Raw genomic sequence first — 50,040 nt, forward strand, 5'->3', positions numbered from 1 at the left:
CCCCCCCCACCCCGCGTGTTGGGGTGGGGGGGGGGTGGGGGGGGGGGGCGGCCCCCCCCCCCCCCCCCCCCCCCCGCTCACGACGTCAGGCGGCGGGCTCCTCGCGAAGCTCGGCGTCGCACCGGCGCGTCACGACGAGCACCGGGCAGGCGGAGTGGTGCAGCACGGCCTGGCTGGTAGAACCGAGCAGCAACCCCCGGAATCCACCACGCCCGCGCGAGCCGACCACGATCAGGTCCGCGCCCGTGGAGAACTCGGTGAGGAGCTCGGCACCCGAGCCGTCGAGCACGTGCCGCTTGATCGTCATGCCGGGGTTCTCCGCCTCGAAGCGGTCCACCATGACGTCCAGGCCCTCCTTGACGTCCGCGAGCACCTGCTCGTGGTCGATCTGGGACGGGAGCCAGGCGAGCACGCCGGCGCCGCCGGCCAGCGGCACGCCCGCGACGGCGATCAGCTCCGCGTCCCACACGCGCGCCTGCGCGATGGCGTGCCGTAGCGCGACCTCCGCCGACGGCGAGCCGTCGACACCCACGACGATGCGGCGCACCTCGTGCACGACGTCGCCGTCACGGCGCTGATCGGCCGTCGGGTCCTCAGGGCTGGGCCCGCGATAGGGCACGACCACCGTCGGGCAGTGCGCGTGAGCCGGAAGGGCCGACGAGACGGTACCGAGCAGCCGCTCGGTGAACCCACCCTTGCCGCGGGTACCGACGACGGCGAGCGCGTGCTCGCGCGAGAGCTCCACCAGCACTCCGGCGGCGTCACCCGTCGCGACCGTCGTCGTCGCGGTGATCCCGCTCGCGTCGACGCGGGCCTGAGCCTCGGCCAGCACCGCCTTCGCGCCCTCCTGGATCGCGGTGTCGTCGAGCGCCGCGTAGCCGCCGTCCAGCGACGCGGCGGTGAACGACGGCAGGGAGTAGCTACAGACCATGTGGAGACCCCAGCCCGTCCGCCGCGCGTAGGCAGCGGCCCAGTCCAGGGCGTGCAGGCTCGCTGCCGAGCCGTCGACACCCACCAGGACGACCTCAGGACGAGTCATCTCGCGCCTCCTGTCGGAACGGGTCCGCTGGCCATCACCCCGTCGAGACGGCCGGACACGTCAAGCCTAACGAAAGATACGCGCAAGTCATAGCAAAGCCCGGGGGAAGCACGAACCCCCGGGTCCGCAGGGAGCGGAACCGGGGGTCCGTGGTGATGCAGGTGCGTGTCAGAGCACGCGGATGTAGGTGGGGTTGGTCTGCCACATGTCGCGGTAGCCAACCTCCCAGCCGAGGGCACGCGAGGCCTCGACGACCTTGCCGTCGCCGGCGTAGATCGCGATGTGGCCCGGGGTCCAGACGAGGTCGCCAGGACGCGCCTCGGCGGACGACACGATGGTGCCCGCGTAGTGCTGGTCGGACGAGGTGCGCGGCAGGTCGACACCCAGCTGCGCGTAGACGTAGGACGTCAGGCCCGAGCAGTCCATGCCGGACGGGCTGGAGCCGCCCACGACATACGGGGTACCGACGTAGCGCATGGCGATCGAGACGGCCTGCGCGCCGAGCGACGAGTCCGAGCTGACCGCGGTCCGCTCGGTGCTGCGCGAGGCGGCCTCGGTGGTGGTGCTCTCGACGACGGGCTCCGGCTCGGGCTCCGGCTCCGGCTCGGGTGCCGGGGTGATCTCGGCCTTGGCCGCGATCTTCTTGGTGACCATCTCGACGTCCATCGTGGCGTCCGCATCAACGGCGACGACGGGCGCTGCCTGCAGTGCGCTCTTGGCCTGCTCGGTCAGAGCGCTCAGGTCGACGGTGCTCAGCTTGTTGGCTGCGTCGTGGTCGACGGGCGCGGCCTGTGCCGCGGTGGCCCCGAAGGTCGAGACGAGCAGTCCGCCGGCAGTGGCGACGACCGCGGCGCGACGGCCGGCGTTCGATCCGCCGACGGTCTTGGCGATCTCGCTGAGCGGCGTCAGCGGACGGCGCGCGGCGCGGTGCCGAGCGCTCGTGGTGGTTGCGTTCACGTGTTCCCTCTCCGGTCGCCTACGAAGTGAGCTGTCGGGTTCGGGTGGGAGAAAGCACCCGGCCTTCAGGACCGTCATGCAGACCGGCCCGTTCGGCTTCACCCCTAGGACATCGTCTCGATGCCCGAAAGTGGGTCCCCCGCCCCTGCCTGAGGATCGTGGTTCCCGACCGGCGGCAGGGCTCGGCGTTCCGATCGGGACTCGACGGAAGGCCGTCGAGTGGTTGAAACCGTAGCGGACTCACGAGGCGATGTCACGTTTCGATCACGAGTGCTGTGGACGACAGTGTCGAACGTCACAGAATGCGCGCGCCACCTGCGAGAAGGCGGAGACGACGACGCCCCGCCACGCAGTGCGTGGCGGGGCGTCGGAAACGCGGCGGTCCGGTGGCCGATCGGGTCAGGCGACGCGGATGAACGTCGGGTTCGACTGCCAGATCGAGCGGTACTTCACGACGTCGCCCGGCTTCGGGGCGTCGATCTGCATGCCGTCGCCCGCATAGATCGCGACGTGGCCCGGCGTCCAGATGAGGTCGCCCGGCTGAGCGTTGGCGGCGGACACCTTGGTGCCGACGGAGCCCTGCGCGGAGGAGGAGCGCGGCAGGCTGATGCCGACCTGCGCGTAGACGTACTGGGTCAGGCCGGAGCAGTCGAAGCCGGACGGGCTGGTGCCGCCGGAGACGTACGGGACGCCCAGGTAGCGCATCGCGATGGAGACGACCTCGGAGCCGTTGGCGGAGGCCGGGGCCTCGACGGCGGTGCGCTCGGTGGAGCGCGACGTCGCCTCGGCAGTCCGCGAGGTGCCCTCCTCGCTGGTCGAGGTCTCCTCGGCGACGGTCTCGACGACGGGCTCGGGCGCCGGGGTGATCTCGGCGTTGGCCGCGATCTTCGCGGTGACCTTCTCGACGTCGAGCTTGGCGTCGGCGTCGACGGAGACGACCGGGGCCGCCTCCAGCGCCTGGCGCGCCTGGTCCGTGAGGGCACCGAGGTCGACGGAGTTGAGCTTGTTGGCGGCGTCCGTGTCGATCGGCGCGGCCTGGGCGGCGCCGGCGGTGGCGAACGTGGAGACCAGCAGACCACCGGCGGTGGCGACGACGGCTGCGCGACGGCCGGCGTTGCCGGTCGTGGCCAGGGCGAGCGGACGGCGTGCGGCGCGGTGCCGGCCACCAGTCGTACGTGCGGTCATGTCTACCTCTCCTGTCGCCTACGAGGTCAGCTGTCGGGTTCGGGTGGGAGAAAACACCCGGCCACCCGGGCCGGCGCGAACCGGCCCGTGCGACTTCACCCCGAGGACGCCGTCTCCGGCGCCCGGAAGTGGGTCCCCCGCCCCTGCCATGCGGTGATCTGTGGAGCCCGGTCGGTGGCAGGGTTTGGCGCCCGAACGAGCGCTCGCAGGATGTCCACCCGCGAGCGTCCCCGACCGTACCGGATGCACGCCGCTGATGTCACGCTCCGGTCACAACCCGGGATGTCGGACATGCCGCGGGCCCGGGACGACGGGGTCCCGGGCCCGGCGAGCGGCGTCAGCGGTCGGCGACGAAGAGGTGCCGGGCCAGGTCGGCGGGCAGGTCGACGACCGTCCCGGTGCCGTCGATCTCGACGGCGAAGTCGTCCCCCGCAGTCCGCGCGGTGATCTGCGCGCCGGGCACGAGCCCCGCCTCCGCGAGCCGGGCGAGCAGGTCGATGTCGACCTGGAGGGGCTCGGCGATGCGCTGGAGCACGAGGGGCGTACCGTCGTCGTCCGTGGCCGAGCCGGCGAGCACGGCGGGCAACGCCTGCACGCCCTCGAGGAACGGGACGTCGCGGTACTGCTCCCCGAGCTCGGCCAGCCCCGGGATGGGGTTGCCGTAGGGATCGTGGTGCGGGTGGTCCAGGAGCGTGACGAGGCGCCTCTCCACGAGGTCGCTCATCACGTGCTCCCAGCGGCACGCCTCGGTGTGCACCTGCTCCCAGTCGAGCTTGATGACGTCCGTGAGCAGCCGCTCGGCGAGGCGGTGCTTGCGCATGACCCGCGTGGCCTTGGTCTGCCCGGCGTCGGTGAGCTCGAGGTGGCGGTCGCCCGTGACGACGACGAGGCCGTCGCGCTCCATGCGGGCGACCGTCTGCGACACCGTCGGCCCGGAGTGCCCGAGCCGCTCGGCGATGCGCGCGCGGAGGGCGGGGATCCCCTCCTCGCCGAGCTCGTAGATGGTCTTGAGGTACATCTCGGTGGTGTCGATCAGGTCGGTCACGTCAACTCCCGTCGTTCGGCGCCGGGCCTAGTCTATTCGCAGGTCCGTCCGCATCACGTCCAGAACCAGTGGAGACGCCATGCCCCTCGCCATCCCTTCGTCGCTGCTGCCTGCCGACGGGCGGTTCGGCTCCGGCCCGTCCAAGGTCCGGGCAGCCCAGGTGGCAGCGCTCGCCGCGGCCGGCGACCCGTCCGCGCCGCTGCTCGGCACCTCGCACCGCCAGCCTCCGGTGAAGGACCTGGTGCGCCGGGTGCGCCGCGGGGTCGCCGAGCTGTTCGACCTCCCGGACGGTTACGAGGTGGCGCTCGGCAACGGTGGCTCGACGGCGTTCTGGGACGTCGCGACGGCATGCCTGGTGCGGCGTCGCGCGCAGCACGCCGTCTTCGGCGAGTTCGGCGGCAAGTTCGCGGCCGCCACGGGCCAGGCCCCGTTCCTCGAGCCGTCGCAGGTAGTCGAGGCGGCCCCCGGCACGGTCGCACGGCTGGCCCGGGCCGAGGGCGTCGACGTCTACGCCACCCCGCACAACGAGACGTCGACGGGCGCCGTCGCCCCCGTCGCCCAGGTGCAGGACGCCCGCGCCGACGGGGCGCTGCTCCTCGTGGACGCGACGTCGGGCGCGGGTGCTCTGCCCGTCGACGTCGGTGACACCGACGTGTACTACTTCGGCCCGCAGAAGGTGTTCGCCGCCGACGGCGGCCTGTGGCTCGCCGTCTGCTCCCCCGCAGCCGTCGCGCGTGCCGAGGAGGTGGAGGCGACCGCAGGGCGAGAGAGCGGACGCTGGGTGCCCGAGTTCCTCTCGCTGACCACCGCCCTGACCAACTCCCGGGCCGACCAGACCCTCAACACCCCCGCCGTGTCGACCCTCGTGCTGCTGGCCGAGCAGGTCGAGTGGATCCTCGCCCAGGGCGGCCTCGCCTGGTCGGCGGCGCGGTGCGCCGAGTCCGCCGGGGTCCTGTACGACTGGGCGGGCGCGCGCGACTGGGCGACGCCGTTCGTCGCGGACCCGGCCGAGCGCTCGACGGTCGTGGTGACGGTCGACCTCGACGACGCGATCGACGCGTCCGCCGTCGTGGCCACCCTGCGCGCGAACGGCGTCCTCGACGTGTTCCCCTACCGCAAGCTCGGGCGCAACCAGCTGCGCATCGGGGTGTTTCCGGCCGTCGAGCCCGACGACGTCCGCGCGCTCGTCGCGTGCGTGGACCACGTCGTGGAGCACCTCGCGTGACGCCGGGACGGCCCTCATAACTCTCCGACCGGCCGGTATCCTCCCAGGTCAGGATGTTTATTTCACCCGCTCCGTCACAAACTGATAACGTCCCGTCCGACCAGTTCGGGCGAGGAGGCCGTTGTGACGGAGTTGTCAGAGATGCACCACTTCACCTTCGGGTTGATCACCCCGGTCCTCGCGTACGTCGCCTCATGTATCGGTGCCGCGACCGGTCTGTCCGCGACCTCGCGGGCCCGGGCGGCGACGGACGCGACGACCCGCAGCATCTGGCTCGCGGTCGCCGCGGTCTCCATCGGCGGCACGGGCGTGTGGGTCATGCACTTCGTGGGGATGCTCGGCTTCACCGTCACGGGCATGCCCATCCACTACGACGTGCCGATGACGATCCTGAGCGCGCTCGTCGCCGTGGCCGTCGTCGCGATCGGGCTGTTCATCGTGGGATTCGGCGGGGACCGGCTCCCCCTGCTCCTCACCGGCGGACTGGTCGCCGGCCTCGGTGTCGCGGTCATGCACTACATGGGCATGGCCGCCATGCGGATGAGCGGGCACCTGGAGTACTCGGTCCCGATCGTCGCCGTCTCCGTGGTCATCGCGATCGTCGCCGCGACGGCGGCCCTCTGGCTCAGCGTCAACGTGCGTGGCCCGCTCGCCATGGCGGGCGCGGCCATGGTCATGGGGTTGGCCGTGAGCGGCATGCACTACACCGGCATGGCGGCCCTGACGATCGCCGGGCCAGGCGGTGAGGCGCCGGGCGGCACCGCCGCGGTGGACCTCCTCGGGCCCCTCATCTTCGGCATCGTGGCCCTGACCGTGGCGCTGGCCTTCGTCGTCCTGATCTGGCCGAACGAGGACGAGATGCGCACCCGGGCGGAGTTCGAGGCGAGCCTGCGCCGCCGGACCCGCCGTGAGCGGGCGGCCGCGCCGCGCCTCCCCGCCGCGCAGCCCGCCCCGGGGCACGAGGCCGTGCGCCACGTCGACCCGGTCTGACCCGGACCTCTCGGTTCCCTCCGGGCCTGCGGCGCGAACAGGACTCAGGCGGCCAGCGCCGCGGCCGGCCTGTCGAGGTACTCGACCTCCAGGTGCGGCCGCGGCAGCAGGTGGTAGCGCACGCGGAGCCGCCAGCGCCGGACCGCCCAGACCGTCGCCGCCAGGGCGACGGCGAACGTCGCGATCGAGCCGACGAGGATCGACCAGCGCGGACCCCAGGCCTCCCCGATCCAGCCCACGAGGGGCGCGCCGACCGGCGTCGCGCCCTGGAACACCATGATGTACAGCGCCATGACGCGGCCGCGCATCACCGGGTCGGACGAGACCTGCAACGTCGTGTTGGCGGCGGTCATCATCGTCAGCGAGGCCAGGCCCACCGGGATGCAGGCGACCACGAACGACGGGTACGTGGGCGCCAGCGCCAGCGCCGCGGTCGTCACGGCGAAGGCGAACGCCGACCCGATGACGAGCCGCACCCGCGGGCGGTCCCGCCGCGCCGCGAGCAGGGCACCGGTGAGCGACCCGATGGCGAGGACCGAGCCGAGGATGCCGTACTCGCCGGCGCCCCGCTCGAACTCCACGCGGGCCATGAGCGCCGACGTGAGCTGGAAGTTCAGGCCGAACGTGGAGACCACGAACATCACGACCATGATGACGACCATGTCCGTACGGCCGCGCACGTAGCGGATGCCCTCGCGGATCTGCCCTCGCGCGCGCGGGGCTGCGGGCACCGTGCGCAGCTCGCGCACGTTCATGGCCGCCAGAGCCACGATGGTCGCCGCGAACGTGACGCCGTTGATGAGGAACACCCAGCCGGAGCCGACGGCGGCGATGAGCAGCCCGGCGACGCCCGGTCCCACCAGGCGGGCCGCGTTGAACGACGCACTGTTCAGCCCGATGGCGTTGGGCAGCTTCTCGGTCGGCACCATGTCGGCGACGAACGTCTGGCGGGCCGGTCCGTCGAGGGCGGAGACGACGCCGAGCAGGAGCGCGAAACCGTAGACGTGCCACAGCTCGGCGCGGCCGGAGAGCACGAGCGCACCGAGCGCGAGGGCCAGCACGCCCATCCCGCCCTGCGTCGCCATCAGCAGGCCGCGGCGCGGGAGCCGGTCGGCGAGCACCCCGGCCCACGGGGACAGCAGCAGGAACGGCAGGAACTGCAGGGCGGTGGTGATGCCGACCGCGACGCCCGACTCGTCGCTGAGGTCGGTGAGGACGATCCAGTCCTGCGCGACGCGCTGCATCCAGGTGCCGACGTTGGCGACCAGGGCTGCGCCGAACCACAGGCGGTAGTTGGGGTATCTCAGGGAGGAGAAGGTCGTGCTCATCATCGGTCGTGGGGACCCCGGCGGGTCTCGACGCAGGCCGGGGTCTCGTGTCTCCTCTCCTCGGGTTGCCGGCCGGGCAGAGGTGCGCACGGTCGACGGCGCTGTGGGTGTCCGGCCTGGACAACCACCGATCGAATCGTTCTATTCCCGGGGGAGGCTAGCGGCGGCCGAGCGCCCGGTACTCCCAGCCGGCGTCGGTCCAGTCGGTGCGGCTGAGCGCGTTGCGGCCGTCGAGCACCGTGCGCTGGGCGACCAGGGCGCCGACCCGCTCGGGGTCGAGGTCCTTGTACTGCTTCCACTCGGTGAGCACGAGGACGGCGTCCGCGCCGGCCAGCGCGGCCTCCAGGTCGCGCTCATAGTGCAGGCTCGGCTGCTTGGCGCGCGCGTTGTCGATCGCCTGCGGGTCGTGCACGGTGACGACGGCACCCAGCTCGGCGAGGCGGGCCGCGACGTCGAGCGCGGGCGAGTCGCGCACGTCGTCGCTGTCCGGCTTGAACGCCGCCCCCAGCACCGTGACCTCGGCACCCTCGACCCAGCCCCCGAGCACCTCGGTGGCGAGCTCGACCATCCGGGTGCGCCGACGGGTGTTGATGGCGTCGACCTCGCCGAGGAACGACACGGCCTCGCCGGCCCCCAGCTCGTCGGCCCGGGCCTTGAACGCCCGGATGTCCTTGGGCAGGCAGCCGCCCCCGAACCCGAGACCGGCGTTGAGGAACCGGCGGCCGATGCGGGCGTCGTGCCCGATGGCGTCGGCGAGCCGGGTGACGTCCCCGCCGGCGACCTCGCACAGCTCGGCCATGGCGTTGATGAAGGAGATCTTGGTGGCGAGGAACGAGTTCGCGGCGACCTTGACCAGCTCCGCCGTCGGGTAGTCCGTGACGATCCGGGGCACACCCTCGGCCAGGGGGACCGCGTAGACCGCGTCGAGGACGGCTGCGGCCTGCTCCCCGGGCTCGCCGTCGGGCACGCCGTAGACGATGCGGTCCGGGCTCAGGGTGTCCTGCACGGCGAACCCCTCGCGCAGGAACTCCGGGTTCCAGGCGAGCACCGCGCCGGGCTCGGCGTCGCCGACGACGCCCGCGAGCCGGGCCGCCGTCCCGACCGGGACCGTCGACTTGCCCACCACGACCTCACCCGGGTGAAGGTGCGGCGCGAGGCCCTCGATGGCCGCGTCGACGTACGTCAGGTCTGCCGCGTTGCTGTCCGCACGCTGCGGGGTGCCGACGCAGACGAAGTGCACCTGGGCGCCGTCGACGGCCGCCGGGTCGGTCGAGACCGTCAGCCGGCCCGTCGCGGCCACCTCGGTGAGCAGGTCGTCCAGACCGGGCTCGAAGAAGGGCGCCTTGCCCGCTGCCAGGGCGTCTACCCGGGCAGGGTCCACGTCGACACCCACGACGTCGTGCCCGAGCTTGGCCATGCTGGCGGCGTGCACGGCACCGAGGTAGCCCAAACCGATCACCGAGATCTTCACAGGTCAGCTTCCCTTCGTCGAAGCGTCCCTGCTGACGCTAGCGCGGCCGGACCCCCTGCAGAGGGCCGCACAGCGGGCGAAATGTTGCCGCGGCAGCACGACGGCGGCCCCGGACCCCCCAAGAGGTCCGAGGCCGCCGTCGGGCACCGCCGGTCAGAGACCGAGCGCCGCCTGGATCGGCTCGAGCGTGAAGTACACGACGAACATGGCCGCCGCGACCCACATCAGCGCGTGGATCTGGCGCGCCTTGCCGAGCGCGAGCTTGATGATCACGAACGCGATGAACCCCGCGCCGATGCCGTCGGCGATGGAGTAGGTGAACGGCATGATGACGATCGTGAGGAACGCGGGGATCGCGATCTCCACGTTCTTCCAGGAGATGCCCGCGACCTGCGCCATCATCAGGTACCCCACGAAGACCAGCGCAGGCGCGGCGGCCTCGTACGGCACGAGCGCCACGACCGGCGACAGGAACGTCGCGAGCAGGAACGCCACACCGGTCACGACCGACGCGAACCCCGTGCGTGCGCCGGCGCCGACACCCGTCGTCGACTCCACGTACGCCGTGTTGGACGAGACCGAGCCCAGGCCGCCCGCGGCCGCCGCGACGGAGTCCACGACGAGGATGGCGCGCGTGCGGGGCGGGTTGCCCTCGGCGTCGAGCAGCTTCCCCTCGGCGCCGACAGCGACCATCGTGCCCATCGTGTCGAAGAAGTCGGCGATGAGCAGCGAGAAGACGATCAGCACCACAGACACCGCGGCGATGTTCTGGAACGAGCCCAGCAGCGAGAACTGACCGATGAGACCGAGGTCGGGCACGGTCACCACGCCGTCGAACACCGGGGCGTTCAGGTTGAAGCCGTTCGGGTTGCCTCCGGCCTTGGTGCCGATGTGCAGCGTGTTCTCGAGCACGACGGCGAGCACGGTCGCGGTGATGATCGCGACGAGCATCGCGCCGCGCACCTTGCGCACGAACAGGACGATCGTCAGGACGAGCCCGACCACGAAGACGAGGATCGGCCACGTGCCGAGGTTGCCCAGCGCGACGACGGTGCCCGCGCCCGGGACGACGAACCCGGCGTTGACGAAGCCGACGAGAGTGATGAACAGGCCGATGCCCACGCTGATCGCGGTCTTCAGCTCCACCGGGACGGCCTTGAACACCGCCTCGCGGAAGCCGGTGAGCACCAGGACGAGGATGATGATGCCCTCGATGACGACCAGGCCCATCGCGTCGGCCCAGGTGACGTTCGGCAGACCCGCGATCGAGTACGCCACGACGGCGTTCAGCCCGAGCCCCGCCGCCAGTGCCAGGGGGTAGTTCGCGAAGACGCCCATCGCGATGGTCACGATGCCCGCGATCAGCGCCGTCGCCGCCGCGACCATGCCCAACGTCTCGGGCGTGGCCTCCGCGCCGCCGCCCAGCACCTGGCCCGTGCCGTCCTGGACCGTGCCGATGATCAGCGGGTTCAGCACGACGATGTAGCTCATCGCAAAGAACGTGACCAGACCGCCGCGGACCTCCGCGCCGATGGTCGAGCCACGTTCGGTGATCTTGAAGAAGCGGTCGATGGCGCTCTGCCCGGGAGCGGGCGGCGCGGTGGTCTGGTTCGCCATGTGGAGAATCATGGCAGACCGGGTGAAGGCGACCCGGTGTCGCCGCCGCATCGTGATGGCGAGCTCATCGGCGGCGGCACGTCCTCGCTGGTCGCGGACCGCCTCGGTCGCTGCCCGGGGACGCACCTCACTCGGCGAGGAAGATCTGGACACACACCATTCGCGGCGTTCCAGCCTCATCGCCGTCCTGCTCGCATGCGACTGCGCCCCTCACGAACTCCGAGTTCCGGATGTTCGCCGCGTGACCCGCCGAGGCGAGCCAGGCTTCCACCACCTCCTGGGGTGGCCGGGTCGCCCGCGACAGGTTCTCCGCGGCCAGGGTGACGCCGCACGCCTCGAGCACGTCGTCCAGCGGCCGGTGGGTGAGCTCGTCCACCCCCACCAGCTGCTCGGCCCGTCCCGTCGCCGCGCGCGCCGCGCAGTCATCATGCGTCAGCGGGCGGAGGGATCCATCTCGGCGCGCATTGTTGACCCCCTGCTCGAGCCGTGCGGCGTACTCCTCCCGGACAACCGTGAGCGATGTGGACGCCCGTGGTCCGGCGGATGCGCTCGTCCTGTCCCGGGCCCCACCCTCGAGCCCGCAGCCCCCGAGCACCCCCGCCGCGACACCAAGCGTCAGCGCGAGCAGCGTCCCGGCTCCACGGGTCAGCAGGATGCGCACGAATCCACCCCCGCCCTGTCTGGACCCGTAGTGACGGCCGACGTCAGCCTGGGCTGAGCTTGGGCCCGCGCGTCAGGCAATTCTCGCGCCCACACCATATGAGCATGGTCGGCGCCTCGCACTCGCACGCGGTCGAACTCCGGCCCGCGCGACATCACCAATCCCACGTTAGGCTCGCTGCGGCGGATCGCCCGGGCAATCGGCGCGAATCGTTTCCCTCCTCGGTTGACTGTCGACCCGAACGAACCAATCACAGGCGAATTGTGCGGAGGTTGGCGTGACGCAATCGGAACGAGTGGCGCAGAACCTGGCGCGGCGACCACTGACGACTCCGCGAGCTCGAGGAACCTTGGGCCGACTCCGGAGCATCGCCGCCGACGCGCGGTTCCTTGCGCGATCGAACGTCCGGATGCTCAGGGGGGTCACGCCTCGCGAATGCCCCTTCTGCGGATACCACGGAAGGTTCTCGCCCTCTGGTGATCCGCCGCGCCTCGACGCAAAGTGCCAGGTCTGTAGGTCGTTCGAGCGCCACCGCCTCCTCGCGATCGCCGTACAGCGCCAAGACCTCGTCAGGCCGGGTGACAGAGTTCTGCACTTCGCACCTGAGGTGCAGGTCGCACGACTTCTCGAGAGCATCTCGCCCGGTAACGTCGTCTCTGCGGATATCGACGAGAGCATCGCGGACATCCGCATAGACATCGAGGCGATCGATCTCGACGACGACAGGTTCGACGTGATCGTGTGCTCGCACGTCATGGAGCACGTCGACGACCGCCTGGCGCTCAAGGAGATGCACCGCGTCGTAGCGCCCGGCGGCCGGTTGATCGTGATGGTCCCCATCGTGGAGGGCTGGGACCATTCCCACGAGATCCCGGGCGTGACCGACCCCCGTGAGCGCCGAATCGAGTTCGGTCAGGCAGACCATGTCCGGTACTTCGGTCGAGACCTGCGCGAGCGGATCGAGAGCGCGGGATTCGAGCTTTCGGAGTTCGTCGCGAACCCGGACGACTGCCGCCGGTACGGCCTGGTCCGCGGCGAGCGCGTCTTCGTCGGGACGGCGTCATGACGAGCGGAGCCCTGCTGCGGGAGTCGACGTCGGCGTCGTCTCGCGTCACCAAGATGCTCATCCGCGAACCGCGTCGCCTGTGGATCGCGATCCGCGGCGCGGCACGCCTCGGGACCCAGCTCGTCCGAGATCCTCACCAGTTCGCCTATCTCCGACGATGGGTCCCGACGGTCGAACGCAGCACCCTGGACCTCGAGCTGCCTTGGCTTCCCTTCCAGGTCATCGACCGGCTGGACGAGGTCCTCACGCCCGCGTCTCGGGTGTTCGAGTACGGGGGCGGCGGCTCGACGCTATGGATGGCGCAGCGGGCCGGCGAGGTGGTGACGGCAGAGCACGACCCGGAGTGGGCGGAGCTGCTGAGCGAACGAACAGCCCCCCTGTCGAACGTCACCCTGCTGATCAGGAGCGCCGCCAACCAGTACGCCGACTACGTGCCCGCGATCGACGACTACCCGGACGAGTACTTCGACGTCGTCATCGTCGACGGACGCGAGCGCGTCCGGTGCTTCGAACACGCACTACACAAAGTCCGGCCCGGGGGCATGCTGCTTCTGGACGACACCGAGAGGGCGCGATACGCCCCTGCCTTCGACCTCGCGCGGGAGCACCGGCACGTCACGATCCGGGGCATCGCGCCCTGCAAGTCGCAGGCCGCTCACACGACGGTCTGGCTTCCCCGGGACACGTCGGAAGGTCGATGACGGCCGTGGCCCTAAGAGGTCGGCTCGTAGGAATGTGCGCCGTGCAGGACCCGTGACCCCGGGCGCCCGTCATCCGCCACGGGAACGCTGTCCGGCTCGTAATACTGGTACCGGTACTCCGACGCGTCGGACTGTGCCACGCCGTTCAGCACGACACCGTGCAGCCCGACACCGACCGTGGACAGCGCCCGAATAGCTTGTTGAACCTGCGCGTTGTGGACTTCGCCGGCTCTGATCACGAGGATCGTGCCGCCCGTGAGCCTCGCGAGGACCGCGCTGTCGGTGACGGGCAGGAGCGGCGCGCTGTCGATCACGACGACGTCGTACATCTCGTCGAGCTTGGCGACCAGCCGTTCCATCTGTGCCGACCCCAGGAGCTCGCTCGGGTTCGGCGGCACCTCACCGCTAGGGAGCACGAACAGGTTGGTGTCACCCCAGGGCTGGACGGCGGCCTCGAGGGGAACACGGCCTATCAGCGCTGTCGTCAGACCGACCGAACCTTCGAGACCCAGGTACCTCGATACGCTCGGGCGCCGGAGATCACCGTCCACCAGCACGACCCGAGTTCCTGCGTCAGCCAGCGTGATCGCGAGGTTGATCGCCGTCGTGGACTTCCCCTCTCCCGGAAGGGAGGACGTCACCAGCACGTGGCGTCGGTTGTCGTCGACCTCGACGAACTGGAGGTTCGTCCGGAGCCTGCGGAACGACTCGGCGCGTCGGCTCTGCGGGCTCCCCTGCAGGATGAGCGGCTGGCCCGCCGCCTCGTCGTCGAGGGCGATCGTCCCGAGCAGCGCCGCATCGGTGAGCCCGGGAACGTCCTCCTCCGACCGGACGCGAGTGTCCAGCGTCGACCTGAGCACGGCGATCCCTACACCGACGAGCAGCCCGAGGACGAGGCCCAGCACCACGTTCAGCGCCGTACGGGGAGTGACCGGGCTCGCGGGGACCTGCGCCTCGCGAACCGTGCTGATCCGGACCGGCGACCCCTCGTCCCCGGAAGGTCCCTCCAGGTCGGAGACGACGGTCGCGAGACTCGAGGCGATCGTGTCCGCCGTTCTCGCGGCGAGCTGCGGGTCCGGGTCCGACACAGCGATGGTGATGAGAACGGTCTCCTCGGGAGACTCGGCGGTGACGCGCTCTGCGAGGGAGTCGGCCGAGTCGCCCAGACCGAGCTCATCGATCACTGGCTGGAGGACCCGTGGGCTCGAGACCAGCGCCGTGTACGACGAGACCTGATTCACCGTGAAGGAGTTCCCGGCCACCAGGTCGTTCAGCGAGTCTCCGGAACGGGTGGAGACGAAGACCTGAGACTCGGCGCGATACAGCGGCGTGGTCGCCGCCGACAGGACGGACGCAAGGGCGACACCTGCGATCGTCGAGAGCGCGATCACCGTCCAGTGCTTCCGGAGGACGCTCAGATATTCAGCCAGCCTCATGGCACCCCCGTAGTCGCCCCCGTGCAAATCATCCACGTTGTTCCACGTCGATCGGATTGTCGAAGTTGAAACCACCAGCGAGCCTAACCGTCGAGGGTGCTGGCCGCGCGCTCACACTGCACTCCCCCGAAGGCGTAGATAGTGTGACATCGTCCCGCTCGGCCGACCGGCTCGTCGACGGCGTCGGAGGAGGTCAATTCCCTTGGATCGTCTCAAGATTGTCGTGGTGACCTATGGCCGGTCCGACCTCGTCACGCGATGTCTTTCCTCTGTTCTTCTCTCGATCCCGGAGAAGACGACCATCCATGTCGTTGACAATAGCTCTCCCGACGACACCGCCGACGTCGTCGCCACCAGGTTTCCGGAGGTCGCGCTGCACCGCCGCACATCGAACGACGGCTTCGCTGCGGCGAACAATGCAGTGCTCGCCGAGATCACTGCCCCCTACGTACTCCTGCTCAACCCGGACACCGAGATCGGACCAGGACTCCTCGACCATCTCCTCGACGCCATGGACGAGCACATGGACGTCGGCATGGTGGGGTGTCGCCTCGTCACCGCCGACGGCAGTCTCGATCACGCGGCGAAGCGGCACATTCCGAGCCCGTGGACCGCCGTCCGCTACTTTGCCCTCAAGGTCGTCGGGCGCACGGGCTCCCACTACACGGCACCGGACGTCGGCGAGTACGACGTCGCCGAGGTCGAGGCCGTGAACGGTGCCTTCATGCTCGTCCGGGCCGAGGCGATCCGCGAGGTCGGGCTTCTCGACGAACGATTCTGGATGTATGCCGAGGACCTGGACTGGTGCGTGCGGATGCGGGCCGCGGGCTGGAGCATCGTCTACGACGGCCGAGTGACCGCGACCCACCTCAAGGGAGGTTCGTCCGGCACTGCGCGCCCGCTCCGCCTCAACTACCACTTTCACCGCAGCATGGTGCTCTTCTACCTCAAACATCAGAGGCGGAGCCCGCTGGTCGACGCGTGCGTCGTGACGGGGATCTGGCTGCGCTTCGCACTGTCCAGCACGGCAAGCGCACTCACGCGCGCCTTCGCCAGGTCGGGTGGTGCTCGCCCCCGTGCAGTAGAGCCAGCCCATGAGTGAGGCGTCCCAGGCCACGACCGGCCGGATCAGCGTCGTCCTGCCGACCTACGACCGGGCAGAGACCCTGCCCGCAGCCATCGCCAGCGTGCTCGAGCAGACGGTTCCGGTCCACGAGGTGATCGTCGTCGACGACGGATCGACAGACGCGTCTGCCGACATCGTGGCCCGGGCAGCCGAACGAGACTCCCGCGTGCGTCTGGTGCAACAACGGCACCTCGGTGCAACGGCGGCACGAAACCGTGGGATCTCCGAGGCGCAGGGCGAGCTCGTCGCGTTCCAGGACAGCGACGACCTGTGGTTGCCCACCTTTGTCGAACACCTTGGGCCGTCAGCCGGCCCGGGCGTCGTCGTGTTCGGGACGTGCCGGGCGTGGGCCGGTTCGAGCTCGAGCCTCGAGCCGCTCCGTCCGATCGCCAACCCTCGACGCTCCCTCCGGCGAACGAACCTGTTCTCCACCCAGTCCGCGATCCTCGACGGAGCGCTTCTCCGTGACGTCAGGTTCGACGGGAACCTCCGCCGGTTCCAGGACTGGGACCTGTGGCTGTCACTCATCGAGAAGACCGACGCCCGGCTCCTCCACGTGCCGGTCGTCGTGGTGGACAAGTTCCTGTCCGAGGACAGCATCACCCGTGGCGACCCCCGCGTCCGGGACGCCAGCATCCGCCGAATCTTGAGGCGTCACTGGCGGCTGTTCGCGCGCGACCCCCTCGCACTCGCGCGCACGACGGTGCGCGGCGTGGTCCGACCTGTCGTGCAGCCTGCCCGCCGGACGGCCGATCGAGCGCGTGCACGGCGCGCGGAAGAACTCGCATGACATCCGTCGCAGCACCGACGCAGACCGCCGGGCACCCGATGACCGATCGCTCGGCGCGGCTCATCACGACGTCGACGGTCGTCGCGGTGGTAGGGATGCTCTTCGCGACCAAGATCGCCGACCGGCTCGCCGTCTCCAACATCGCCCAGGTAGTCGCGATCATCCTGCTGCTCGCGGCCCACCCGCGGCTCATTCGAACCCGCGACACGGTGCTGATCCTGGTGGGAGTCGCCTCCGTGGCGCTCGGCGCGCTGAGCGTGTCGCTGCAGTACGGCACCCGCATCCTAGTGACCCACTCGATCTACTTCTTGATCGCGACGTTCTACCTCGTCGCGATCTACCGGGCGTGCCGCGACCACGGGGCCACGGACGCCGTATCGGAAGGTGTGCGCCGTGCCATCCCGGTGGCAGCGGTCGTGCTCGTGGCCATGCTCGGCTGGGAACTCGTGACGGGCGTCGAGATCCCCAACCTCGGGTTCGACGACAACTCGCATGCGGCGATGGCCGCATGCTTTCTTGCTTTCGCATCGCTGCGCTTCCTCCGTACACCGCTCCGGTTGCTCGTCGCTCTGGGGTTCTTCGCGATCGCGCTCATCACCTACTCGCGGATGCCCTTCTTCTTCGCACCGTTCCTCGTGCTCGCCTTCTGGATCGAGTACCGGCGGGTCCGTGCCCGTGCTACCAAGGCGTGGCAGGTGTTCGGCGCGCATCTCATCCTGCTCGCCGCCGTCACCATCCCTGCGGTCCTCGCCGTGCGGGCGGCCGACCGATTCACCGTGTTCGAGAGAGTGCTGGCTCCAGGCGAAGCAACATCGGCCTCGACGGCGGCCCACCTCGAGCTGCTTTCCCTCGGCGCACAGCTCAAGGTGGAGAGCGTCTGGAACGTCGTCCTCGGTGTGACGCCAGGCGGTTTCTCCAGCGCGGTAGCCGCGAGCGAGGTCGACCTCGGGGGCATCGCTGCCAAGGACCCTGTGGCCTACCAGCTGATCCTGGACGGGTCGGCTCCGCTCCACTCGACGCTGGGCTCGATCGTCCTGGAGTTCCCCCTGTGGGTGGTCGTCCTGTATCTGGTCGTCCTGGCGCACACCACCCTCGCGCTCGTGCGCAGGCGAGAGTGGGTGATGGCCATGTTTCTGATCGCCTTGGTCGGCGCCACGTCGCTGTACTCGAGCCACAACGAGCTGTACTTCATCGTGAGCCTCGCCGTCCCCCTCGCCCTCGCCTATCGCAGCCCGCCCGCGGCCCCGCTCACCACCTCGCCGGCATGACGGGCGAGCCGACCGGCGACACGCAACGTCTCGGCAGGACCGCTGCGCGAGGCAGCGTCTCCACGCTTGCCGGACAGCTCGCGCGCGCGACCGTGCAGGCGATCTCACTGGTCGTCCTGGCCCGGCTTCTCCTGCCCGAGGACTTCGGTCTCGTCGCAATGGTCGCCGCCGTGGTACGCATCGGCGACGTCGTGCGGGAGAGCGGCTTGGCGAATGCTGCGATCCAGGCGACCACGCTGTCGGACGAGCAGCGCGACAACCTCTTCTGGCTCAACACGGTGCTCGGATGCGCTACCGGCGCAGCGCTGTTCTTCCTCGCACCGCTGGTAGCCGGCTTCTACGGTGAACCTGCGCTGGTGGAGATCACCCGATGGCTCGCTCTGACGTTTGTCCTCAGTGGCATCGCCACGCAGTACGGCGCGAGCCTCGTGCGGGACATGAGGTTCGCGGCCGCGGCGACGATCGAGGTCGTCGCCCAGGTCGCCGGCCTCGTGGCCGCGATCGTCATCGCGTTGATCGGTGGCGCCTACTGGGCCCTGGTCGGCCAGAACCTCGCGATCGCCCTGGTCATCTGCGTCGGCTCCGCGGCCGCCGCCGGATGGCTCCCCGGACTGCCACACCGAGACGTGAGCATCCGCCCGCTCGTGGGCTACGGCCTCCACCTCCTCGCCAGCCAGCTCATCGAGCAGACGTGCCGAGCCGCCGACACCATCGTCGTCGGGTTCCGGTTCGGCGCGGTCTCGGCCGGGCTCTACAACCGGGCGTTCCAGCTGATGGCGCTTCCCATGCGGCAGCTCACCTATCCCGCGCAGCGCGTCGCCCTGACCGTGCTGGCGCGACTGCAAGACGACAAGGACACGTTCTGGCCGTTCGTCCTGCGAGGTCAGACCATCCTGCTCCACGCCCTCACACCCGTCTGCTCGCTCGCCGCCGCTCTGGCGCCCGCCGTCGTCGACATCGTGCTCGGTCCGTCCTGGGCGGCGGCCGCGCCGGTCTTGTCCCTGCTGATGGTGGCAGCGATCTTCGAGACGGCGAGCCAGCCCACGACGTGGGTCCTGCTGTCGACGGGCCGCACACGGGCCTTGTTCGTCTTCACCCTCGTGACCCGGCCGGTGCTCCTCGTCGCGATCGTCGGAGGGTCGTTCCTGGGGCTGGCGGGAGTGGCGGGCGGAGTGGCCGCGTCCGCCGTCGTCATCTGGCTCGCGGGTCTCGTCTGGATCCGTCGCACAAACGCCGCCCCCGCCGGCAGGCTGTTCGGTGCCGCCCTCCGGGCGGTCGCCGCCCATGGGATCGCAGCGGCGTCGGGAGGACTAGCCGCTGCGCGGCTCGACCTCCCGGGGCCGTGGGCGGAGGTAGGTGTCGGTCTCGGCGTCGCCGTCGCAACCCTCGGCGTCCTAGCTTTGGCCTGGCCACAGCTTCGCCGTGACCTCTCGGCGGTCCTCCGGAGCGCACGGCTGCTCAGGCATCCACAGGCGTCCGACCAGCGTCGGGAGGCACATCAGTAGGCACCGTCACGGCCCACCACCGCACGTACGGTCCGCAGGAGGATGACGACGTCGCCCATCAGCGTCCAGTTCTCCACGTAGTACAGGTCCAGCCGGACGCTCTGGTCCAGCGGCAGGTCGTTGCGCCCGCTCACCTGCCACAGTCCGGTGAGCCCTGGCTTGACGAGCAGCCGACGGCGCAGCGCGTCGTCGTACTGCGCCACCTCGAACGCGACCTGCGGGCGGGGCCCGACGAGGCTCATGTCGCCGCGCAGCACGTTGACGAGCTGCGGGAACTCGTCGATCGAGTACCGCCGCAGGAACCGCCCGAGGCGGGTCACGCGCGGGTCGGACTTGGGCTTGTAGAACACTCCGGCGTCGCCGTCGAGCGCCGCGGCGAGCTCCTGCTCGGCGCCGACCCGCATGGTGCGCAGCTTGTAGAGCGTGAACGGCTCGCCGTTCAGGCCGATGCGCTCCTGGCGGAACAGCGCCGGCCCTGGGCTGGTGAGCCGCACGAGCCCGGCGACCACGAGCAGCGGGACGGCGAGCACCGCCAGGCCGAGCGCCGTCACGACAACGTCGAAGGCACGCTTGAGCGCGTGCTGGGTACCCGTGTACCCGGGTGGGGTCACCTGGACCACGGGCACGCCGTCCACGGGGGTCACGAGCAGGCGGGGGCTCGCGACGTCGGCGAGCCCAGGCACCACGAGCAGGTCGGCGCCGGTGGGCTCGAGGTCCCAGGCGAACTGCTTGATCATCTGGGTGGTGGCGGTGTCCGACGCGGTGACCGCGACTGCGTCGATCCCCGACTCGCGCGCGACGGCGGCCGCGTCCCGCACGTCGCCGAGCACCGGTACCTGCGGCAGCGGCGACGGCGTCGCCCTCCCGCCGGGCACGCACACGCCGACGACGTCGAACCCGGCGCCGCGAGCACGGCGCATCCGGATCCCGAGGTCCTGGACGGTCTCGAACGCCCCGACCAGGAGGGTGCGGCGCCGGAAGCCACCTTTCTCGCGTTCGGCGTGCAGCCGCTGCGCGAGCAGGAGCCGTCCGCCGAGCAGCAGTGCCAGCCCCACCGGGAGCGCGACCGCGACGTACGAGCGCGCCAGGTCGAACTTGACCAGGTAGCAGACCACGGCCAGCAGGCCGAAGAGGCCGAGCGACGCCCGCACGGCGCGCACGATCTCCTCGCGTCCCGAGCCGAGGACCCGGTGGCTGCGGGCGCCACCGATGCCGAGCGCCACGACCCACGCCTCCACGAGCACCACGGAGATCAGCAGGTACTGGCCGCCGCGTGGCTCGAGGAGCCCGACGTCGACGTCGAGGTCGAAGCGGACCAGGTATGCGGCAGCCACGGCCAGCACCACGGCTGCCACGTCGACGTACAGGGCTCGGGAGACGAGTGCCGACTGCCATCCGCTCGCCTCCCGGCGGACCCCCAGGGCGGGGGCCCGCCAGGAGTGGCGGGGCCCGGCGAACGACGGGCCTGGTTCAGCCGGGAGCCACCGGTGCTCGACCCCTCCCGCCAGCGGTGCGCCGTCCTTCTCGACCGTCATCGCGACGCTTCCCCCGGCTCACCTCACACCGAACTGTCGCCGCCGTGCGAGGGCTCGGCCGCCCTCGCCGCCCGTCCACGCCCTCGCGCGACGAGGAGTGCACCGAGGCCGACGACGAGCAGCAGGCCCGCCGCGAGCAGGTACGGGGTGCTCGTGGCACCGGTCACGGCGAGGCCACCCGCCGTCGTGGTCGTGCCGTCGGCGCCTGCGACGCCGTCGGCATCACCCGCGTCGTCACCCACGGCGGCGTCGTCGACGACGGCACCGACGGTGGAGGTCGCGACGACCTGCCCCTCGGCGTCGGTCGCGGTCAGCGTGTAGGTGCCCTCGGAGGGCAGCGTCACGACGAACGCCGCGGACCCGTCGGTCGTCGCCGCGGTCTGTGCGCCGGCGACGTCGATCGCGGAGTCGTCGACGCCGGGGATCTCGAGCGTGAAGGAAGGGTTGCCCACGGGGCCGGAGAGGTTGACCACGAACGGCTCTCCCACGACCGGAGTGGTGATGCTGATGGAGAGTGCGTACTCGTCCGGCGAGTACTCGAAGTCGTCGGTGTCTGCGCTGGCCGCCGTGGCCGAGAACGCTGTCGTGGCGATCAGCGCGGTGACGAGCGCGGTGAGACGTCGAAGCATGATCTTGCCCCCTGATGTGACCGATTCTGGCGTGTAGGTGCGCGACGGCACCGTGACTGGCGGCCGCGTTCTGGACCGCTCCTCATCAGTTGTGTTTCCGGAGAAGTCGCCTCAACGCTGAGCGCGGGCGCCCGGAGTCGCCCGGAGGGCGACATCGCCGGATTGGTGCTTCCCGGTGATCATCACATAGGTCACCGAGTTTGTCTCCCCTGGAGACAAAGAAAGGGTTCGGGCACCGACAACAAGGTGATGATGCATCTGTGGGAAAAGCCCGACATTCCCCGCCGCGTCGTATGCGGACACCACTTTCCCGCCTGCCGGCGCGTAGACCAGCGCGTTCATCCGCAATTCACCGGCCTGTCCCTCGTCCATTCCCGTGACATATGCGGGCAGACCTCGCACCTCGTGCGGCGTGGCCGTGTTCGTGAAGGAGACGGTGACCGCCAGCTCGTGCGAGCCGTCCGGTCGGTCGGCCACGACGTCCACGTCGACGTCGGACTCCAGGTACCAGCCCATCTTCGCCGCGCGGGTCATCTGCGTGTACACGCCGACCACGGGGGTGTCCTCCCCGCGCACCCCGCGCAGCGCGCCGTCGAGGACGGTGCCGTCCAGCAGCGCCTGCTCCTCCGGCGTGGCGGACCAGAGCATCACCCTGCCCTCGCGAGCGCTGCCCGCGAGGGCGTCCATCAGGGCGGAGGTGCCCGCGGCGCCCCGCATGACCCGTTCGAACGCGGACTGCGCCACGGCGGCGAAGACGGCGTCCTGCTCGCTCGGGTCGGGGTGCTGCAGGTAGACGTCGTGCAGCAGGAACTCGGAGAGATCGTCGCCCTGCAGCTCCCGGCCGCCCGGCACCGTCAGCGGGTCGCTCCCGGCCAGGACGGCGGCGAGCGCCACCGGGTCCATGGAGAGCACGCCGTCGACGGTCACGCCGGTGCGCAGCCGCCACATCTCGCGGGCCAGCTCGGCGGCCCGCGGGAAGTCGGGCGTCATCGTCACGTTCTGCCCGAAGCGCGCCAGCTTGTCCCCGAACAGGGCCGACTCGGCGTCGTCCAGGGGCAGGACTGGCTCGTCGAACCGGCCCAGCGACGACGCAGCCCGCTGGTCCTCGATCGTGACCTCGCCGTCGTCCGCCCGGAGCTGGATGTAGGAGCCGGGGATCCCGCCCAGGGTGCGCGGCTCGGCGTTCGTCTGCACGAGCACGAGGTAGCGCCGTTCGCCGTCCGCCCCGAGCATGGCCGGGACGAGCTGCGCCGCACGGGCGGCGGTAGCGGTCGTCGAGCGCAGCTCTCCGAGCTTGGCGGCTACCGACGCGACCGCGCCGTCGACCTGGGGCAGCAGCGTGTCGTCGATGCCCGCCACCGTCTGCTGGGCGATCTCGAGGTCGCGGTCCGCGTCGACGACGGCGGGGGCGGCCGCCCGCAGCGGAGCGAGGTCCACCCGGCCGTCCCGGGGAGTCAGCGTCGCCGGGTTGACCGCCCCGGTCACGCTGACCAGGTCCTCCAGCGGGCCGCGCGCGAGCGAGTCGCTCACCTCGGCGAGGGTGGTCACCGCCTCCGCCGTCGACCCGAGGAACGGCATGCGCTCGGCCAGCCACCAGTGCGGCCCGGACGTCGCGCCGACCGCGGCGGCGGTGTCGTCCTGGAGCGCGGCGAGGATCGTGTCGACCCGGTCCGTCTGGCCGGCGACCGCCGCCGGGGTCAGGGCGGAGATCCGGTCCGCCGCCTGAGCGAGCGAGTCCCGGGCGCGCAGCGCGTCGGTCGCGACCCGTGCCATCGTCAGGACGAGCACCAGGGCGAGCGCCGCGATCACCCACGTCCCGACGCGGACGCGGCGTTTGCGGACCGCGCGCCCCCGCACCGAGAGCCGGGGCCTCGGCGGAGGCGGCGCGTCCGGCGGGCGCGTCACCGTCCCCGCCACGGGCACCGGGGCCTCAGCCCACTTCTCGCCCCATCCGGGATGCGTCACAGGATCCCCCGTCGTGTGATGGCGCCACGCGAATGTCGCTGTCACGCTACCCAGAGCGGTGCCGTCCGGCATCGTGAGCCGTCAGGAGGGGGCCGGATGACCTACGGGATCCTGGTCGTGTGCACGGGGAACATCTGCAGGTCGGCCGCCGCGGAGCACCTGCTCGCCCGGGGTCTGGACGACTCGGTGGCGCCCGCCAGCGCGGGCACGCAGGGCCTGCCGGGATGGCCCGTCGACCCGCCGGTCGCAGCCCGCCTGGCCGCCGACGGCATCGACGCCTCCGCGTTTCGCTCCCGCCCCCTGACGGCGGGCATGATGGCCGAGGCCGACCTGGTGCTCACGCTGACGGGTGCGCATCGTGCCGCCGCGCTCGAGCTGTACCCCGCCCGCGTGCGGCAGACGCTGACCCTCGGCGAGCTCTCCCGCCTGGCGTCGACGCTCCCCGCGGGCGCCGTCAGCGGCAGCACCGACGCGGAACGGCTCGCCGCCCTCGTCGAGGCCGCTCTGGCGCGGCGGCCGCTGTTCGTCGGAGCGGGGGCCGACGACGACGTCCCCGACCCGTACCGGCGCCCGGACGACGAGTACGAGCGCGCCTACGCCCAGCTGTCCCGGCACGTCGACCGTCTGCTGACGGCGCTGCACGGATGACGCGAGCCCTCAGTACGCCCCGCGGGCGGAGAGGACGGCCTTCGCGGTGCGGACCAGGATGAGGAAGTCGCCGAACAGCGTCCAGTTCTCGGCGTAGTAGACGTCGAGGCGCACCGTCTCCTCCCACGACAGGGAGGACCGCCCGCCCACCTGCCACAGGCCGGTGATGCCCGGCTTCACCCGCAGCCGACGACGCATCCGTGCCTCGTACCTCGAGACCTCCTGCGGCAGCGGCGGGCGCGGCCCGACCAGCGACATCTGGCCGGCGAGCACGTTGAACAGCTGGGGCAGCTCGTCCAGGGAGTAGCGCCGGATGACCTTGCCGACGCGGGTCACGCGCGGGTCCTCGCGGAGCTTGAACAGGACGCCCGCCCCGTCGCTCTCGCCGCCCAGCAGGCGGGCGTCACGGTCCGCGCCGACCCGCATCGAGCGGAACTTCAGCATCTTGAACGTGCGCCCGTCGCGTCCCACGCGGTCCTGGCGGAACAGGACGCCGCCGCGGCTCGTGAGGGCGACGGCGAGAGCCACGGGGATCATGACGGGCAGCGTCAGCACGGTGATCAGGGCGGCACCGATCCAGTCCGCCACGGACTTCAGCACGTACCGCGGGCCGGTGAACCGGGGCGCGTCCACGTGCAGCAGGGAGACCGACTGCTCCGGGGTGACGGTGATGCGGGGGCCGGCGACGTCCGCCAGCTCGGCGGTGAGCATGAGGTCGACGCCCGCGGGCTCGAGCTCCCAGCCGAGCCGGCGCACGACGTCGGCCGTGATGCAGTCCGAACCGCTCACCGCGACGCAGTCGGCACCGACGGCGGCCGCCATCGCGCCGGCGGTCGTCAGGTCGCCGAGCACCGGCACCCCCAGGACCTCCTCGCCCGGACGCGCCCCGCCGGACGCCGGCACGCACACGCCCACGACGCGATAGCCCGACGGGCGGCTGTTGAGCTCGCTGATGAGCCGTTCGACCTGGTCGCGCAGCCCGACGGCGAGCACCTGCGTCACCGCGTGGCCGCGCAGCCGTTGTCGGTGCAGCCAGGTGCGGTTCGCCCACCGGCCCGCGAGCAGCGCGACCACGCCGAGCGGCACAGCGACCAGGAGGAACGTCCGCAGGCCCGGCCACGCCGAGACGATCAGCGCGAACAGGGCCAGCGGGGTGACGAGCCGCCACGACGCGTCGAACACCCGCTGGTACTCGGAGGGGCCGGAGGCGAAGACGCGCACGTCGTAGGAGCGGGCGAGGCCCAGACCGCAGAGCCAGGCCACGGACAGCGCGAGCGCGAGCAGGATCTGGTCGCCGAGCACCGAGGACGTCAGGCTGTCCGCCGTGACCCGGCCGCGGAACAGCGCCGCGACCACCGCGGTGCCGACCACGACGCCGGCGTCCGTGAGCAGCAGCCGGCGCCGGTACACCGACTGCCAGGAGACGGCGCGAAAGGTGTCGCGCACCTCGCGGAGCCGCGCCGCCCGGATGGCGGCGAGCCGCGATCGCGGCTGCAACCGGTTGTCCGGGACGGTGATCACGGCTGGTCCTTCCTCGGGCGTGTCGGGTGGCGGAATCGGCCTCACCACAGTAGGAGCGGAACAGGGCCGGAATGGGCCATCCGATGGTCGTTTCACCCGAGTCTCACCCGCGTTTCACCCCCACGGACGCAGCGCTCTGACCGGCGGTTTCACCCGCTCTTCATCCTTGACCTCTCCCGCCCGGGGTGGGTGGGCAGGCCGTGCCTAGACTTGCCCCGTGCCCTCGATCGTGAGGCTGCTGCTGCAGCCGGACATGCGCCGTCCCGCGCCGCCTCCGGCGCGCGTCGACCTGCGCCGCGTCCTGCTCGGCGGGATCGCGGCCTGGGCCCTCGCGCTCGCGGTGTCGGCGGTGCTCCTGGCGACGTCGCACGCCACGGTCACCACGATCGTCACGTGCGTGGCGGGGATCCTGCTCGGCGGGGCCGGGCTGCTGTGGGAGCGGCGCAACCGCCGGTCCTACCGCGGCGACGACTGACCGTCTACCCCCAGGCCGTGGTGGCCCACAGCGTGGTCGCTCGCTCCGGCGCGGCGAGCACGGTGGCCAGGAGCGCGGCCCTGTCCGGCCGGCCGAGCAGGTCGGCGAGCGCGTCGGCCAGCCCGGCGAGGTCCGTGGCGTGGGCCCGCCCCTCGGCGTCGACCCACCACGGCACCGGGCTGCCCGCGACGGACAGCCGGTCGTGCTCGAACCACGTCGCGGGCAGGCGCGGGTCGAGCTCGACGACCCGGACGTCGAGCTCCCGCTCCCGGCCCAGCCCGTCGGGCGACGGCAGTCCGTCCTCCCCCACGACGGGCAGGTCGAGCAGGTCGGCGACCGCGGCCGCCTCCGGCTGGGGCACGGGCAGCACGGGTCCCAGCACCGCCCAGCGGGCCGTGCCCGCCACCTCGACGTCCTCGGCCCGGTGCACGACGACGTCGCTCGCGTCCAGCGCGGGCAGCCGCTCCGGCAGCGGGTCGAGCGCCCGGGCACGCTGGGCCGGGCTGAGCCGCATCGCCAGGCTCGCGATGCCCCGCCACACCCCGAGGGCGACGGGCAGCGCGACCGGCGTGCCCACCTCGGGCAGCCGGTCCAGCGCGGCCGGCCAGTCGGCGGGGGCGAGCGCCCCGAGCCCGTCGACGGCACCGATGGCGCGCAGCACCTCGTCGTCGAGCCCTGCGAGCGCCGGCGGCACGACGGGCAGCAGAGGGACGTCCTCGCGCGCCGCGAACGGCGCTCCCAGCCGGCGCCGCAACCACCACGCGGTGTACGACGGCGCCCCGGCGACGGGGGTGAGCAGCGCCCGGCGGGCGTCCGGGTCGGCGGCGACGCGCGTCAGCACGTCCGCCCAGCGCTCGGCGTCGACCCCGCGGCCGGGGTCGGTACCGGCGCTCGGGGTCTCGCCCGGGGTGCGGTCCCGCGCGTCGCGACCAGGGTCGTCGTCATCAAGGTCGGCGGGGTCGTCCCGGTCGTCGCCCGGGTCGCGGTCCGCGCCGGTGTCCGTCACCGCGTCCAGGTCGGCGACGGCGAGCACGTCCCCGACGTCGACACCCGGCCCGACCCGGCCGGCGAGGAAGCGCAGGTAGTCGGCCCACCCGGCGAGCCAGCCCGCCGGGTCGTCGGGCCCGTGGTCGGCCTCGGGCTCCGGGTCGTCGACGTCCGGGGTGAGCACGTCCGACACCCGGTAGACGACGACGTCGGCGTGCGAGCCGACGGCGCGCAGCAGCTCCTGGCCGTGCCGTGCGAGGGCCACCCGGGTGACGGGCGCCAGGCCTTCCAGGGCCGCGGCCGCCCAGGACCCGGGCACGGTGGTCTCGCGGGCGGGCGCGAGCTCGCCGTCGGTCGTGGGCAGGGGCAGCTCGCCGAGCCAGAACGGAAAGCCCTCGGCCCCCTCGGGCAGCGCGAGCCGCGCCAGCGAGAACGCCGTCTCCACCACCTCGCGCGGGCCGGCGTCCACGGGCCCCACGAACGTCGTCGGGCCGGGCCCGTCGTCGACCGGCGGCAGCTCGGAGGCGCCGTCGAGCAGCGCCTCGGCCGCCGCGAGCGCGAGGGCACGCACGCCGTCGTCGTCGAGCAGCGCCCGGGCGCTCGTGGGGGTGGCGCCCGCGCGCACCAGCAGCGGGTGGGCGGCGTCGGGGTGCACGACCCGGACGCCGAGCGTGCGGGCGATCGCCACGAGCGCGGGGTCGTCGTCGTCCTCGGGGAGCACGACGGTGCCGCGCACCCCGGAGGTGCGGCCGTCCACGAGCGGGATGCGCGCCCCGGCGAGCGCCTCGAGCACGCCCGCGTCCGAGGCGTACGGCTCCAGCGCCTGGCACAGTGCGTACCAGCGCTCCGGCCGGGACCCTGCGGGCAGGTCGGCGACGATGTCCGCCAGCGGCGCCGTCGTCGCGCCGAGCAGTCGCGCGACCGCCTGGTGCCGCGGCTCGACGGCGACCAGCCCGGGCACCACGGGGGCGAGCGCGGCGACCAGGGTCGCGTCCCCGCCCGGCAGGCCGGCGAGCGCCAACGAGTCCTGCGGCGCCTGCCCCCTCAGGAGGCGGGTGCCCCGCAGCGCCTCGAGCGCGACGTCGCGGATCGCCGCGTCCAGCTCGCCGGCGGGCAGGTCGACCGGGACGGCGTCGAGGACGTGCGCGCCGCGACCGGCCCCTGGGCCGGTGCCGGGTGCGTCGGCGCCGGGTGCGCCGGCGTCGGCCCGCTCGGCCAGGACGCCGAGCAGCTCGGCGAACACGGCGCCCGCCTCGGCCACGAGGCGGTCCGTCGCGGCGCCGGGCAGCACGCTGCGGCGGCCCGGGTCCACCGGGAACGACGCGACCAGCAGCCCGGGCAGCGTGAGCGGCACGTCCGTGGGCGTCGGCGCGTGCAGCACGCCCGCGGCCGCCGCACCCGCCCGCGGCAGCGCCCAGGTGACCGACCACGTGGTGCGCCGCTGTTCCCTCGGCAGCTCCGCGACGTCGTCCGGCGCGAGCTCGCCCGACCGGCGCACGACGTCCCACCGCTCCCCCACGTCGCGGACCACGCGGGCCGCGTCGTGCCCCCCGGGCTCGACGACGACCGTGTCGAGCGCGGGCAGGGCCAGCAGCAGCGCGTCGTCGACGGCGTCGAGCTGGGCGCGGACCGCGTCCACGGCGTCGTCGCGCAGCTCCAGCTCGACCACGGTCGCGACGCCGTCGGCGCCCGGCGCGTCAGCACCCAGCGCGGGGGCGGGGAACGGCAGGCGGAGCACCGGCACGTCGTCGCCGCGCTGGGCCACCGCCGCGCGCAGCCGCCCGGCGTCCTCGTCCCCGCGGTCCGTGGCGTCGTCGAGCGCGGCGCGCGTCAGGGGCAGCGAGAAGCGCACGCCACCCGACGTCGAGCGCACCGCGACGTCGTCCGACACGGACCGTACGGCGGCGAAGCCGACGCCGAACCGGCCCACCTCGACGTCGCCGGCAGGCCCGCCGGACTTGGCCGAGGCGCGCAGGGAGGCGAGCGAGGCGACGCCGGCGGCGTCGAGCGGGGACCCGGTGTTCGCGGCGACGAGGCGCCAGCGTCCGCCGGGCGCGCCCGGCGTCGCCGGGGGGACGAGGCGCAGCGTCAGGCGGCCGGGCACGCCGGCACGAGCCGCGGCGTCCGCCGCGTTCTGCGCGAGCTCGACGACGACCCGGTCGCGGTAGTAGCCGCGGGCGTGGTCCTCCTCGGCGTTGGCGTCCTCGCGGAACCGGGTCCCGGAGGTGAGCCAGGCCTGCACGACGGCGGACCGCAGCGCCGCGGTGTCGAACGGGTCGCCGACGGCGGTCGGGTCAGGCTCGACCTCGTGCGTCGGGGGCTCGGCGGGATCGGCCACCGGCCGCCTCACAACTCGTCGGCGGCGGGATCGATCCGCTCGATGCTGACCTCGTCGATCAGCGGGGCGTCGGCCGGCCAGTCGGTGGGCGGCTGCTCGACGTCGGTCTCGGAGTGTGCGCCGCAGCCGTGGTCGAGCGAGACGACCTTGCCGTCGTCCGGCGACCACTCGTTGGCGCAGACGGCGAAGAGCTGGCCCAGCGGTCCGGCCAGCGGGACGAGGAACGCGCAGGTGGCGCACTCGGCCTTGGACGCGACGGCGCCACGCGCCGTCGGGCCACGCGATCCGCGGTACCAGCGCTCGGCCGCCTCGTCGCGGCCCTGCGGCGACAGGACCCGGGCGCGGGCCAGGGCGAGCTCGTCGATCGCGACGGAGTCGAGCTCCTCGTCGCCGGTGGGCGTCCACCCGGGCTCGAGGCGCGGGTCGTCGGCCCGGAAGGGCAGGGTGTCGCCGGGCCCGATGTCGCCCGGGCGCAGTCGCTCCGACCAGGGCAGCCAGGCGGGCGCGAGCAGCGCCTCGTCGCCGGGCAGCAGCTCGACCTCGCACACCGTCGCGACCTTGCCGCGCGGGACCCGGGCCACGGTGACGGTCCAGTGCCAGCCGTGGTAGCCCTTCATCGCCGCGGCGAACCGGTGCGACATGAGGCGCTCGTCCTCGGCCACGACCCCCAGGTGCTCGCCCACGTCGGCGGGCGCGGACGCCACCTCTTGCGCGGCGGCACGCGCGAGGTCGACGGCGCCGAGCAGCACCGCGTCCTTGCGTGCGCGGGAGCTGACCCGCGGTGCCCGTGCGGGCGCCGGTGCGGCAGTCACCATGTCGTGTCCTGGTCCTTCAGCGTCTCGTGTGCTCGGAGTACATGTGCTCGAAGCGTCGTGTGCTCGTCAGGCTCGCGCACGCGAGCCTGACGGCTCCCGCACGCCCGTCGTCAGTGGTCGAGGTCGTCGGCGACGGCACGCAGCAGCGAGGCCACCCGCTTGCCCGTCGCGTTCTCAGGGTACTTGCCGCGCTTGAGCTGGTCGCCGACGCGGTCGAGCACCTTGATGAGGTCCTCGACGATGCCCGCCATCTCCGACGGCGCCTTGCGCTTCGCCTTGACGACCGACGGCGCGGGGTCGAGCACCGTCACCGCGAGCGCGGACGGACCGCGACGCCCGTCGGCCACACCGTAGTCGACGCGGGTGCCCGGCTTGGGGCTGGCGTCGGGGGGCAGCGCGGACGCGTGCAGGAAGACCTCGCCACCGTCGTCACCGGCGATGAATCCGAACCCGCGCTCTGCGTCATACCACTTGACCTTGCCGGTGGGCACCTCAACCTCTTCGTGCTCGTCGTTGTCGTCGACCGGCCCGCATGCGCGGCGGTCAGAGGGTCAAGGCTACCGGCCGGAACGCGCGGGCGTCGCATCGATGGCCTCGGCGGACAGGCCCAGGTCGGCGCCCAGCCGCACGGCGACGGCGTCGAACCAGCCGTCGCCGTCCGCCACCGAGCCCTCCAGGTGGCCGAACAGCTCGAACGACACCGTGCCGAACAGCGCCGTCCAGGCGATGAGCGTGCGCACCACGAGCTCGGTCGGCGCGTCGTCGGCCAGGCCCCGGTCGGCGACGAACGCACGGGCGGGGGCGACGACCTCGGTGACGTCGGGCGCTCCCGGCGCGGCGACCGGGGGGCGCGCGCCCCCCGCGTGCGCGTCGACCACGACCTGGATCAGCGTGCGGACCACGCGGGTCGCGGGGCCCACGGTGTCGCGGGGGGCCGCGTACCCGGGCACCGGCGTCCCGTACAGCAGCGCGAACTCGCCCGGGTGCTCGACCGACCAGCCCCGCAGCGCCCGGGAGGCCGCCAGCCACCGCCCGGGCCGGTCGGCCCGGTCGCACGCGGCATCGGCCTGCTCGACGGCGGCCCCGAGCTCGTCGTAGCACTCGATGATGAGCGCGGTGAGGAGCGCGTCCCGGCTGGGGAAGTACCGGTACACCGCCGAGGACACCATGCCGACGTCGCGGGCCACGGCGCGCAGCGACAGCACGGTGGGCCCCTCGTCGGTGAGGCGCGCACGGGCGGCGTCGAGGATGTCGCGCGTGAGGGTCTGGCGTGCCAGCGCGCGGGCCGTACGGGGGCGGTCGGTCATCGCCCCAGGATGCCACGCCGAGAACACTGCACACGAACGAGAGCGCCGCTCTTGTCAGACGCCGTGAGACCTGTCACGCTCGACACGGAGAGAGCGCCGCTCTCGGAATGGAGCACCAGTCATGTCCGACCGTCACCTCGTCGTCGGCGCCGGCCCCGTCGGCCGCCACGTCGCCGCGCTGCTCGCCGCGCGCGGCTCTCACGTCACCGTCGTGACCCGCTCCGGGCGCGACACCGGGCTCGACGGCGTGGCGCACGTCGCGCTCGACGCCACCGACGCCGACGCGCTGACCCGCCAGGCCGAGGGTGCCGACGTCCTCTACAACTGCGCCAACCCCGGCGACTACACCCAGTGGGACCGCGCCTGGCCCCCGCTCGCCGCCGCCGAGCGGTCCGGCGCCGTCTACGCCATCACCGGCAACCTCTATCCCTACGGTCCCGTCGACGCGCCCATGACCGAGTCCCTGCCCGATGCCGCCACCGACCACAAGGGCGTGCTGCGCGCCCGGATGTGGGCCGACGCCCGCGACGCCCTCACCGCGGGTCGGCTCAGCGGCACGGTCGAGGTGCGGAGCTCCGACTACGTGGGCCCCGGCGTCGGAGCCAACGGTCACGTCTCGCGCGTGCTGCCGGCCGCGCTGCAGGGCCGGCGGGTCACGATGATCGGCCGCACCGACATGCCGCACACCTTCACCGACGTCGGCGACGTGGCGCGCACGCTCGTCGCCGCGGCCGAGGACCCGGGCGCGCACGGCCGCACCTGGCACGTGCCCAGCAACGCGCCCCGCACCCAGGCCGAGGCGCTGGCCGACGTGCTGGCCGCCGCCGGCCGCCCGCCCGTGCGCATCGGCTCGCTGCGGGGCCCCGGCCTCGCGGTGGCGGGCCTGTTCTCCCCGCTGCTGCGGGAGCTGCGTGAGCTGCGCTACCAGTGGGACCGGCCGTACGTCATGGACTCGACCGCGGCCCGCGAACGCCTCGGGATCACGCCGACGCCGTGGGACGAGGTCTGCCTCCGCACCGCCCAGGGGTGAGGCACGGCGCGTAGCATCGATCAGATGGCCAGCACGTCGCCCGACAGCACGGCGCCCGAGAACGGTCCACGCACCTACACCGAGGCGATCCGCACGCGGTCCGACGACGCCCTGGCGGCGCTGCTGCGGGCCCGTCCCGACCTCGCCACCCCCTCGCCGTCGACGCTGCGGTCGCTGGCCGCGCGCGCGTCGAGCCGCACCAGCCTCGAGCGCGCGCTCGCGCACGCCGACGCCCGCACGCTGCAGGTGCTGGAGTCCGTGCTCGTCCTCGCCGACGAGGACCGGCCGCTCACCCCGGCGGGCGTGGTCGAGGCGCTCGGCGCGGGAGCTGCCGCGGGGGATACCGACGCGACCGGCGACGACGCAGCCGACGACGACGCGGCCGGCGACGACGCGGCCGGAGACGGCGGCGTCGTCCGGCGGGTGCTCGGGGACCTGCTCGACGCAGGGCTGCTGTGGGACGCGGGCGCCGACGCAGAGCCCGACCTGCGCCCGTGCCCGGGGCTGGCCGAGGCGCTCGGACCGTACCCCGCCGGGCTGGGACCGGCGAGGCCCGCCGAGGACCGCCCCCCGCACCCGGACCTCGACTCCCTGCCCCGCGGCGCGCGGGAGATCCTCGACGCCCTGACGTGGGGGCCGCCGGTCGGCGTCGTCCCGCCGCCGTCCAGCGCCGCCCGCCAGGTGGTCGAGGCGCTGGTCGACGCCGGCCTGCTGATCCGCACGGACGCGCGCCACGTCGTACTGCCGCGCGACGTCGGCCTGCTCCTGCGCGGCGGCCGCACCCACCCCTCCCCCGACGTCGCACCCCCGCGCCCGGACGGCCGGTCGATCGCCCCCGCGACCGTCGACGCGGAGTCCGCGAGCGCCGCCCTCGACCTGGTGCGGTACGTCGGCCTGCTGGTCGCGGCGTGGGAGGACACCCCGCCCCCGGTGCTGCGCAGCGGCGGCCTCGGCGTGCGTGACCTGCGGCGCACCGCCCTGGCCCTCGGCTGCGACGAACCGACGGCGGCGAGCGTCGTCGAGCTGGCCGCCGCGGCCGGCATCGTGGCCGACGACGGCGACGCCCCGCCGTCGTACCGGCCGACCACCGTCGCGGACGCCTGGGAGGAGCAGGACGACGCGGACCGCTGGGCGCTGCTCGCCTCCGCGTGGGCGACGTCGCGCCGCACGCCGTGGATCGTCGGCTCGCGGGACGAGCGTGGCACGGTGCGCGCGCCGCTCGCCCCCGACCTGCACCGGGCCTGGGTGCCGCGGCTGCGGACCCGCGTGCTCGAGGCGCTCGACGCCCAGCCGGCCACGGCGCTCGACCTCGACGGCGTGCTGCGGGTGCTGCGCTGGCACACCCCGCGGGCCGTGCCGCCGGAGCAGGCCGTCGCGGGGCTGCTGGACGCGGCACGGCTTCTCGGCGTGACCGGGGCGGGCGCACTGTCCGCCGCGGGACGCGCGCTGCTCGCCCACCTTCGCCCGGCGGCCCCGGGCGCGGACGATGACACCGGGGACCGCGCCGTCGCCGCCGCTACCGCCAGCGTGGGCGCCGGCGATGGCGCCGGCGATGGCGCCGGCGATGGCGAGGGCGGCGCCGGGAGCGCGGAGGTCGCAAGGCCCGGCCCCGCCGCCGCGATGCGCGCCGCGCTGCCGACCGAGGTGGACGAGGTGCTGCTGCAGGGCGATCTCACCGGGATCGTGCCGGGCCGCCCGTCGCAGGCGCTGGCACGGCTGGTGGAGCGTGCCGCCGACGTCGAGTCCCGGGGCGCGGCGACGACGGTGCGGTTCTCCGTCGCCTCGGTGACACGGGCGCTGGACCACGGCACGACGGCCGAAGAGCTGCTGGACGACCTGGCGCACCGCTCGCGCTCGGGGGTGCCCCAGCCGCTGGAGTACCTGGTGCGGGACACGGCACGCCGGCACGAGGCGGTGCGCGTGGGCACTGCCGGGTCGTACGTGCGCGCCGCGGACCCGACCACGCTGGCCGGTCTCGCCGAGGACCCGCGCCTCGCCTCGCTGGGTCTGGTGCGCCTGGCGCCGACCGTGCTCGCCGCGGCCGTCCCCGCGGCCGAGCTGCACGAGGCGCTGCGGTCGCGCGGCCTGCTGTCCGCCCTGGAGGGCCCGGACGGGCGCGTCCTCAGCGCCCGGCTGCGGCGGCCGCCACGACTGGAGCGGGCCGCCGGCAGCCGCGGGCCGACCCGGCCCGGCCCACGTCCCGACGTCGTCCCCGGTGCCGACCAGGCCGAGGCACGTGCCGCCCTGGTGGCGCGGCTGCGCGCCGCCGAGCGAGGCGAACCGACCGCCGTCGACCGCCTCGCGACGCGGGCGACGGATCGCGACACGCCCCCGCGCACCGGGCCCGTGCGGCACGCCGAGCGGGCCCCGGCAGCGACGCCGGGCCAGGTCCCTGCGCCCCCGCCGGGAGAGCCCGGTGACACCGTGGCCGTGCTCGCCGACGCCCTGCGCGACGGCCGGCTGGTGTGGATCGAGATGGTGGGGCCGCGCGGCACGCTCGAGCGGCGGGCGCTCAAGCCGCTACGGCTCGACGGTGGGCGCCTGCGCGCGCTGGACCCCGACCGGGAGGCAGAGCTCACCGTCGCGGTGCACCGCATCGCCGGCGTCGAGCCCGCCGACGAGTAGCCCTCGGAACCGACGAGTAGCCCTCGGAACAGAAACAGCCGGGCGCGGTGTTAGGAACGCTCTGGAGCCGGATCGCGACCGCAACCCCGTGCTCGGCAGTCTGAGGAGAGGAACTGGATGCCCGACGGCCCGATCATCGTGCAGAGCGACAAGTCCGTCCTGCTGGAGGTGGACCACCCGCGCGCCGACGAGGCGCGCCGCGCCATCGCGCCGTTCGCCGAGCTGGAGCGTGCCCCGGAGCACGTGCACACGTACCGGCTCACGAGCCTCGGCCTGTGGAACGCGCGCGCCGCCGGGCACGACGCCGAGCAGGTGGTCAACACGCTCATCGAGTTCTCGCGCTACCCGGTGCCGCACGCCCTGCTGATCGACGTGGCCGAGACCATGGGCCGCTACGGGCGGCTCACGCTCGCCACCCACCCCACCCACGGCCTCGTGCTGCAGGCCACCGACAAGGCCGTCCTCGCCGAGGTGCTCAAGTCCAAGCGCACCGCCGGGCTGGTGGGCGACCGCATCGACGACGAGACCGTCGTCGTGCACCGCTCCGAGCGCGGCCACCTCAAGCAGGTGCTGGTCAAGCTCGGCTGGCCCGCGGAGGACCTCGCCGGGTACGTCGACGGCGAGAAGCACCCGATCGAGCTGGCCTCCCCCACCCACCCGCGCACCCCCACGGAGCAACCCAAGGAATGGGTGATGCGCCCGTACCAGTCGCAGGCGGTCGACGGGTTCTGGCACGGCGGCTCGGGCGTCGTCGTGCTGCCGTGCGGCGCCGGCAAGACGATCGTCGGCGCGGGGGCGATGGCGAAGTCCGGCACGACGACGCTCATCCTCGTGACCAACACCGTCAGCGCCCGGCAGTGGCGCGACGAGCTCGTGCGGCGCACGAGCCTGACCGAGGACGAGATCGGCGAGTACTCGGGCGCCCGCAAGGAGATCAAGCCGGTCACCATCGCGACGTACCAGGTGCTCACGACCAAGCGGAAGGGCGTGTACGCGCACCTCGAGCTGCTGGACGCCCGCGACTGGGGCCTGGTGGTGTACGACGAGGTCCACCTGCTGCCCGCCCCGATCTTCCGCATGACGGCGGACCTGCAGGCCCGCCGCCGGCTCGGCCTGACCGCCACGCTGGTGCGCGAGGACGGTCGCGAGGACGAGGTGTTCAGCCTCATCGGGCCCAAGCGCTACGACGCCCCCTGGAAGGACATCGAGGCGCAGGGCTACATCGCGCCGGCGGACTGCGTCGAGGTGCGCCTCACCCTGCCCGAGCACGAGCGGATGGTGTACGCCACTGCGGAGCCGGAGGACAAGTACCGCCTCGCCGCCTGCGCCCCGGGCAAGAACCGGGTGGTGGAGCGGATCGTCGCTCAGCACCCCGACGACCAGGTGCTCGTCATCGGTCAGTACCTGGACCAGCTCGAGGAGCTGAGCCAGCACCTCGACGCCCCGCTCATCACGGGCGCGACGACGGTCCGCGAGCGCCAGCGCCTGTTCGAGGCGTTCCGCTCCGGGGAGATCTCGCGGCTGGTGGTGAGCAAGGTCGCGAACTTCTCCATCGACCTGCCCGAGGCCTCCGTCGCGATCCAGGTCTCCGGCTCGTTCGGGTCGCGGCAGGAGGAGGCGCAGCGCCTGGGGCGGGTCATGCGTCCCAAGGCGGACGGGCGCACCGCCCACTTCTACGCCGTCGTCACCCGCGACACCGTCGACCAGGACTTCGCCGCCCACCGGCAGCGCTTCCTGGCGGAGCAGGGGTACGCCTACCGCATCGTCGACGCCGAGGACCTGGACGCCGTCGCCTGACGGCGTCGGTCGCCGGCGCCGCCTGCCCGATGTCCGCACACGCCGCGGCGCGCGTGCGGGCATCGTCCAGCCGACGCACCGTGGCCGTATGACCCGATTCGGCTACACCCTCATGACCGAGCAGGCCGGGCCGCAGCAGCTCGTGGAGTACGCGGTGGCGGCGGAGGCCTGCGGCTTCGACCTCGAGGTCTGCAGCGACCACTACTTCCCGTGGCTCGACACGCAGGGCCACTCGCCGTTCGCGTGGAGCGTCCTGGGCGCGGTCGCGCACGCGACCGAGCGCGTGGACCTCATGACGTACGTGACGTGCCCGACCGTCCGCTACCACCCCGCGGTGGTCGCGCAGCAGGCCGCGACCGTGGGCGTGCTGTCCGACGGTCGGTTCACCCTCGGCCTCGGCGCGGGCGAGAACCTCAACGAGCACGTCGTCGGGGCCCGCTGGCCCGCGGTGGACGAGCGCCACGAGATGCTCGAGGAGGCGGTGGAGATCATCGGGGCCCTGCTCGGCGGCGAGCTGATCAGCTACCGCGGGGACCACTTCCAGGTCGACTCGGCGCGCCTGTGGGACCTGCCCGACGAGCCCGTGGAGATCGGCGTGGCCGTGTCGGGACCGAGCTCCGTGGAGCAGTTCGCCCCCGTGGCCGACCACCTGGTCACGACCGAGCCGAAGCCCGAGCTCCTGCAGCAGTGGGACCGGCTCCGCGACGCGGACGACCTGCCGCGGTCGCGCAAGATCGGCCAGATGCCGATCTCCTGGGACCCGGACCGCGACGCCGCGATCGAGCGTGCGCACCGCGAGTTCCGCTGGTCCGGGCTCGGCTGGCCGGTGAACGCGAACCTGCCCACCACGGAGGCGTTCGAGCGGGCGACGGTGTTCGTGCGCCCGCAGGACGTCGCCGACGCGGTCCCGTGCGGGCCCGACCTGGACGCCGTCGTCGAGGCGGCGTCCGCCTGGTGGGAGGCGGGCTTCACCGACCTGGCGCTGGTCCAGATCGGCGACGAGCGCCAGCGGGAGTTCCTCGACCGTGCCGCCGGCCCGCTCCTGGAGAAGCTGCGGGCGGCCGCCCCGGCCACGTAGGGAGCCGTCTCCGGGAGGGTCGCGGCCAGGAGCTCGCGGCCAGGAGCCCGCGGCCCCCGCCGTGCCCGAGGGCGCGGCCCCGGCTAGGTTCCCTCCATGAGCCCGCTGCCCGCGGACGTCCCGGACCCCGGGGTAGCCCGGTCGCCGCTGCCCGACGCCCGCCGCCCACCGCCGTGGGTGCCGCGCGCGCTGCTCATGGCCACCGTGGCCGTGTTCGTCGCCCTCGCCGTCGGCTACGCCCTGGGCCAGCTGCGCGGGCTGATCGTCAACCTCGTCCTGGCGCTCTTCCTCGGCCTCGCCCTGGAACCGGTCGTGCGGTGGCTGGTGCAGCACCGGTGGCGCCGCCCGGCGGCGGCGTTCGTGGCGCTCGTCGGGTCGCTGCTGCTGGTCGTGGTGGTGATGCTGCTGTTCGGCAACCTGTTCGTGCAGCAGCTCGTCCAGCTGATCTCCGCGCTGCCCGCGCTGTACCTGGACGTGCAGGGGTGGCTCCAGTCCCGCTTCGACGTCACGCTGCCCGCGTCCGACGACCTGCTGCGCCAGGCCGTCGACCAGTTCGGCGCGGACGTCGCCTCGGGGACGATCCTGGTCGGCACCACCATCCTCGGCGGGGTGTTCGCCGCGCTGACCATCCTCTTGGTGACCTACTACCTGCTGGCCGCCGGGCCCCGGTTCCGTGCCGTCGTGTGCAGCTGGTTCACCCCGGACCGGCAGACCGAGGTGCTGCGGCTGTGGGAGATCACCCAGATCAAGGTGTCGGACTTCATCAGCTCTCGCATCGTGCTCGCGGCGCTGTCCGCGGCGTTCACCTTCGCGTTCCTGCTCCTCGTCGGCACCCCGTACGCCCTGCCCCTGGCCGTCTTCACCGGGGTGGTCTCCCAGTTCGTGCCCACGATCGGCACGTACATCGCGGGAGCGCTGCCCGTCGCCGTCGCGCTCACCTCGCAGGGCCTCGGGTACGGCATCGCCGTGCTGGTGTTCATCGTCGCGTACCAGCAGCTGGAGAACCTCGTGTTCTCCCCGAAGGTGTCCGCCCGCGCGCTGGAGATGAACCCCGCGGTGAGCTTCGTCGCGGTGCTCGCGTTCGGCGCCGTCCTCGGGCCGCTCGGCGCGTTCCTCGCCCTGCCCGTCGCGGCCACGATCCAGGCGGTCGGGAACACCTACCTGCACCGGTACGAGCTCGTCGACTCCGAGCTGCTGCACGACCCCCGGCGTCCCGTCGCGCGCCCGGGGCCCGACGACGCGCCGTCGGACGAGGTCGTGTGAGCGGAGCGCGCGCCACGGGCTTCACCCGCGCCGCAGAGCCCGGCGAATTGCGCCGAAACCGGCAGCGAGACACGATCAGGACGTGAACGCGCCCGACCCGACCGTGCCGCGTCGCACGGCCGCAGTCCTCCTTGCCTCTCTCGTCGCCGCCCTCCTTCTCCTCGTCGCCTCGCTCGTGCCGGGCCTCCCGGCGCACGCGCAGCCACCGCTGACGGACCTCGACGGCGAGATCACGGACGTCTCGGGGGTGCTCGGCGACGACGACGCGGAGGTCACGGCCGCGCTCGACAGGCTGGCGGCCCAGACGCCGTACCAGCTGTTCGTCGTCTACGTGGAGTCGTTCGACGGCATCAACGGGCGCGACTGGGCCAACGCCACGGCGACCAACGCGTCCCTCGGCGTCGACGACCTGCTGCTCGCCGTCGCGACCGGCGACCGGGTGTACGGGCTGTCCGTCCACAACAACATCGCCCTGAGCGACGAGCAGCTCGACGCGATCGAGGCCGCCACCGAGGACGCGCTGCGCGAGGACGACTGGGCCGGCGCCACGGTCGCGGCCGTGGACGCCGTGCTCGACGGCTCCGGGTCGTCAGGCGGCGGAGGCCTGGGCACGGTCGTCGTCGGCGTCGGCGTCGCGCTCCTGGTCGTGCTGCTGGTGGTGGGCGTCGGGTTCTGGCTCCGTTCCCGACGGCGCAGGTCGGCGTCGCGGCCGACCGTCGGCCGGCACGGGACCGCGGTGCCCGGCGAGGACGCGCTCGCCGCCCTCGACACCGACGAGCTCGAGCGGCGGGCCGGGGCGGCGCTCGTCGGCATCGACGACGCCCTCCGCACGAGCGAGCAGGAGCTCGGCTTCGCGCAGGCGGAGTTCGGCGTCGAGGCCACGAGCGACTTCGTCGCCGCCCTGGGGCGGGCCAGGACGGACGCGACCGCGGCGTTCAAGTGCCGCCAGGAGCTGGACGACGCCGCCGTCGACGACGAGGCGCTGCGACGGGGCCTGCTCCTCGAGATCCTGCGCCGGTGCGAGCGCGCCGCCACCGCCCTGGACGAGCAGACCGACGCCTTCGACGACCTGCGTGACCTGCACGGGCGTGCCCCCGAGCTGCTCGACAGCACGGCACAGCGCGCGGACGAGCTCGAGGCGCGGATCGGGGTCGCCCGGCAGACGGTCACCGGCCTCGCCACCACCTACCCGGCGTCCGCGCTCGCCTCCGTGCGCCAGAACCCCGACCAGGCCCAGGCGCTCGTCGCGCACGCCCGCGAGGCGGTCTCCACAGGCAGGGCGGCGCTGTCCCAGCGCACCCGCACCACCGCCGTCGGGCACCTGCGCGCCGCGCAGAACGCGCTGGGCCAGGCGGCCACCCTGCTCGACGCCGTCGACACCGCGGGCACCGACCTCGCGACCGCGGGCACCGACCTCGACAAGGGCATCGCGTCCCTGGCGCAGGACGTCGCGGACGCCGGCCGACTCCAGGGCGCGGAGGGTCTCGGTGCCGCCGTCGCGCCCGCCGCGACGGAGGCCGCCGCCGCGATCGAGCAGGCGCGCGCGGCCCGCTCCGGCGGCGATCCCCTCGCCGCGCTGCGGCGGCTCACCGCGGCCGAGGCCGCGCTCGACGCCGCGCTCGCACCGGCGCGGCAGCAGGCCGAGGCCGACGCCCGCTCCAAGGCGCTGCTGCGCGACGTGCTGCCGCGGGTCGACTCCCAGGTGCGCGCCACGCAGGACTACGTCGCGACCCGCCGCGGCGCCGTCGGCGCCCAGGCACGCACCCGCCTCGCCGAGGCAGCGCGGCTCGCCGACGAGGCGCGCCGGCGGCAGCAGACCGACCCTGCCGGCGCCGTCGCGACGGCGCAGCGCGCCGAGGCGCTGGCCGACGAGGCCGCGCGCCTCGCCCGCCAGGACACCTCCGGCTGGGGCATGAACCAGGGCGTCGGCACCGGCACCGGGTCGGGCGCCACCGGGATGGTGCTGGGCGGGATCCTGCTCGACTCGATCCTGCGCGGCTCCGGCGGCGGCATCGGGGGGTTCGGGGGCGGGTCACGACGACGCTCCGGCGGCGCCGGCGGGTTCGGCGGCGGCTTCGGCGGCGGCGGCTTCGGCGGCGGGAGCATCGGCTCTGGACGCGGCGGACGCAGCCGGGGAGGATCGGGCGGGAACCGGGGAGGACGTGGCGGACGTTCCCGTGGTGGACGATTCTGACGACGCGTGTCAGACGACGAGCACGACCAGCGGAAGGAAGCACGACCCATGACCCAGAAGCAGAGCATCCTCGGGCGGATCGGGCAGCTCGCGAAGGCCAACATCAATGCCCTGATCGACCGTGCCGAGGACCCGCAGAAGATGCTGGATCAGCTCGTGCGCGACTACACCAACAGCATCGCCGAGGCCGAGCAGGCGATCGCCCAGACGATCGGCAACCTGCGGCTGGCCGAGCAGGACTACAACGAGGACATCGCCGCCGCGAGCGAGTGGGGTACCAAGGCCCTGGCCGCGTCGCGCAAGGCCGACGACCTGCGGGCCGCCGGCAACGCCGGCGAGGCCGACCGGTTCGACCAGCTGACCAAGATCGCGCTCCGCAAGCAGATGGACGCGGAGTCCGAGGTCAAGCAGGCGCAGCCGATGATCGAGCAGCAGCGCGTGACGGTCGACAAGCTCAAGACCGGCCTGGCCGCCATGAAGGACAAGCTCGGCGAGCTCAAGTCCCGCCGCGACCAGCTCGTCGCCCGGCAGAAGGCCGCGCAGGCCCAGCAGACCGTCCAGGGTGCGATCAGCTCGATCAACGTGCTCGACCCGACCAGCGAGCTCTCGCGGTTCGAGGAGACCGTCCGCCGCGAGGAGGCCCTGGCGATGGGCCAGGCGGAGATCGCCGCGTCGTCGCTCGACGCCCAGTTCGCCGAGCTCGAGGACGCCGGCGCCGAGCTCGAGCTGGAGGCTCGGCTCGCCGCGCTGAAGTCCGGCAGCGCCGGTCAGATCTCGCCGTCGTCGACCCCGGCGATCGAGTCCTGACCGCCGCCCTCCCGGCCGGCGCCTGACGCGACGGACCCCGGGCCGTGCTCCCCGCACGGCCCGGGGTCCTCGAGCGTCAGGCCGCGGAGCACTCCGCGGTCAGGTCGCCCGGCGAGCCGGAGCCGATCAGCCCGAACGTCGTCGACGCCCCGGCGGCGAGCCGGCCGTTCCACCCTGCGTCGGACACCGTGCCCCCGGACAGCACGCCGTTCCACACCTGGGCGATCGTCAGGCCCGGCAGCGCGACCGCCCAGCCATCGACCGCCTCCGTGGCCGTGACCGTCACGTCGGCCTGGAAGCCGCCGGACCACGAGCTCGTCACGCTGACCTGGGCGGAGCAGACGCCGTCGCCCGTGCCGTCGTCACCGCCGTCGTCACCACCGTCGTCACCACCACCGTCGTCACCACCACCGTCGTCACCACCACCGTCGTCACCACCACCGTCGTCACCACCACCGTCGTCACCGCCGCCGACGATGTCGCCACCGCCGATGTTGATGTCGGAGCACAGGTAGTACGACTGGTCGAGGTGGCTCGCCTGCCAGACCGTGAACAGGACGGCGCGGCCGTCGTGGCCGGTGAGGTCGACGTCGGTCCGGTACGGCGACTGCGCGGGGTAGGACCCGGTCTCCTGCACCAGCTCCAGGTCGTCCCAGCCGAGCGCCTCAGTGGTGGGGTCGAAGCCCTGCCTTGAGACGTAGATCCGCAGGTAGTCGGCCCCGTGGTTGGCGCCGTCGGTCAGGGTGAGCTCGAACTGATGCTCGACCCCCGTCGCGTACCAGCCGCCGGGCGTGTCCAGGTAGTCGTAGCGGCCCGCCGACGTCTGACCACCGGAACAGAGCTGCCCGTCCGGGATCGCGGCCTCGTGCGCGCCGCCGACGTTCTCCCGGAACAGTCCGTTCCAGTTCCACATGGCGCTGGGGTCGGCGCCCCACGCGCCCCAGCACATCGGGTCGAGGTCGGCCATCTCCGGGTTCTGGAAGTCGTCGCCCCAGCGGTCCCAGCAGCCGTAGTTGCGGGTGGGCGGGTCGGTGACGGAGCCGTGCGCGGCGGCTGACCCGGCGCCGGCCGTGGCGACGGCCATGACCGCGAAGGGTGCGACGAGCGCCGCGACGGCCGCCATGGCGGCCCTGCGCCATCGGGTGGTGCGAGGCCTGGTGCTGGTGCGGGACCTGGTGCGGGACCTGGTGCGGGACCTGGTGCGGGACACGGTCGTCCTCCTGTGCTCGTGCGGAGGTCGCGGCGTGCAGTGTCGCGACGTCGCGACCCGGACCGTGCCATTCGGCCACGGGGCCCCGGGGCCGTCCACGCCATGAATCGTTTTGGTGGGCCTGCCGATACCCTGAGACCCATGTCCCCCGCCTTCACCACCCCGGTCCCCGCGAGCGCCCCCGCCCCCGCCGAGGCCGACGCGCGCCGCACCTACCTCCTGGTGGACGGCGAGAACATCGACGCCACGCTCGGCATGAACGTGCTCAACCGGCGGCCCAACCCGGAGGAGCGCCCGCGCTGGGACCGCGTCACCACGTACGCGCAGAAGCTGTGGGGGCAGGACGTCGTCCCGCTGTTCTTCCTCAACGCCAGCAGCGGCCAGATGCCGATGTCGTTCGTCCAGGCGCTGCTCGCGATGGGTTACCGGCCGATCCCGCTGGCGTCGTCGGGCACCGAGAAGGTCGTCGACGTCGGTATCCAGCGCACGCTCGAGGCGCTGGCCGACCGTGACGGCGACGTGCTCCTCGCCAGCCACGACGGGGACTTCCTGCCGCAGATCGAGGCGCTGCTCGGCGCGGACCGCAAGGTCGGCCTGCTCGCCTTCCGCGAGTTCGTCAACGGCCAGTTCACTCAGCTCACGGAGCAGGGGCTGGAGATGTTCGACCTCGAGGGCGACGCCGACGCGTTCACCGCCCCGCTGCCGCGCGTGCGGATCATCCCGCTCGACGAGTTCGACCCGCTCCGCTATCTCTGATCGTTGTGAGCGGGCGTTTGGCCCTGTTTCGCGACCGAAACAGGGCCAAACGGGGGGGGGGGGGGGGCGGGGGGCCCCCCCCCCCCCCCCGCCCCCCCCCCCCCCCCCCCCCCAACAACCGCCAGGCACCACGGCCGGGTGCTCAGCCGGTGGCCCGCAGCTCCCGGTACAAGGGCGTCACGTACCCCGGCGTGAACCCCACGCCGCCGAGCAGCCCGGTGAGCCGGGCGGCCTCCGCGGCCACCGCCGCGCGGGCGTCGGTACCGACGTCCTCCAGGATCCGCCACACCACCTCGCCGTCGGGGAGCGCCGTCCACGCGCCCACGACCCTCCCCTGCCACCACACGGTGGCGCCCGCGTTCCCGGCCGAGTCGAAGAGCAGGGGCCGGTGCGGGCCGAGGTACCAGTCGCGGGCCGTCCAGCCCATCACGGTGGGGTCGAGGGTGGGCAGCAGCGCCACGTGCTGCTCCACGACGGCGTCCACGGCGGGGTCGTCGAGGCCCTCGAGCCCGCCGTCCCCCTCGGGACCGCGCAGCATCACCCCGTCGACGACGACGGCGTCCCCGCCGAGGGGGCCGACGTCGACCTCGACCTCGCGCAGGTCGAGGTCCGCGAGCGCCCGTCGCGTCTGGCCGAGGTTCCAGCCGGTCCACCACTTCAGGTCCGCGACCGTCGCCGGCCCGAACGCCGCCAGCCAGGACCGGGCGAGCTCGGTCCGGGCGGCGTCCTCGTCCAGCACCGGGATGCCGTCCGGGAACCAGTCGGACATGAGCGACCACACGTGCCGCGGTGATGACCACGCGCCGCGCGGCTCGCCCCGCACCACGTCCCCCTGGGCCGAGAGCAGCGAGAGCAGCGGCGAGGTCAGGGTGCGGCGGACGTCCCAGACCTTGTCCGTGGTGGGCAGGAACGCCGTGCGCAGCAGGGGTGCGGCCCGGGCCAGCTCCGCGCCGTCGAGCGGCCCGTGCTCCGCGAGGACCGCCCGGACCTGAGCCTGCGCCGCCTCGAGCAGCGCGCCGGGGTCCGCCACGGGCGGGTCGGTGGGCAGGGTGGCGAGCTCCTTGAGCAGCCGGGTCCGCAGCCGCGCTGCCACCGTGAGGGACGCGCCGGCATGGACGACGGGGACCACGGAGCGCGGCACCACGAACATCGTGCGCCGCATGCCGAGCACCTTGACGAGGCTGCGCCGCTCGAACAGCGCCGCACGCACGTCGTCGACCGTCAGCCCGGGCACCCGCGCGAGCACCGCGAGGTGCACGCTGGGCGCGTCCGTGGCGTGCAGCGCGACGAGCCGGTCGGTGACGTCCTCCGGCGACACCGCCGCACGCCGCCCGGGCAGGTCGACGCCCAGCGCGAGCTGGTGCGCCACGAGCCGACGACGACGCTGCTCCCCGGTGATCCGCACGCCGGACATCCTGGCCGACGCCACCGACACCCCCCGGCACCCACCGGCACCCACCGGCATCCACCGGCATCCACCGGCACAGACGCCCCCGCGATCCCTGCGTCGTCCGAGGCTGTTCCCAGGCACCTCTCAGAAGCCCGTCCCACACTGGGACCCATGAGCACACCCGAGGCACGGCTCGTCGTCGTCGACGACGAGCCCAACATCCGCGAGCTGCTGTCCACCTCCCTCCGGTTCGCCGGCTTCGAGGTGCACGCGGCCGGGGACGGCAACAGCGCGCTGGCGCTGGTGCACGACGTCGATCCCGACCTCGTGGTGCTCGACGTCATGCTCCCCGACATGGACGGCTTCACCGTCACCCGCCGCATGCGGTCCTCGGGGCGGCACACGCCCGTCCTGTTCCTCACCGCCCGCGACGACACCCAGGACAAGGTGCAGGGCCTCACCGTGGGCGGCGACGACTACGTCACCAAGCCGTTCAGCCTGGAGGAGGTCGTGGCCCGCATCCGCGCGGTGCTGCGCCGCACGCACGCGGGCGAGCCCGAGGACGAGGCCGTGCTGCGCGTCGGCGACCTCGAGATGGACGAGGACAGCCACGAGGTGCACCGCGCCGGCATCGAGGTCGACCTGTCGCCCACCGAGTTCAAGCTGCTTCGGTACCTCATGCTCAACGCCGGCCGCGTCCTGTCGAAGTCGCAGATCCTCGACCACGTGTGGCAGTACGACTGGGGCGGCGACGCGAACATCGTCGAGTCCTACATCTCCTACCTGCGGCGCAAGATCGACAACCTCACCGTGCCCGGCCCCGACGGCGACGCTGTCGCCCTGCCCCCGCTCATCCACACCAAGCGGGGCGTCGGCTACCTGCTGCGAGCGCCGCAGGCGCGATGAGCACCCCGCTGCCACCGGACGACACGGCGAAGGGCGCGAGAGTGCCGGACGAGCCGTCGGACGCGAAGAGCGGCCCGGGCTGGCTCGAGCGCGTGCCGCTGCGCACCCGGCTCGTGGCCGTCACCGTGCTGCTGCTCATGGCAGGGCTCATCCTGGCGGCCGCCGTGACGCGCACCGTCGTCTCCGACTACCTCGTGCGGCAGGTGGACCAGCAGCTCAAGCAGTCGGCGACCGCCGTCGCGAACGTCACCCTCCGTGCCTCCGACTCCCCCGGCGCGCAGATCCCGACCGACTACGCCGTGACCATCCGTGACGCCGACGGCGAGGGCCGGACGATCGCTTGGCCGCAGACCGAGAGGATCCTGGGCACGCCCGACATCCCGCACGAGACCCTCGAGCAGGTGTCCGCGCGGCACGAGAGTCCGTTCACCGTCACCTCGACCGGGGGCGAGCGGGACACGAGCTGGCGCGTGGTGCCGTTCGTGTACACCGCGAACGGCGAACCGGTCGGCGCCGCCTACGTCTCCCTGCCGCTGGTGGGCGTGGACGAGACGGTCTCCTTCCTCACCCGCTCGCTGCTGCTGTCCAGCCTCGGCATCGTGCTGCTCGGCGGCGCGACGGCGCTGCTGCTGGTGCACCGGTCGCTGCGGCCGCTGCGGCGCATCGAGGCGACAGCGGCCGAGATCGCCGACGGCGACCTGTCCCAGCGCGTTCCTGACCTGCCGCCGACGACGGAGGTCGGCTCGCTGTCTCGGTCGCTCAACACGATGCTGGCGCACATCGAGCGTGCGTTCGCGGCGCAGGAGGAGTCCGAGCGCCGCATGCGCCGGTTCGTCTCCGACGCGAGCCACGAGCTGCGCACGCCGCTGGCCACCGTCCGGGGCTACGGCGAGCTGTACCGGATGGGCGCGCTGGACACTCCCGACAAGGTCGAGGACACGATGTCCCGCATCGAGGGCTCCGCCACCCGGATGGGCACGCTCGTCAACGACCTGCTCGTGCTCGCCCGTCTGGACGAGGGCCGGCCGCTACGGCACGAGCCCGTCGACCTGGTCGCGCTGGCGCGCGACGCCGCCCAGGACCTGCACGCGCTCGACCCCACCCGCGAGGTCACCGTCATCTCGCTGGCGGGCGGCGACGCGCCGTCGGCGGCCCGTGTCACGGGCGACGGGGACCGGCTGCGCCAGGTCCTCACCAACCTCGTGGGCAACGTCGCGCGCCACACGCCTGCCGGCTCGCCCGCCGAGCTGGCCGTGGGGACGGCTCCCGCCGGCGCCGTCGTGCTGGAGGTGCGCGACCACGGGGCCGGCATCACCGACGAGCAGGCGACCCGGATCTTCGAGCGCTTCTACCGCGCGGACTCGTCGCGCAACCGCGAGTCGGGCGGGTCCGGGCTGGGGATGGCGATCGTCGCCGCCATCGTGGGCGCGCACGCCGGGCACGTCACCGTCGCGCCCACCGTGGGCGGTGGCCTCACCGTGCGCGTGGAGCTTCCTGCCGCCGCGGACTGAGCGCGCCGCGGGCTCGAGGTCGCAGGCCGGTCGTAATCTGGCCGTGAGTGGGGCAGAATGCACCGCCGTACCCTCCGGACCTCCGACGACGGAAAGCCTGATAGCGATGGGCGTGCACCACGCCGACGCACCCGCCTGGTTCCTCTCCGCCTTCAAGCGGGCCGCACGCGGCGCGGGGGCCACCGCGGACGACGACGCCGTCCGTGCGATCGGGGAGGACCTGGTCGACCGGTGGTCGGAACCCGACCGCAGGTTCCACAACCTGCGCCACCTGGCCGACGTCCTGCACCGTGTGGACGAGCTCGCCGAGGAGGTGCACGAGCCCGACCTGGTACGGCTCGCCGCCTGGTACCACGGCGCGGTGTTCGACGCCGCTCGCAAGGTCGCGTACGCCACGCAGGGCGGGGAGCAGACGACCGTGAGCGCCGAGCTGGCGCGGACGCAGCTCATTGGCATCGGCATGGCCCCGCGGGCGGCCGAGCGGGTCGCCGCCCTCGTGGACTCCCTCGCCCGGCACAAGCCGCTGGCCGGCGACGTCGACTCGGCGGTGCTCAACGACGCCGACCTGGGGATGCTGGCCACCGAGCCCCAGCGGTACCGCGAGTACATGGCCGACGTGCGCGCCGAGTACGCGCACATCCCGCTGCCCGACTACCTCGACGCACGCATCCGCGTCCTCACCAAGCTGCTGCAGCGCCGGTCCCTGTTCTGGAGCCCCATGGGCGCCGCCTGGGAGGAGGCCGCGCGCCAGAACGTGGACGCCGAGCTCCACCGGCTGCTCAAGGAGCGCTCCCGGCTGCCCGAGCCGCCGCCCACCGCGGAGTAGGCGGTTGTCCACAGGCTGTGCACGGCCCCGACGCGCGATGGCGTCGAGCCCCTAGCGTCGTCGACGGCATCCCCTACACGGGGCACGACGGCGAAGGAGGACACGTGCGGTACGAGGTCGACAGCGAACGGGTCGCGCAGGCGAGCGCGGCGGTCAACGGATCGGTCGCGGCCATCCGCTCGGAGGTGGGAGCGATGATGCGCCACCTGCAGGACCTGCAGACCGGCTGGCACGGCAGCGCGGCGACGTCGTTCGCCGGCGTCATGGGCCAGTGGCAGACGACACAGACCCAGGTCGAGGCGGCGCTCGACGCCGTGACGGCGGCCCTGTCGTCCGCGTCGCGCACCTATGCGGACGCGGAAGCGCAGGCCACCCGGCTGTTCGCGCGCTGAACCGGGGCCCCGGGCCGGACGGCCCGGGGCCCGCTCGCCGGCGCCCGGCGGGGCACGATCGGCCACCTGGACGCGCGCTCGGTCCTGGGTGGTTGCCGGACGGCCTAGGCTCGAGGGGTGGCTACCTTTTCCGCCGTGACCCGGCAGCACATCCTCCAGGCGATCACCGAGTACGACGCGCGCGGCGCGGAGAACCTTCTCGGCGTCTACGGCTTCGCGCCGTCGACCCGCGACGTCTTCGTCCACGAGGGCCGCACGTACGACGCCAAGGCGGTGCTGGGCGTGGCGCACCGGTACGCGACGGGACGAGCGGCGACCACCGACGAGCTCTCCGGCGGCAAGGTCGACACCTCCTCCCTGCTGCGCAAGCGCGGCTTCGAGGTGCCCGCCCGAGCCGTCGTGGCACAACCTCGCAAGCGTGCGGTGCGCAAGACGGACGTGCCCGAGCCGCCGCCCGCGATCTGTCCCACCTGCTCCATGACGCTCCCCGGTACCGGGATCTGCGACGACTGCGGCTGACGGGTCCCGCCGAGATAGAGAAGGCCCCTCGCTGAGATAGAGAAGAGGGGGGGCCGCCCCCGGGGGGGGGGCCCCGCGGGATGTATACCGCAGGGGGGGGGAAGAG

Annotated in this window: 43 protein-coding genes and 2 riboswitches; of the genes, 24 read left to right on the forward strand and 19 right to left on the reverse strand. The window is 73.1% G+C overall.

The genetic code is table 11. The annotated features are described in order from the left end of the window. Positions 1 to 85 precede the first annotated feature (85 nt). The 4 genes from LEP48_RS06425 to LEP48_RS06440 form a co-directional block, all read right to left on the reverse strand. Positions 86 to 1,039, reverse strand: coding sequence for a universal stress protein (locus tag LEP48_RS06425; RefSeq protein ID WP_225564744.1), 954 nt, complete (start codon positions 1,037 to 1,039; stop codon positions 86 to 88). Positions 1,040 to 1,207: 168 nt separating this feature from the next. Continuing rightward, complete coding sequence (locus LEP48_RS06430) at positions 1,208 to 1,996, reverse strand: C40 family peptidase (RefSeq protein WP_225564745.1); 789 nt, start codon at positions 1,994 to 1,996, stop codon at positions 1,208 to 1,210. Beyond that, positions 1,997 to 2,194: riboswitch (cyclic di-AMP (ydaO/yuaA leader) on the reverse strand. Between the two features lie 201 nt (positions 2,195 to 2,395). Continuing rightward, on the reverse strand, positions 2,396 to 3,181 hold the full coding sequence (locus LEP48_RS06435) for a C40 family peptidase (RefSeq protein WP_225564746.1): 786 nt from the start codon (positions 3,179 to 3,181) through the stop codon (positions 2,396 to 2,398). Between the two features lies 1 nt (position 3,182). Then, positions 3,183 to 3,347, reverse strand: a riboswitch (cyclic di-AMP (ydaO/yuaA leader). A 171-nt stretch (positions 3,348 to 3,518) separates the two neighbouring features. Continuing rightward, the gene (locus tag LEP48_RS06440; RefSeq protein ID WP_225564747.1) at positions 3,519 to 4,226 is read right to left on the reverse strand and encodes an iron-dependent transcriptional repressor DtxR; all 708 of its coding nucleotides are present in this window, start codon (positions 4,224 to 4,226) and stop codon (positions 3,519 to 3,521) included. A gap of 79 nt (positions 4,227 to 4,305) precedes the next feature. Between LEP48_RS06440 and serC the strand changes: the two genes are divergently transcribed. Both serC and LEP48_RS06450 read left to right on the forward strand, forming a co-directional pair. Then, complete coding sequence (gene serC, locus LEP48_RS06445) at positions 4,306 to 5,451, forward strand: phosphoserine transaminase (RefSeq protein WP_225564748.1); 1,146 nt, start codon at positions 4,306 to 4,308, stop codon at positions 5,449 to 5,451. Between the two features lie 123 nt (positions 5,452 to 5,574). Continuing rightward, positions 5,575 to 6,441 carry an MHYT domain-containing protein gene (locus tag LEP48_RS06450; RefSeq protein ID WP_225564749.1) on the forward strand — a complete coding sequence of 289 codons (867 nt, stop codon included), beginning with the start codon at positions 5,575 to 5,577 and terminating at the stop codon, positions 6,439 to 6,441. Between the two features lie 44 nt (positions 6,442 to 6,485). On the opposite strand, the gene LEP48_RS06455 is transcribed toward LEP48_RS06450, so the two are convergent. The 4 genes from LEP48_RS06455 to LEP48_RS06470 form a co-directional block, all read right to left on the reverse strand. Beyond that, the gene (locus tag LEP48_RS06455; RefSeq protein WP_225564854.1) at positions 6,486 to 7,769 is read right to left on the reverse strand and encodes an MFS transporter; all 1,284 of its coding nucleotides are present in this window, start codon (positions 7,767 to 7,769) and stop codon (positions 6,486 to 6,488) included. A gap of 157 nt (positions 7,770 to 7,926) precedes the next feature. Then, positions 7,927 to 9,240, reverse strand: coding sequence for a UDP-glucose dehydrogenase family protein (locus tag LEP48_RS06460; protein ID WP_225564750.1), 1,314 nt, complete (start codon positions 9,238 to 9,240; stop codon positions 7,927 to 7,929). A 153-nt stretch (positions 9,241 to 9,393) separates the two neighbouring features. After that, positions 9,394 to 10,857 carry an NCS2 family permease gene (locus LEP48_RS06465; protein WP_225564751.1) on the reverse strand — a complete coding sequence of 488 codons (1,464 nt, stop codon included), beginning with the start codon at positions 10,855 to 10,857 and terminating at the stop codon, positions 9,394 to 9,396. A 127-nt stretch (positions 10,858 to 10,984) separates the two neighbouring features. Continuing rightward, positions 10,985 to 11,518 (reverse strand): CAP domain-containing protein, encoded by a 534-nt coding sequence (locus tag LEP48_RS06470; RefSeq protein ID WP_225564752.1) that lies wholly within the window; start codon positions 11,516 to 11,518, stop codon positions 10,985 to 10,987. 349 nt (positions 11,519 to 11,867) lie between these two features. Here LEP48_RS06470 and LEP48_RS06475 point away from each other — a divergent pair, with 349 nt between their 5' ends. Continuing rightward, positions 11,868 to 12,584, forward strand: a complete 717-nt coding sequence (locus LEP48_RS06475) for a class I SAM-dependent methyltransferase (RefSeq protein ID WP_225564753.1) — start codon at positions 11,868 to 11,870, stop codon at positions 12,582 to 12,584. Then, on the forward strand, positions 12,581 to 13,285 hold the full coding sequence (locus LEP48_RS06480; RefSeq protein ID WP_225564754.1) for an O-methyltransferase: 705 nt from the start codon (positions 12,581 to 12,583) through the stop codon (positions 13,283 to 13,285). The genes LEP48_RS06475 and LEP48_RS06480 overlap by 4 nt, the downstream gene beginning before the upstream one ends. Before the next feature lie 11 nt (positions 13,286 to 13,296). On the opposite strand, the gene LEP48_RS06485 is transcribed toward LEP48_RS06480, so the two are convergent. Next, positions 13,297 to 14,721 (reverse strand): tyrosine-protein kinase domain-containing protein, encoded by a 1,425-nt coding sequence (locus tag LEP48_RS06485; RefSeq protein WP_225564755.1) that lies wholly within the window; start codon positions 14,719 to 14,721, stop codon positions 13,297 to 13,299. 202 nt (positions 14,722 to 14,923) lie between these two features. Between LEP48_RS06485 and LEP48_RS06490 the strand changes: the two genes are divergently transcribed. The 4 genes from LEP48_RS06490 to LEP48_RS06505 are packed head-to-tail and all read left to right on the forward strand — an operon-like array spanning position 14,924 to position 19,410. After that, positions 14,924 to 15,823 (forward strand): glycosyltransferase family 2 protein, encoded by a 900-nt coding sequence (locus tag LEP48_RS06490; protein WP_225564756.1) that lies wholly within the window; start codon positions 14,924 to 14,926, stop codon positions 15,821 to 15,823. Next, positions 15,816 to 16,637 carry a glycosyltransferase family 2 protein gene (locus LEP48_RS06495; protein ID WP_225564757.1) on the forward strand — a complete coding sequence of 274 codons (822 nt, stop codon included), beginning with the start codon at positions 15,816 to 15,818 and terminating at the stop codon, positions 16,635 to 16,637. The genes LEP48_RS06490 and LEP48_RS06495 overlap by 8 nt, the downstream gene beginning before the upstream one ends. Then, positions 16,634 to 17,905, forward strand: a complete 1,272-nt coding sequence (locus tag LEP48_RS06500; RefSeq protein WP_225564758.1) for a hypothetical protein — start codon at positions 16,634 to 16,636, stop codon at positions 17,903 to 17,905. Before LEP48_RS06495 ends, LEP48_RS06500 begins: the two co-directional genes overlap by 4 nt. Next, complete coding sequence (locus LEP48_RS06505) at positions 17,902 to 19,410, forward strand: lipopolysaccharide biosynthesis protein (RefSeq protein WP_225564759.1); 1,509 nt, start codon at positions 17,902 to 17,904, stop codon at positions 19,408 to 19,410. The genes LEP48_RS06500 and LEP48_RS06505 overlap by 4 nt, the downstream gene beginning before the upstream one ends. On the opposite strand, the gene LEP48_RS06510 is transcribed toward LEP48_RS06505, so the two are convergent. The 3 genes from LEP48_RS06510 to LEP48_RS18755 all read right to left on the reverse strand — a co-directional run bounded on the left by LEP48_RS06510 (position 19,404) and on the right by LEP48_RS18755 (position 23,539). Continuing rightward, positions 19,404 to 20,945 carry a sugar transferase gene (locus LEP48_RS06510; protein ID WP_225564760.1) on the reverse strand — a complete coding sequence of 514 codons (1,542 nt, stop codon included), beginning with the start codon at positions 20,943 to 20,945 and terminating at the stop codon, positions 19,404 to 19,406. The genes LEP48_RS06505 and LEP48_RS06510 overlap by 7 nt on opposite strands. Positions 20,946 to 20,968: 23 nt before the next feature. Then, positions 20,969 to 21,574, reverse strand: coding sequence for a hypothetical protein (locus tag LEP48_RS06515; RefSeq protein ID WP_225564761.1), 606 nt, complete (start codon positions 21,572 to 21,574; stop codon positions 20,969 to 20,971). A gap of 111 nt (positions 21,575 to 21,685) precedes the next feature. Further along, entirely contained in the window at positions 21,686 to 23,539 is a 1,854-nt protein-coding gene (locus LEP48_RS18755; RefSeq protein ID WP_225564762.1) for a DUF4012 domain-containing protein, read from the reverse strand. A gap of 96 nt (positions 23,540 to 23,635) precedes the next feature. Between LEP48_RS18755 and LEP48_RS06525 the strand changes: the two genes are divergently transcribed. Then, a complete protein-coding gene (locus LEP48_RS06525) occupies positions 23,636 to 24,187 on the forward strand; it encodes an arsenate reductase/protein-tyrosine-phosphatase family protein (protein ID WP_225564763.1) in 552 nt (183 codons plus the stop codon). Positions 24,188 to 24,196: 9 nt separating this feature from the next. Here the strand turns inward: LEP48_RS06525 and LEP48_RS06530 are convergent, their stop codons facing one another. Beyond that, complete coding sequence (locus LEP48_RS06530; RefSeq protein WP_225564764.1) at positions 24,197 to 25,708, reverse strand: sugar transferase; 1,512 nt, start codon at positions 25,706 to 25,708, stop codon at positions 24,197 to 24,199. A gap of 217 nt (positions 25,709 to 25,925) precedes the next feature. On the opposite strand from LEP48_RS06530, the gene LEP48_RS06535 reads away from it, so the two are divergent. Continuing rightward, the gene (locus LEP48_RS06535) at positions 25,926 to 26,183 is read left to right on the forward strand and encodes a DUF2530 domain-containing protein (RefSeq protein ID WP_225564765.1); all 258 of its coding nucleotides are present in this window, start codon (positions 25,926 to 25,928) and stop codon (positions 26,181 to 26,183) included. Positions 26,184 to 26,187: 4 nt separating this feature from the next. On the opposite strand, the gene LEP48_RS06540 is transcribed toward LEP48_RS06535, so the two are convergent. The 4 genes from LEP48_RS06540 to LEP48_RS06555 all read right to left on the reverse strand — a co-directional run bounded on the left by LEP48_RS06540 (position 26,188) and on the right by LEP48_RS06555 (position 31,630). After that, the gene (locus LEP48_RS06540; protein ID WP_225564766.1) at positions 26,188 to 29,508 is read right to left on the reverse strand and encodes a sacsin N-terminal ATP-binding-like domain-containing protein; all 3,321 of its coding nucleotides are present in this window, start codon (positions 29,506 to 29,508) and stop codon (positions 26,188 to 26,190) included. Positions 29,509 to 29,516: 8 nt separating this feature from the next. After that, a complete protein-coding gene (locus LEP48_RS06545; RefSeq protein WP_225564767.1) occupies positions 29,517 to 30,323 on the reverse strand; it encodes a DUF3027 domain-containing protein in 807 nt (268 codons plus the stop codon). Positions 30,324 to 30,433: 110 nt separating this feature from the next. Continuing rightward, complete coding sequence (locus tag LEP48_RS06550) at positions 30,434 to 30,814, reverse strand: cold-shock protein (protein ID WP_225564768.1); 381 nt, start codon at positions 30,812 to 30,814, stop codon at positions 30,434 to 30,436. Between the two features lie 66 nt (positions 30,815 to 30,880). Then, positions 30,881 to 31,630, reverse strand: a complete 750-nt coding sequence (locus tag LEP48_RS06555) for a TetR/AcrR family transcriptional regulator (protein WP_225564769.1) — start codon at positions 31,628 to 31,630, stop codon at positions 30,881 to 30,883. A gap of 121 nt (positions 31,631 to 31,751) precedes the next feature. Between LEP48_RS06555 and LEP48_RS06560 the strand changes: the two genes are divergently transcribed. The 7 genes from LEP48_RS06560 (at position 31,752) to LEP48_RS06590 (ending at position 42,424) form a co-directional block, all read left to right on the forward strand. Next, a complete protein-coding gene (locus tag LEP48_RS06560) occupies positions 31,752 to 32,660 on the forward strand; it encodes an NAD-dependent epimerase/dehydratase family protein (RefSeq protein WP_225564770.1) in 909 nt (302 codons plus the stop codon). Between the two features lie 24 nt (positions 32,661 to 32,684). Next, positions 32,685 to 35,285, forward strand: a complete 2,601-nt coding sequence (locus tag LEP48_RS06565; RefSeq protein ID WP_225564771.1) for a helicase-associated domain-containing protein — start codon at positions 32,685 to 32,687, stop codon at positions 35,283 to 35,285. 117 nt (positions 35,286 to 35,402) lie between these two features. Further along, on the forward strand, positions 35,403 to 37,082 hold the full coding sequence (locus LEP48_RS06570; protein ID WP_225564772.1) for a DNA repair helicase XPB: 1,680 nt from the start codon (positions 35,403 to 35,405) through the stop codon (positions 37,080 to 37,082). A gap of 88 nt (positions 37,083 to 37,170) precedes the next feature. Beyond that, the gene (locus LEP48_RS06575) at positions 37,171 to 38,160 is read left to right on the forward strand and encodes a TIGR03557 family F420-dependent LLM class oxidoreductase (protein WP_225564773.1); all 990 of its coding nucleotides are present in this window, start codon (positions 37,171 to 37,173) and stop codon (positions 38,158 to 38,160) included. Between the two features lie 96 nt (positions 38,161 to 38,256). Beyond that, on the forward strand, positions 38,257 to 39,423 hold the full coding sequence (locus tag LEP48_RS06580; RefSeq protein ID WP_225564774.1) for an AI-2E family transporter: 1,167 nt from the start codon (positions 38,257 to 38,259) through the stop codon (positions 39,421 to 39,423). Positions 39,424 to 39,505: 82 nt separating this feature from the next. Beyond that, positions 39,506 to 41,617: a TPM domain-containing protein gene (locus LEP48_RS06585; protein ID WP_225564775.1), complete on the forward strand. Its 2,112-nt coding sequence runs from the start codon at positions 39,506 to 39,508 to the stop codon at positions 41,615 to 41,617. Between the two features lie 48 nt (positions 41,618 to 41,665). Next, on the forward strand, positions 41,666 to 42,424 hold the full coding sequence (locus LEP48_RS06590; RefSeq protein ID WP_225564776.1) for a PspA/IM30 family protein: 759 nt from the start codon (positions 41,666 to 41,668) through the stop codon (positions 42,422 to 42,424). Between the two features lie 76 nt (positions 42,425 to 42,500). Here the strand turns inward: LEP48_RS06590 and LEP48_RS06595 are convergent, their stop codons facing one another. After that, complete coding sequence (locus LEP48_RS06595) at positions 42,501 to 43,508, reverse strand: lytic polysaccharide monooxygenase (RefSeq protein ID WP_225564777.1); 1,008 nt, start codon at positions 43,506 to 43,508, stop codon at positions 42,501 to 42,503. Here LEP48_RS06595 and LEP48_RS06600 point away from each other — a divergent pair. Then, the gene (locus LEP48_RS06600) at positions 43,507 to 43,740 is read left to right on the forward strand and encodes a hypothetical protein (RefSeq protein ID WP_225564778.1); all 234 of its coding nucleotides are present in this window, start codon (positions 43,507 to 43,509) and stop codon (positions 43,738 to 43,740) included. The two genes, LEP48_RS06595 and LEP48_RS06600, sit on opposite strands and share 2 nt — an antisense overlap. A 35-nt stretch (positions 43,741 to 43,775) precedes the next feature. Beyond that, positions 43,776 to 44,390: an NYN domain-containing protein gene (locus LEP48_RS06605; RefSeq protein ID WP_225564779.1), complete on the forward strand. Its 615-nt coding sequence runs from the start codon at positions 43,776 to 43,778 to the stop codon at positions 44,388 to 44,390. A 142-nt stretch (positions 44,391 to 44,532) separates the two neighbouring features. On the opposite strand, the gene LEP48_RS06610 is transcribed toward LEP48_RS06605, so the two are convergent. Beyond that, positions 44,533 to 45,795, reverse strand: coding sequence for a winged helix DNA-binding domain-containing protein (locus LEP48_RS06610; protein ID WP_225564780.1), 1,263 nt, complete (start codon positions 45,793 to 45,795; stop codon positions 44,533 to 44,535). 156 nt (positions 45,796 to 45,951) lie between these two features. Between LEP48_RS06610 and LEP48_RS06615 the strand changes: the two genes are divergently transcribed. From LEP48_RS06615 to LEP48_RS06635, 5 genes are all read left to right on the forward strand, one after another. Continuing rightward, positions 45,952 to 46,686 carry a response regulator transcription factor gene (locus LEP48_RS06615; RefSeq protein WP_225564781.1) on the forward strand — a complete coding sequence of 245 codons (735 nt, stop codon included), beginning with the start codon at positions 45,952 to 45,954 and terminating at the stop codon, positions 46,684 to 46,686. Further along, the gene (locus LEP48_RS06620) at positions 46,683 to 48,197 is read left to right on the forward strand and encodes a sensor histidine kinase (RefSeq protein WP_225564782.1); all 1,515 of its coding nucleotides are present in this window, start codon (positions 46,683 to 46,685) and stop codon (positions 48,195 to 48,197) included. The genes LEP48_RS06615 and LEP48_RS06620 overlap by 4 nt, the downstream gene beginning before the upstream one ends. Before the next feature lie 106 nt (positions 48,198 to 48,303). Further along, a complete protein-coding gene (locus LEP48_RS06625; RefSeq protein WP_225564783.1) occupies positions 48,304 to 49,023 on the forward strand; it encodes an HD domain-containing protein in 720 nt (239 codons plus the stop codon). A gap of 104 nt (positions 49,024 to 49,127) precedes the next feature. After that, positions 49,128 to 49,415 (forward strand): WXG100 family type VII secretion target, encoded by a 288-nt coding sequence (locus LEP48_RS18760; protein ID WP_225564784.1) that lies wholly within the window; start codon positions 49,128 to 49,130, stop codon positions 49,413 to 49,415. Between the two features lie 117 nt (positions 49,416 to 49,532). Further along, positions 49,533 to 49,934 carry a ScoMcrA-related endonuclease gene (locus LEP48_RS06635; protein ID WP_225564785.1) on the forward strand — a complete coding sequence of 134 codons (402 nt, stop codon included), beginning with the start codon at positions 49,533 to 49,535 and terminating at the stop codon, positions 49,932 to 49,934. Positions 49,935 to 50,040: the final 106 nt, after the last annotated feature.

Source organism: Isoptericola luteus (assembly GCF_020297055.1).
Classification (GTDB): domain Bacteria; phylum Actinomycetota; class Actinomycetes; order Actinomycetales; family Cellulomonadaceae; genus Isoptericola; species Isoptericola luteus.

Bases quoted from the DNA above. Each gene is read 5' to 3' on its own strand.
- LEP48_RS06600 (WP_225564778.1), top strand. From the start codon at position 43,507: ATGACCGCGAAGGGTGCGACGAGCGCCGCGACGGCCGCCATGGCGGCC.
- LEP48_RS06555 (WP_225564769.1), bottom strand. From the start codon at position 31,630: ATGACCGACCGCCCCCGTACGGCCCGCGCGCTGGCACGCCAGACCCTC.
- LEP48_RS06465 (WP_225564751.1), bottom strand. From the start codon at position 10,857: ATGGCGAACCAGACCACCGCGCCGCCCGCTCCCGGGCAGAGCGCCATC.
- LEP48_RS06605 (WP_225564779.1), top strand. From the start codon at position 43,776: ATGTCCCCCGCCTTCACCACCCCGGTCCCCGCGAGCGCCCCCGCCCCC.
- LEP48_RS06620 (WP_225564782.1), top strand. From the start codon at position 46,683: ATGAGCACCCCGCTGCCACCGGACGACACGGCGAAGGGCGCGAGAGTG.
- LEP48_RS06625 (WP_225564783.1), top strand. From the start codon at position 48,304: ATGGGCGTGCACCACGCCGACGCACCCGCCTGGTTCCTCTCCGCCTTC.
- LEP48_RS06495 (WP_225564757.1), top strand. From the start codon at position 15,816: ATGAGTGAGGCGTCCCAGGCCACGACCGGCCGGATCAGCGTCGTCCTG.
- LEP48_RS06485 (WP_225564755.1), bottom strand. From the start codon at position 14,721: ATGAGGCTGGCTGAATATCTGAGCGTCCTCCGGAAGCACTGGACGGTG.
- LEP48_RS06575 (WP_225564773.1), top strand. From the start codon at position 37,171: ATGACCCGATTCGGCTACACCCTCATGACCGAGCAGGCCGGGCCGCAG.
- LEP48_RS06480 (WP_225564754.1), top strand. From the start codon at position 12,581: ATGACGAGCGGAGCCCTGCTGCGGGAGTCGACGTCGGCGTCGTCTCGC.
- LEP48_RS06595 (WP_225564777.1), bottom strand. From the start codon at position 43,508: ATGGCCGTCGCCACGGCCGGCGCCGGGTCAGCCGCCGCGCACGGCTCC.
- LEP48_RS06510 (WP_225564760.1), bottom strand. From the start codon at position 20,945: ATGACGGTCGAGAAGGACGGCGCACCGCTGGCGGGAGGGGTCGAGCAC.
- LEP48_RS06500 (WP_225564758.1), top strand. From the start codon at position 16,634: ATGACATCCGTCGCAGCACCGACGCAGACCGCCGGGCACCCGATGACC.
- LEP48_RS06545 (WP_225564767.1), bottom strand. From the start codon at position 30,323: ATGGTGACTGCCGCACCGGCGCCCGCACGGGCACCGCGGGTCAGCTCC.
- LEP48_RS06435 (WP_225564746.1), bottom strand. From the start codon at position 3,181: ATGACCGCACGTACGACTGGTGGCCGGCACCGCGCCGCACGCCGTCCG.
- LEP48_RS06515 (WP_225564761.1), bottom strand. From the start codon at position 21,574: ATGCTTCGACGTCTCACCGCGCTCGTCACCGCGCTGATCGCCACGACA.
- LEP48_RS06565 (WP_225564771.1), top strand. From the start codon at position 32,685: ATGGCCAGCACGTCGCCCGACAGCACGGCGCCCGAGAACGGTCCACGC.
- LEP48_RS06570 (WP_225564772.1), top strand. From the start codon at position 35,403: ATGCCCGACGGCCCGATCATCGTGCAGAGCGACAAGTCCGTCCTGCTG.
- LEP48_RS06580 (WP_225564774.1), top strand. From the start codon at position 38,257: ATGAGCCCGCTGCCCGCGGACGTCCCGGACCCCGGGGTAGCCCGGTCG.
- LEP48_RS06505 (WP_225564759.1), top strand. From the start codon at position 17,902: ATGACGGGCGAGCCGACCGGCGACACGCAACGTCTCGGCAGGACCGCT.
- LEP48_RS06590 (WP_225564776.1), top strand. From the start codon at position 41,666: ATGACCCAGAAGCAGAGCATCCTCGGGCGGATCGGGCAGCTCGCGAAG.
- LEP48_RS06525 (WP_225564763.1), top strand. From the start codon at position 23,636: ATGACCTACGGGATCCTGGTCGTGTGCACGGGGAACATCTGCAGGTCG.
- serC (WP_225564748.1), top strand. From the start codon at position 4,306: ATGCCCCTCGCCATCCCTTCGTCGCTGCTGCCTGCCGACGGGCGGTTC.
- LEP48_RS06455 (WP_225564854.1), bottom strand. From the start codon at position 7,769: ATGAGCACGACCTTCTCCTCCCTGAGATACCCCAACTACCGCCTGTGG.
- LEP48_RS06560 (WP_225564770.1), top strand. From the start codon at position 31,752: ATGTCCGACCGTCACCTCGTCGTCGGCGCCGGCCCCGTCGGCCGCCAC.
- LEP48_RS06615 (WP_225564781.1), top strand. From the start codon at position 45,952: ATGAGCACACCCGAGGCACGGCTCGTCGTCGTCGACGACGAGCCCAAC.
- LEP48_RS06425 (WP_225564744.1), bottom strand. From the start codon at position 1,039: ATGACTCGTCCTGAGGTCGTCCTGGTGGGTGTCGACGGCTCGGCAGCG.